The organism is Microbulbifer guangxiensis, from assembly GCF_021729075.1.
In the GTDB taxonomy this organism is placed as follows: domain Bacteria; phylum Pseudomonadota; class Gammaproteobacteria; order Pseudomonadales; family Cellvibrionaceae; genus Microbulbifer; species Microbulbifer guangxiensis.
Genome location: NZ_JAJSAQ010000003.1, coordinates 543,878 through 601,548, shown reverse-complemented (window position 1 = coordinate 601,548; position 57,671 = coordinate 543,878). Strand labels below are relative to the sequence as shown.

Annotated in this window: 47 protein-coding genes and 1 tRNA gene (2 of these 48 running past the window's edge); 12 read left to right on the top strand and 36 right to left on the bottom strand. The window is 60.1% G+C overall.

Annotated elements, in window-relative coordinates:
• The 3 genes from LVD12_RS09570 to LVD12_RS09560 all read right to left on the bottom strand — a co-directional run.
• Positions 1-661 carry the 5' portion of a dienelactone hydrolase family protein gene (locus LVD12_RS09570; RefSeq protein WP_237067472.1) on the bottom strand. Its footprint begins 227 nt before the window's first position, so the window shows 661 of its 888 coding nt (coding positions 1-661); its start codon is at positions 659-661; its stop codon lies off the left edge, out of view.
• A 2-nt stretch (positions 662-663) separates the two neighbouring features.
• Positions 664-2,229, bottom strand: coding sequence for a BCCT family transporter (locus LVD12_RS09565; protein ID WP_237067471.1), 1,566 nt, complete (start codon positions 2,227-2,229; stop codon positions 664-666).
• 69 nt (positions 2,230-2,298) lie between these two features.
• Positions 2,299-4,407: a TonB-dependent receptor gene (locus LVD12_RS09560; RefSeq protein ID WP_237067470.1), complete on the bottom strand. Its 2,109-nt coding sequence runs from the start codon at positions 4,405-4,407 to the stop codon at positions 2,299-2,301.
• Positions 4,408-4,635: 228 nt separating this feature from the next.
• Here LVD12_RS09560 and LVD12_RS09555 point away from each other — a divergent pair, with 228 nt between their 5' ends.
• The 3 genes from LVD12_RS09555 (at position 4,636) to LVD12_RS09545 (ending at position 7,646) form a co-directional block, all read left to right on the top strand.
• Entirely contained in the window at positions 4,636-5,652 is a 1,017-nt protein-coding gene (locus LVD12_RS09555; protein ID WP_237067469.1) for a GlxA family transcriptional regulator, read from the top strand.
• Positions 5,653-5,768: 116 nt separating this feature from the next.
• Positions 5,769-6,659, top strand: coding sequence for a beta-keto acid cleavage family enzyme (locus tag LVD12_RS09550; protein WP_237067468.1), 891 nt, complete (start codon positions 5,769-5,771; stop codon positions 6,657-6,659).
• A 9-nt stretch (positions 6,660-6,668) separates the two neighbouring features.
• Complete coding sequence (locus tag LVD12_RS09545; RefSeq protein WP_237067467.1) at positions 6,669-7,646, top strand: L-carnitine dehydrogenase; 978 nt, start codon at positions 6,669-6,671, stop codon at positions 7,644-7,646.
• A 110-nt stretch (positions 7,647-7,756) separates the two neighbouring features.
• On the opposite strand, the gene LVD12_RS09540 is transcribed toward LVD12_RS09545, so the two are convergent.
• The 4 genes from LVD12_RS09540 to LVD12_RS09525 form a co-directional block, all read right to left on the bottom strand.
• On the bottom strand, positions 7,757-9,427 hold the full coding sequence (locus LVD12_RS09540; protein ID WP_237067466.1) for a protein kinase domain-containing protein: 1,671 nt from the start codon (positions 9,425-9,427) through the stop codon (positions 7,757-7,759).
• A gap of 510 nt (positions 9,428-9,937) precedes the next feature.
• Complete coding sequence (gene groL / locus LVD12_RS09535) at positions 9,938-11,578, bottom strand: chaperonin GroEL (protein ID WP_237067465.1); 1,641 nt, start codon at positions 11,576-11,578, stop codon at positions 9,938-9,940.
• A gap of 47 nt (positions 11,579-11,625) precedes the next feature.
• Positions 11,626-11,919 carry a co-chaperone GroES gene (locus tag LVD12_RS09530; RefSeq protein ID WP_069948806.1) on the bottom strand — a complete coding sequence of 98 codons (294 nt, stop codon included), beginning with the start codon at positions 11,917-11,919 and terminating at the stop codon, positions 11,626-11,628.
• 239 nt (positions 11,920-12,158) lie between these two features.
• On the bottom strand, positions 12,159-12,665 hold the full coding sequence (locus LVD12_RS09525; protein ID WP_237067464.1) for an FxsA family protein: 507 nt from the start codon (positions 12,663-12,665) through the stop codon (positions 12,159-12,161).
• A gap of 139 nt (positions 12,666-12,804) precedes the next feature.
• Between LVD12_RS09525 and cfa the strand changes: the two genes are divergently transcribed.
• Positions 12,805-13,953 (top strand): cyclopropane fatty acyl phospholipid synthase, encoded by a 1,149-nt coding sequence (gene cfa, locus LVD12_RS09520; RefSeq protein WP_237067463.1) that lies wholly within the window; start codon positions 12,805-12,807, stop codon positions 13,951-13,953.
• A gap of 743 nt (positions 13,954-14,696) precedes the next feature.
• On the opposite strand, the gene LVD12_RS09515 is transcribed toward cfa, so the two are convergent.
• Positions 14,697-15,458 carry an SDR family oxidoreductase gene (locus LVD12_RS09515; RefSeq protein ID WP_237067462.1) on the bottom strand — a complete coding sequence of 254 codons (762 nt, stop codon included), beginning with the start codon at positions 15,456-15,458 and terminating at the stop codon, positions 14,697-14,699.
• Between the two features lie 26 nt (positions 15,459-15,484).
• Complete coding sequence (locus LVD12_RS09510) at positions 15,485-16,492, bottom strand: DUF481 domain-containing protein (RefSeq protein ID WP_237067461.1); 1,008 nt, start codon at positions 16,490-16,492, stop codon at positions 15,485-15,487.
• 198 nt (positions 16,493-16,690) lie between these two features.
• Here LVD12_RS09510 and LVD12_RS09505 point away from each other — a divergent pair, with 198 nt between their 5' ends.
• On the top strand, positions 16,691-17,020 hold the full coding sequence (locus LVD12_RS09505) for an MGMT family protein (protein ID WP_237067460.1): 330 nt from the start codon (positions 16,691-16,693) through the stop codon (positions 17,018-17,020).
• A 13-nt stretch (positions 17,021-17,033) separates the two neighbouring features.
• Here LVD12_RS09505 and LVD12_RS09500 read toward each other — a convergent pair whose 3' ends face one another.
• From LVD12_RS09500 to LVD12_RS09465, 8 genes are all read right to left on the bottom strand, one after another.
• Entirely contained in the window at positions 17,034-18,389 is a 1,356-nt protein-coding gene (locus tag LVD12_RS09500) for an AmpG family muropeptide MFS transporter (protein WP_237067459.1), read from the bottom strand.
• Between the two features lie 54 nt (positions 18,390-18,443).
• Positions 18,444-19,034: a YbhB/YbcL family Raf kinase inhibitor-like protein gene (locus LVD12_RS09495; protein ID WP_237067458.1), complete on the bottom strand. Its 591-nt coding sequence runs from the start codon at positions 19,032-19,034 to the stop codon at positions 18,444-18,446.
• Positions 19,031-20,053 carry a threonine ammonia-lyase gene (locus LVD12_RS09490; protein WP_237067457.1) on the bottom strand — a complete coding sequence of 341 codons (1,023 nt, stop codon included), beginning with the start codon at positions 20,051-20,053 and terminating at the stop codon, positions 19,031-19,033. Before LVD12_RS09490 ends, LVD12_RS09495 begins: the two co-directional genes overlap by 4 nt.
• 45 nt (positions 20,054-20,098) lie before the next feature.
• Positions 20,099-21,502: an aldehyde dehydrogenase family protein gene (locus tag LVD12_RS09485; protein WP_237067456.1), complete on the bottom strand. Its 1,404-nt coding sequence runs from the start codon at positions 21,500-21,502 to the stop codon at positions 20,099-20,101.
• A gap of 218 nt (positions 21,503-21,720) precedes the next feature.
• Positions 21,721-22,593 carry a regulatory signaling modulator protein AmpE gene (gene ampE / locus LVD12_RS09480; protein WP_237067455.1) on the bottom strand — a complete coding sequence of 291 codons (873 nt, stop codon included), beginning with the start codon at positions 22,591-22,593 and terminating at the stop codon, positions 21,721-21,723.
• An 83-nt stretch (positions 22,594-22,676) separates the two neighbouring features.
• Positions 22,677-23,243, bottom strand: a complete 567-nt coding sequence (gene ampD, locus LVD12_RS09475; protein WP_439651341.1) for a 1,6-anhydro-N-acetylmuramyl-L-alanine amidase AmpD — start codon at positions 23,241-23,243, stop codon at positions 22,677-22,679.
• A gap of 118 nt (positions 23,244-23,361) precedes the next feature.
• A complete protein-coding gene (locus LVD12_RS09470) occupies positions 23,362-26,079 on the bottom strand; it encodes a DUF1631 family protein (RefSeq protein ID WP_255771751.1) in 2,718 nt (905 codons plus the stop codon).
• A 401-nt stretch (positions 26,080-26,480) separates the two neighbouring features.
• A complete protein-coding gene (locus LVD12_RS09465) occupies positions 26,481-28,841 on the bottom strand; it encodes a DUF1631 domain-containing protein (RefSeq protein ID WP_237067453.1) in 2,361 nt (786 codons plus the stop codon).
• A 283-nt stretch (positions 28,842-29,124) separates the two neighbouring features.
• Between LVD12_RS09465 and nadC the strand changes: the two genes are divergently transcribed.
• A complete protein-coding gene (nadC, locus tag LVD12_RS09460; RefSeq protein ID WP_237067452.1) occupies positions 29,125-29,979 on the top strand; it encodes a carboxylating nicotinate-nucleotide diphosphorylase in 855 nt (284 codons plus the stop codon).
• A gap of 43 nt (positions 29,980-30,022) precedes the next feature.
• Here nadC and LVD12_RS09455 read toward each other — a convergent pair whose 3' ends face one another.
• From LVD12_RS09455 to LVD12_RS09405, 11 genes are all read right to left on the bottom strand, one after another.
• Positions 30,023-30,319 carry a sll1863 family stress response protein gene (locus tag LVD12_RS09455; protein WP_237067451.1) on the bottom strand — a complete coding sequence of 99 codons (297 nt, stop codon included), beginning with the start codon at positions 30,317-30,319 and terminating at the stop codon, positions 30,023-30,025.
• Positions 30,320-30,406: 87 nt separating this feature from the next.
• Complete coding sequence (locus tag LVD12_RS09450) at positions 30,407-31,150, bottom strand: sulfite exporter TauE/SafE family protein (RefSeq protein ID WP_237067450.1); 744 nt, start codon at positions 31,148-31,150, stop codon at positions 30,407-30,409.
• Positions 31,147-31,404, bottom strand: a complete 258-nt coding sequence (gene ccoS / locus LVD12_RS09445) for a cbb3-type cytochrome oxidase assembly protein CcoS (protein ID WP_237067449.1) — start codon at positions 31,402-31,404, stop codon at positions 31,147-31,149. The genes LVD12_RS09450 and ccoS overlap by 4 nt, the downstream gene beginning before the upstream one ends.
• 3 nt (positions 31,405-31,407) lie before the next feature.
• Entirely contained in the window at positions 31,408-33,867 is a 2,460-nt protein-coding gene (locus tag LVD12_RS09440; protein ID WP_237067448.1) for a heavy metal translocating P-type ATPase, read from the bottom strand.
• Entirely contained in the window at positions 33,864-34,388 is a 525-nt protein-coding gene (locus LVD12_RS09435) for a FixH family protein (protein WP_237067447.1), read from the bottom strand. Before LVD12_RS09435 ends, LVD12_RS09440 begins: the two co-directional genes overlap by 4 nt.
• A 114-nt stretch (positions 34,389-34,502) precedes the next feature.
• Positions 34,503-35,921, bottom strand: coding sequence for a cytochrome c oxidase accessory protein CcoG (gene ccoG / locus LVD12_RS09430; RefSeq protein ID WP_237067446.1), 1,419 nt, complete (start codon positions 35,919-35,921; stop codon positions 34,503-34,505).
• Between the two features lie 148 nt (positions 35,922-36,069).
• Entirely contained in the window at positions 36,070-36,978 is a 909-nt protein-coding gene (ccoP, locus tag LVD12_RS09425) for a cytochrome-c oxidase, cbb3-type subunit III (RefSeq protein WP_237067445.1), read from the bottom strand.
• Positions 36,975-37,241 (bottom strand): cbb3-type cytochrome oxidase subunit 3, encoded by a 267-nt coding sequence (locus LVD12_RS09420; protein ID WP_237067444.1) that lies wholly within the window; start codon positions 37,239-37,241, stop codon positions 36,975-36,977. The genes ccoP and LVD12_RS09420 overlap by 4 nt, the downstream gene beginning before the upstream one ends.
• Before the next feature lie 13 nt (positions 37,242-37,254).
• Entirely contained in the window at positions 37,255-37,872 is a 618-nt protein-coding gene (ccoO, locus tag LVD12_RS09415; RefSeq protein WP_237067443.1) for a cytochrome-c oxidase, cbb3-type subunit II, read from the bottom strand.
• 11 nt (positions 37,873-37,883) lie between these two features.
• A complete protein-coding gene (gene ccoN, locus LVD12_RS09410) occupies positions 37,884-39,338 on the bottom strand; it encodes a cytochrome-c oxidase, cbb3-type subunit I (protein ID WP_237067442.1) in 1,455 nt (484 codons plus the stop codon).
• Between the two features lie 146 nt (positions 39,339-39,484).
• On the bottom strand, positions 39,485-40,705 hold the full coding sequence (locus LVD12_RS09405) for an argininosuccinate synthase (RefSeq protein ID WP_237067441.1): 1,221 nt from the start codon (positions 40,703-40,705) through the stop codon (positions 39,485-39,487).
• 304 nt (positions 40,706-41,009) lie between these two features.
• Here LVD12_RS09405 and pyrC point away from each other — a divergent pair, with 304 nt between their 5' ends.
• The 5 genes from pyrC (at position 41,010) to LVD12_RS09380 (ending at position 45,864) form a co-directional block, all read left to right on the top strand.
• Positions 41,010-42,038 (top strand): dihydroorotase, encoded by a 1,029-nt coding sequence (gene pyrC / locus LVD12_RS09400; protein ID WP_237067440.1) that lies wholly within the window; start codon positions 41,010-41,012, stop codon positions 42,036-42,038.
• A 185-nt stretch (positions 42,039-42,223) separates the two neighbouring features.
• Positions 42,224-42,916, top strand: coding sequence for a ribonuclease T (gene rnt / locus LVD12_RS09395; protein ID WP_237067439.1), 693 nt, complete (start codon positions 42,224-42,226; stop codon positions 42,914-42,916).
• A gap of 176 nt (positions 42,917-43,092) precedes the next feature.
• Entirely contained in the window at positions 43,093-45,051 is a 1,959-nt protein-coding gene (locus LVD12_RS09390) for an extracellular catalytic domain type 1 short-chain-length polyhydroxyalkanoate depolymerase (RefSeq protein WP_237067438.1), read from the top strand.
• Between the two features lie 128 nt (positions 45,052-45,179).
• Complete coding sequence (locus LVD12_RS09385) at positions 45,180-45,377, top strand: hypothetical protein (RefSeq protein WP_237067437.1); 198 nt, start codon at positions 45,180-45,182, stop codon at positions 45,375-45,377.
• Positions 45,378-45,669: 292 nt separating this feature from the next.
• The gene (locus LVD12_RS09380; protein ID WP_237067436.1) at positions 45,670-45,864 is read left to right on the top strand and encodes a PFL_1563 family small protein; all 195 of its coding nucleotides are present in this window, start codon (positions 45,670-45,672) and stop codon (positions 45,862-45,864) included.
• A 69-nt stretch (positions 45,865-45,933) separates the two neighbouring features.
• Here LVD12_RS09380 and secF read toward each other — a convergent pair whose 3' ends face one another.
• From secF to queA, 4 genes are all read right to left on the bottom strand, one after another.
• Positions 45,934-46,935: a protein translocase subunit SecF gene (gene secF / locus LVD12_RS09375; protein WP_439651340.1), complete on the bottom strand. Its 1,002-nt coding sequence runs from the start codon at positions 46,933-46,935 to the stop codon at positions 45,934-45,936.
• A gap of 11 nt (positions 46,936-46,946) precedes the next feature.
• Positions 46,947-48,815 carry a protein translocase subunit SecD gene (secD, locus tag LVD12_RS09370; protein WP_237067435.1) on the bottom strand — a complete coding sequence of 623 codons (1,869 nt, stop codon included), beginning with the start codon at positions 48,813-48,815 and terminating at the stop codon, positions 46,947-46,949.
• Positions 48,816-49,035: 220 nt separating this feature from the next.
• Positions 49,036-50,151: a tRNA guanosine(34) transglycosylase Tgt gene (gene tgt / locus LVD12_RS09365; protein ID WP_305080528.1), complete on the bottom strand. Its 1,116-nt coding sequence runs from the start codon at positions 50,149-50,151 to the stop codon at positions 49,036-49,038.
• Positions 50,152-50,205: 54 nt separating this feature from the next.
• Positions 50,206-51,246: a tRNA preQ1(34) S-adenosylmethionine ribosyltransferase-isomerase QueA gene (gene queA / locus LVD12_RS09360; RefSeq protein WP_237067433.1), complete on the bottom strand. Its 1,041-nt coding sequence runs from the start codon at positions 51,244-51,246 to the stop codon at positions 50,206-50,208.
• A 138-nt stretch (positions 51,247-51,384) separates the two neighbouring features.
• Here queA and LVD12_RS09355 point away from each other — a divergent pair.
• A tRNA-Leu gene (locus LVD12_RS09355) sits at positions 51,385-51,471 on the top strand.
• Between the two features lie 892 nt (positions 51,472-52,363).
• On the opposite strand, the gene LVD12_RS09350 is transcribed toward LVD12_RS09355, so the two are convergent.
• The 4 genes in view from LVD12_RS09350 to LVD12_RS09335 are tightly spaced (each overlapping or abutting the next) and all read right to left on the bottom strand, a layout consistent with a single transcriptional unit that may run on beyond the window.
• Complete coding sequence (locus tag LVD12_RS09350; protein ID WP_237067432.1) at positions 52,364-55,063, bottom strand: bpX6 domain-containing protein; 2,700 nt, start codon at positions 55,061-55,063, stop codon at positions 52,364-52,366.
• Entirely contained in the window at positions 55,063-56,907 is a 1,845-nt protein-coding gene (locus tag LVD12_RS09345; protein WP_237067431.1) for a hypothetical protein, read from the bottom strand. Before LVD12_RS09345 ends, LVD12_RS09350 begins: the two co-directional genes overlap by 1 nt.
• Positions 56,907-57,323, bottom strand: coding sequence for a bpX5 domain-containing protein (locus LVD12_RS09340; RefSeq protein ID WP_237067430.1), 417 nt, complete (start codon positions 57,321-57,323; stop codon positions 56,907-56,909). Before LVD12_RS09340 ends, LVD12_RS09345 begins: the two co-directional genes overlap by 1 nt.
• Positions 57,320-57,671, bottom strand: partial view of an AAA family ATPase gene (locus tag LVD12_RS09335; protein ID WP_237067429.1) — the 3' portion only. 779 nt of this gene lie beyond the right edge of the window; 352 of the gene's 1,131 nt are visible here — the last part of the coding sequence; its start codon lies beyond the right edge, outside the window; its stop codon occupies positions 57,320-57,322. Before LVD12_RS09335 ends, LVD12_RS09340 begins: the two co-directional genes overlap by 4 nt.

The following is a 57,671-nucleotide window of genomic DNA, read 5'->3' as shown; positions in this document are numbered from 1 at the left end:
GAAAAGCCACCGCTTCCACATCCACGGTCCAGGGCTGCATGCAGGTGCCGTAGAACATAAACGCACCCTGTACATGTCGCTCAAAACCGACTTCCGGCCATTCGGCCAGGCCGATGGGGGCAGACTGGCTGGAGGCCTGCGCCAGTGCTGCCCAGATGGTAACGGCACCGTGTGAGAAGCCTGCCAGGTAGAGCTGCTCGGCGTCGACCCGGGGATCAGCCTTGACGTCCTCGATGGTGGCGAGAATATCCGCAGAGCGCTGCCAGGGCGTCATTGCCTGCATATTACAGGCCTGCTGCCAGTCAATTCCGCGGCCTTCATAACTATCCACAGCAATGACACCGATGCCCTCGGCGTTGAAGCGCTTCGCCCAGTCCTGCTCATGGCTGGCGGTGGGGCCGCTGCAACCGTGGAAGAACAGCACGGTGGGCACCGGCTTGTCGGACTCCGGAAAGTACGCCTGATCAAAGGGACGCAGTTGCTGGCTGATGGCTTCCATGGATGTTGGCTTGACCGTGGCCTTGGCATGGGCGATTGCCTTGGCGACAAAGCTCTCTAGGGAACCCTCTTCAACCACATCCTCCAGCTCTTCACGGCTTTTGTCGCTGGCAAATGCCTGGGAGCCGAGCAGCATACTCAGGAGCAAAAAGACTCTAATCATTTTCAAGATTCCTCATTGGTAGCCTGTAACACCAGTGAACTCTTCCGCACCTGGTGTCCGAAATCGTTAGTGAGTATCCGCAGCAATGCGCGGAATAGCAGGAACAGGACGATCGTCAGTGGCAGCGCCAGAATGATGGTCAGGGACTTGACCGTATCGAGGCCGTTGGCAAACAACAGGCCGATTGCAATTGCCGCCAGCGCAAAGGCCCAGGCCAGGCGATTGGCCTTGGCCGGCTCATCGTCACCGGACAGGTTGCGCGTACTGATACTCGCCAGCACGTACGCGGATGAATCCAGTGTGGTGGCCAGGAACACAAAACTGAGCAGGGTGAAGGCCGCCAGTAACAGCTGGCTGAACGGCAATGTCTCGATGATGGCCACCACTGTTGCCGGTATGCCCTTCTCTCCGAGCAGGCGTGAGACCTCCAGTACACCGGAGATTTCCAGCTCCAGTGCGTAGGCCCCACAGATGCTCAGGAAAGAAATACAGCCCAGGCTGCCCCAGAGCAGAATACCCAACACCATCTGACGGATGGTGCGACCGCGGGAGATACGGCCAAAGAACAGCCCCATCAACGGCGCGTAGGCGATCCACCAGGCCCAGTAGAACAGTGTCCAGGCGTCGGGGAACCCGCCCTGCCGCACTGGATCCAGCCAGAAGCTGATACGGGTAAAGTTATCCAGCATCAAGCCGAGACTATTGGCGGACAGGGTCAGGATGAACACCGTGGGGCCCGCCAGCAAGACTACCAGCACTATCAGCACGGCCAGGTAAATATTGATATCGCTGAGGATACGGATACCTGCCTTGAGGCCCTTGTAAGCGCTGGCACCGAAAATGAGCGTCCACAGCCCGATCACCCCCAGCTGGGTCATCAGGGACTCCTCGATGCCCAACAGTGAGGTGGTCAGCGCGGAGACCAGCGGCACCCCGAGCCCCAGTGAGGTACCCGCACCACCGATCAGGCCGAGGATGATCAGGGTATCGATGAGCTTACCCGCCCAACCTTCGGCGTGGCGACCGATCAACGGCCTGCAGACTTCAGAGATACGCAGGAAAGGGCGACGCCTCACATAGAGCATGTACGCAACCGCCACCGAGGGCACCGCGTAGAGCGCCCAGGGCACAAAACTCCAGTGGAACAGCGAATACATATGCCCCCACTCTGCGGCGCGGGCCGAATGAGGCTCGATGTGCAGCGGCGGTGTGGACAGGTAGTAGATGGGCTCGACAAAGGACCAGCTCACCAGGCCGATGCCGATGCCGGCGGAAAACATCATCGCCGCCCAGCTCAGCTCCGAGTACTCCGGTGGCTCGTCCGTGCGGGAGAGTTTGACCTGCCCGAAGCGGCCAAACGCCAACCACAGGGCAAACACGAAAGTACCGAAGCCGAAAATGACGAACAGCCAACCGAACTGGCTGGTGACGAACGACATCATCTGGCTCGCCCAGAGTTCCGCCTGTTGTGGCAGCAGCACCAGGATGCTGGCAACCAGAATCGCAATACCGAACGCCGGCAGAAACACCGGCAGGTCAAGCCGCGGCCCCGACTGTGATGGATTCATTTGCATGCTCTCACAGGAAGTAAAAGCCGGCACTCACCAGGCGGTGAGCGCCGGCAGGAAGGCCGGGGATCAGAAGAATTCCCGTGTGACGCTAACGCCCCAGGTCAGGGGTTCACCCGGGATGTAGAAGGCCATGCCGGACTGCTCGAAGGAGTGCGCACGGTACTCTTCGTCGGTCAGGTTCTTGCCCCACAGGGAGACTTCCAGACCGTCGTAGTTGTCCCAGGTGGCATTGACGTTGACCAGGGTGCGGGCATCGTCACCGGCCGCCGCAGTGTTCTCTACGCTGTAGAACACCTCATCCTGGTACATGGCGTTGGCATTGAAAATGATTGCGGATCCACTATCCAGCAGCCACTCGTAGTTGATGTTGCCGGATACGGTCTGCTCCGGTGTACGCGCGAGGCTGTTGCCGACAATTTCCGGGCGGGCATCGAAGCGGACGTACTCGGAGTCCGTGTAGCCATAATTCAGGCCGACACGCAGGCCTTCGGTCAGGTAGGCGGTCGCTTCCAGTTCCATGCCCTTGATTTCGGCATCGCCGGTAGTGGTTTTCACCTGGCCGGTTTCCAGGTCGACGGTAAAGCTCTGCAGGTCGGTGTAATCGAGGTAGAACACGGCACCGTTCAGGCGCACGCGCTGATCCAGCAGGCTGGATTTGAAACCGAACTCGTAGTTGGTGGCGTTTTCCGGGTTGAACGCCACGGTGGCGCCCTGCTCGGTTGCCGCGATGCCGTTGAAGCCGCCAGCCTTGTAACCCTCGGAGACGGTTACGTAAACGATATCGGCATTCTCGGTGGTGTAGGTCACCGTGGCCTTGGGCGTAAATTTGCTCCAGCTCTTGTCCGCTGTCACCGCGTAGTCCTCTGCCAGGAAACCGAACAGGTCCGGCGCGCCTGTGGCGGTGCTGGCAAAGTCTTTCTTGTCATACGTGTAACGGCCACCCAGGGTCGCGCTCCACGCCGGGGTGAAGAGGTAAGTCGCTTCACCGAAAGCGGCGTAACTGGTGGTTTCGTTGCTGGCATCCCACACCGGGCGGGAAGCCAGACCCAGGTCACCGAGGCCGAGGGTTTCATACACGAGGGTGGAATCGAAACTCTCGACACGGTCCACCTCTTCCTGGAAGAAGTAGACACCGGCAGTCCAGTCCAGCTTGTCCGTAGAGGACTGCAGGCGCAATTCCTGCGTGAACTGGCTGGATTCCTCCATAGCGTCGTTGGTCAGTGCCGCATTGGCCGGGGCGAGGTAGCGGCCCAGCAGGTCATCGGCAAAAGCGTATTCCTGTGCGCGGTAGGCAGTGATGGAAACCAGGTCCATCTCACCGATCGCGTGGGTCAGCTTGGCGGAAACACCGTGCATATCGCGATCAGCGTAACCATCCAGGAACAGGTCCACCTGGTCGGCATCGCTCTCGGTCGGGTGCGCCGTTCCGAAGATCTCCTGGTAGCCATCGATGGCGCGGGCACCGGAACCGATCAGCTCGTCCTGCGCATAGTCAGCGCTCAGCAGCAGGTCGGTGTTGTCACCGAGGGTGATATCCAGCTTGCCGCGCGCAGAGAGGTTGTCCTGGTTGGCCAGCTCGTTGCCGGTGGCCACGTTCTCGATCCAGCCGTCGCGCTGGCGGTGGGAAACGGCGATCCGGCCATTGACGTTGTCGGCCAGCGGCCCGCTGACCATGCCGCGCAACTCTGCCAGGTTGTAGTTGCCGTAGGTCAGTTTTGTTTTGGCCTCAAAAGAATCCGTCGGACTGTTGGTGATGACGTTGATGGCACCACCGGCGACGTTGCGGCCGTACAGGGAGCCCTGCGGGCCACGCAGTACCTCGACCCGCTGCACATCGAACATGTCGGCTCGGTAACCGCCGGCGCGACCGGCATAAACCTCATCGATGAACACGCCGACGGAGGCGTCGTCACCCACGGAGCTGGAATTGGTGCCCACGCCGCGAATATAGGGCTGCGGTGTCACCGGATTGTAGGAGGAGAGGGAGAAGCCCGGTGTCATCGCCGAGACGTCTTCCACATTCAGCATGTTGCCGCGCTCCATCGCCTCGCCACTGAAGGCGGAGACGGCGATCGGCACGCTCTGCAGGTTCTGCGACTTGCGCTGGGCAGTCACAGTGACCTCTTCCAGCGCCAGATTAGTAGCACCTTGTTCTGTTTTGGCATCTTGGGCCATTACACTGTGGCTCAGCACAATGGCCAAAGAGGTCGAAATTGCTTTAGCGAGGGGCTTTGCTTCACTGAGGGGGTTGGCGGGCTTACTTGCTGTTTGCATCGAACTTCCAGTACTTCTTTTGGTTAAAAATGACTCCGAAAAACCTTAGAGGTCTAAAGAGGTGCGTATGCTACTGGCTGCTCCGACATATACTTTATGAAATACGACGCATAGTTTAACCAGCCCGACATGACCAATAATTCACCAGCAGGGAGCACGCCAGACACCCCCCAGCCACCCCGATTCGGGCAGAGCGAAGTGGTCCATATCGGGTTTCTTCTGGTCCCGCAGTTTTCATTCTTCGCCCTCGCCTGCTGCTCCGAGCCGCTGCGGGTCGCCAACCGGGCGGCAGACAAGCAGCTTTTCGAGTTCATTTTTCTCTCCGAAGATGGGTCGCCGGTGCGGGCCTCCAACGACATCCCCTTTACGGTTTCGCACAGCCTGGCGGAGTGCCCCAGTGAGTACCAGACCATCATCGTGGTGTCCGGCTTTGATCCGCTGGAAAACTGCGGGGACAGCCTGTTCCATGAACTGCGGCGACTGTCGGCCACCGGTATCAACCTGGGCTGCGTGGATACCGGGGCCCACATCCTCGCCAAGGCCGGGTTGCTGCACGGGCAGAAAGCCATCGTGCACTGGGAGTCCAGCAGCGGGTTTCAGGAAAGCTTCCCCACCATCCAGGTAGTACCCGAGCGATTCATGATCGAGGAAGGGCATATCGCTGCGGCAGGGGGGCTCAGCAGCCTCGACATGATGATCAACATCATCCGGGCCAGCCACGGACATCAACTCGCCAACGCGGTGGCCGAGCAGTTCACCTACAACTTTGTACAGAGCGCAGACGATGCGCAGCGGATGAGCCTGCGCGGCCGCCTGATGACCACCAACAAACGGTTGATCAAGGCTGCCGAGATCATGGAAAAGCATCTGGCGAGCCCGCTCACCATTCAGCAGATCGCCGAAAAGATAAAAACCTCCACGCGGGAGCTGGAGCGCCTGTTCAAGCGGGAAGTTGGCACGCCGCCCAAACGCTATTACCGCCGTCTGCGCCTGGAGCGCGCCCGCCAACTGCTGCGCCAGACCGATATGACGGTGCTAGACATCGCTATTTCCTGTGGTTTTCAGTCCGCTGCGTATTTCAGTTCGGCCTACCGGGAAGACTTTGGTATCAGCCCCAGCCGGGATCGCGGCCGGCAACCTTCCTGACCACTCCCACGCCACTCCTGTCGGATAAGCGAAAGTTCCCTGCGGCTTTGCGGGAGCCATTTTGTCAGTGATCGCTAGCATTGGCGCCAGCTGAACAGAACCTGGAGCTGATACCAATGAACCAGAACGTCATTATTACCTGCGCCCTGACCGGCGCCGGTGCCACCACCGAAAAAAGCCCGCACGTACCGGTAACCCCGAAGCAGATCGCGGAAGATGCCATTGCCGCAGCCAAGGCCGGAGCAGCCATTGCTCACATTCACGTGCGCGACCCGGAGACGGGTGCGCCCAGCCGCGACACCGAGCTGTACCGCGAAGTGGTAGAGCGTATTCGCGAGTCCGATACGGATGTCGTCATCAACCTGACCGCCGGTATGGGCGGCGATCTGCTGCTGGGCCCGGATGAGAACCCGATGGACTTTGCCAAAGGCACCGACGTGGTCGGCGGCCTGGAGCGGCTCAAGCATATCGAAGCGCTGCGCCCGGAGATCTGCACCCTGGACTGCGGTTCCCTCAACTTCGGCAACGACAACCTGGTCTACATCTCCTCCCCGGAAATGCTGCGTATCGGTGCCAAGCGCGTGCAGGAGCTGGGCGTGAAACCCGAGCTGGAGATCTTCGACACCGGCAACCTGTGGTTCGCCAACCAGATGCTGGCGGAAGGCCTGCTGGACGAGCCGCCCCTGTTCCAGCTCTGCATGGGCATCCCCTGGGGTGCGCCGCCCGAGCTCGGCACCCTGAAGGCGATGGTGGACAACCTGCCGGCCGGTGCCCAGTGGGCGGGCTTCGGCATCGGTCGCCACCAGTTCCCCATGGCCACCCAGGTCATGCTGATGGGCGGCAACATGCGCGTCGGCCTGGAAGACAATCTCTACCTGAAGAAGGGTCAGCTGGCCACCAATGCACAGCTGGTAGAGAAAGCCGCGAGCATTGTGGAAATGCTGGGCGGTTCCGTTGCCTCACCGGCAGAAGCCCGCGAACGTCTGAAACTGAAAAAACAGGGTTAAGGGGGAGATATGTCTCACGCAGCCGTTATCGGCACCGGCGTCATCGGTGCGGGATGGGTGGCTAGGTTGCTGGCCAACGGACACGAAGTTAGCGCCTGGGATCCGGGCGCGGACGCCGAGCGCAAGTTGCGCGAAAGCGTCGATATCGCCTGGCCGTCACTGGAAAAAGTCGGGCTGGCCCAGGGTGCTTCCAGGGAAAAGCTGCGTTTTGCCAGCTCCCTGGCCGAGGCCTGTGAAGGGGCGTATTTCATTCAGGAGAACGCCCCGGAGCGGGAAGCCATGAAAGTGGAGCTGCTGGCAGAGATCAGCCGCGCCGCACCGGTAGATGCGCTGATCGGCTCTTCCACCTCCGGCTTCAAGCCCTCGGTACTGCAGCAGAAGATGGTCGCCCCGGAGCGCTTTGTGGTCAGCCATCCGTTCAACCCGGTGTACCTGTTGCCGCTGGTGGAAGTAGTCGGCGGCGAGCAGACGTCTACTGAAACCGTCGAGCGGGCCATGGCCTTCTTCAAGGACATCGGTATGCACCCGCTGCACGTGCGCAATGAAATCGACGGCCACCTGTCCGATCGCCTGCTGGAAGCGGTGTGGCGGGAAATCCTGCACCTGGTGAACGATGGTGTTGCCACCACCGGTGAACTGGATCAGGCCATTACCTACGGCCCCGGCCTGCGCTGGGCGTTTATGGGCACCAACCTGACTTACCACCTGGCCGGGGGTGAGACCGGTATGCGCCATATGCTGGAACAATTCGGTCCGGCACTGAAACTGCCGTGGACCAAACTGGAAGCACCGGAGCTGAACGATCAGTTGATCGACCGGATGGTCGAAGGCACTCAGGAACAAGCTGGCGACCAGTCCATCCGCGAGCTGGAAACCCTGCGGGATAACTGCCTGGTACGCATCATGGAAGCGCTGAGCGAGTTTGAAGTTGGCGCCGGCAAGGTGCTGGCTGAGCACCGCGCCCGGCATCAGCTGTCATCCAGCTGATCGTCATTCCTTCGATGGACACGGTACCCCGGCCACTGACGTGACCGGGGTACCGTCAGTCCCATCCTGGATCCCCTTCCCGCCTGCGGCTTGCCCTTTTTCCTCTCCCTTCAATCCCCGTCAATCTTGTCACGCAGCTTGTCCAGCGCACTGCGGATATAGGTCCTGACCGTCGGTGGTTTTTCTCTTACCCGGGTTACCCGGCGTGGCGGTGGCTGCCGCTGCTGGGCCAGGAGTTGCTCTCGTCTCTTGTTGATTTCGTCCCTGAGTGAAAGCAGCAGGGCGTTGTTCGGGGCGATACTCAACCCACCGTCAACATAATCGGTAGCCTGGCTGTAGTTGCTCTCGCTCATCTCGTCACGTGCCAGGCGGATGTATTCCTGGATCACTTGCCGGATGCCGGTGCGGGCGCGACTGTTCTCTGGGTGGATGGCCAGTGCCTGGCGATAATAGTGAAGTGCATTGCTTCCCTCCGGGCGCTGCAGGCGACGCTGCTCGAGGGCCTGGTCGGCCTGTGCAAGGTAGGCTTCCACCTGCTTCTGTTCCGCCGTTTTCACTCCCCAGATGGCTTTCAGGTTGGTGTGATCCAGCTGTAACACCTGGCCATAGAGATCGTGGGCATTGTCATTTTCTGGTGCCATAAAGCGGCCGGCGTGCATGCTCTGCTCCGCTCTCTGTAGCAGGCGCTCTATTTCGCGTTCGGTTTCACTCGGAGAGAAAGTTGCAAAATAGATGATGGCCATCATCACGGTACAGGCGATGGCAGCGAGGCTTTGCCTTCCCCTGCGTGGAATGGGGGGCACTCCGCGCAAGGACCGGCCTACCCGCTCCCTGAACCGCAGCAGGCCAGCCCTGGTTGGTAACAGCGCCGGTAGGCGCGCAGCCAAGCGGGCGGGGAGCGCAAAAGCGGGCCAGCGCAATTGGCCAAAGAATCTCGCAACAGGCTGAAGGGCAGAACCTGGCGCTGCCGTAGCATCGGCCATCGTCAGGGCCCGGTCGATCTCTATGATCAGGTCGCCGATAGATTGATAGCGCTCCCCGGGATCTTTGGCCAGCATTTTCTCCAGCAGAGGCGAAAGATGTCTGATTTTCGACGGTAGCTCCGGCAGCGGCAGCTGAATATGGTTGAGGGCCGTGTTGGTGTGACTGTCCCCTTTGAATGGGTTGTAACCGAGCAGGAGCTCCAGCAGTACCACACCCAGACTGTATATGTCGGTCGTCAGGTCGATGGGGAAGCACTGCGCCTGTTCCGGGCTGCTGTATGAAGGGCTGCCAAGGCTGAACCCGGCCAGAGTCAGGTCGGACGGGTTTTCTATTTCCTTGGCAATGCCGAAATCGGTCAGCACCGCCGTGCCGTCCCTGCGGAACAGGATATTGGTCGGCTTCACATCCCGGTGAATGATGCCGCTGTCGTGTACTACCTGCAGGGCCAGCGCCACCTGCCGGATCACTTGCAGAGCGCTATGGACCGAACTGAGCCTTGCCGCGTTCTCTGCCAGGTCGCCTCCAGCGACAAACTCCATTGCGATATAACTGTCCCCACCCTCCAGCGCCGCAATGTCGTAAATGGTAATGATGTGGGGGCTGTTGAGGCTGGCGATATAACGCGCCTCGTTAATGAAGCGCTCACCAATGCCCGGTTCGTTGCCATGTCGCAAGACCTTGATGGCTACTTTGCGATTGAGGGATTCCTGTGTGGCAAGGTACACCGATGCCATACCGCCATGGCCGATGGCAGTGTGAATGCGGTATCCGGGTATCTGAATGTCGGGAGAATCCATGTACGCCTGACTTGCCCGCTGACGGTATCAGGTGCAGAGGCAAAAACCCCTGGGCGCCCGATCTGTGCCAGCAGAGCGTTTGCATCAATACGCCGGGAATTATTGTCGCTGGCCCGGCAATGAAAATCATGGCAATTACTGCATCGGCCGGGAATCCGGTTGCAAGGTGCTCGAGACTCCCTCGCAAAACCCAATCCGACCCAGTTACTGTAGATAGACGAACGGGCACTACTTTACAAACGCTGTTGTTCGAATTGAGACCAAGGGCGCGCCGATCAGTCCATGACCATGGCCCAGGGGCATCTGCGCCATTTTTCCTGAAGCCAATATGGCGCATTCGACGAAGTTCAGCGCTTGCCTGACCGGGACGGCCAATGCCGGCTCGAGCACAGAGTCGTTCAACCCGGGGAAACTGCTGCGGGAGGATGGGGATGGGGGATGGGGGGATCGAGAGCAAAACAAAAAAAGCCCCGCGAGTGCGGGGCTTTCGGAGTAGGCAGGAAGGCCGGCTTACATCATGCCGCCCATGCCGCCCATGCCACCCATGCCGCCCATGTCCGGAGCAGCCGGCTTGTCTTCCGGCAGCTCGGCAACCATGGCTTCGGTGGTGATCATCAGACCGGCGATGGAGGCAGCCGCCTGCAGGGCAGAGCGGGTGACCTTGGCCGGGTCGAGGATACCCATTTCCAGCATGTCGCCGTACTCACCGGTCGCAGCGTTGTAGCCGTAGTTACCGGAACCCTGCTTGACCTTGTCCACTACCACAGAGGATTCGTCACCCGCGTTGGCAACGATCTGGCGCAGCGGCATTTCCATGGCGCGCATTGCAGCAGCGATACCGTGGTTCTGGTCTTCGTTGTCACCGGTCACGGTGATGGCCTGAACGGCGCGAACCAGAGCGGTACCACCACCCGGTACCACGCCCTCTTCCACTGCAGCGCGGGTCGCGTGCAGGGCGTCTTCAACGCGGGCCTTCTTCTCTTTCATTTCGACTTCGGTGGCAGCGCCAACCTTGATCACGGCAACACCGCCAGCCAGCTTGGCTACGCGCTCCTGCAGCTTCTCTTTGTCGTAGTCAGAGGAAGACTCTTCGATCTGGGCGCGGATCTGCTTCACGCGGGCTTCGATGTCTTTCACATCGCCAGCGCCGTCCACGATCACGGTGTTTTCCTTGGACAGGGTCACGCGCTTGGCAGTACCCAGGTGCTCCAGGGTAGTGCTTTCCAGCTCCATGCCCACTTCTTCGGAGATCACAGTACCACCGGTCAGGATGGCGATATCCTGCAGCATGGCCTTGCGACGGTCGCCGAAGCCCGGTGCCTTGACGGCAGCAACCTTGACGATACCGCGCATGCTGTTCACAACCAGGGTGGCCAGCGCTTCGCCTTCAACATCTTCAGCGATGATCAGCAGCGGCTTGGAAGCCTTGGCTACCTGCTCCAGCAGCGGCAGCAGGTCTCGGATGTTGGAGATCTTCTTGTCGACCAGCAGGATGAACGGGTTGTCCAGCTCAGCGGTCATGTTCTCCTGGTTGGTCACGAAGTACGGGGACAGGTAGCCGCGGTCGAACTGCATACCTTCTACCACGTCCAGCTCGTTCTGCAGGGACTGACCTTCCTCGACGGTGATCACGCCTTCCTTGCCAACTTTCTCCATCGCCTCGGCGATGATGGTGCCGACGCTCTCGTCGCTGTTGGCAGAGATGGTGCCTACCTGGGCGATGGACTTGCTGTCTTCGCACGGAGTCGCCAGGGTGGCGATGTGATCAACAGCTGCCGCTACGGCCTTGTCGATGCCGCGCTTCAGGTCCATCGGGTTGAAGCCAGCCGCTACGGACTTCAGGCCTTCAGTGACGATGGCCTGGGCCAGTACGGTCGCGGTGGTGGTGCCGTCACCAGCGGTGTCGGAGGCCTTGGAAGCCACTTCCTTCACCATCTGTGCACCCATGTTCTCGAACTTGTCTTTCAGTTCGATTTCCTTGGCTACGGAAACACCGTCTTTGGTCACGGTCGGGGCGCCGAAGGACTTGTCCAGAACCACGTTGCGGCCTTTCGGGCCCAGGGTGGTCTTAACGGCGTCAGCCAGGATGTTTACACCGGCCAGCATCTTCTGGCGGGCGTCGTCACCGAATTTAACGTCTTTTGCTGCCATGGTTTCTTTTCCTCAATTCTGTGTGTGCGTTTGGGTGAGCGCCGGGCTTAGCCTTCCAGCACGCCGTAGATGTCGCTCTCGCTCATGATGATCAGCTCTTCGCCGTCCACCTTCAGGGTGTTGCTGTCGGCATAGCGGCCGAACACCACGGTGTCGCCTACTTTCACGGCCAGTGCGCGCACGTCGCCGTTGTCCAGCAGCTTGCCTTCGCCCACGGCGACCACTTCACCCTGGTTGGGCTTTTCTTTGGCAGCGCCCGGCAGCACGATGCCGCCAGCGGTCTTCTCTTCTTCTTCCTTACGGCGTACTACGACGCGGTCGTGTAAAGGACGAATTTTCATGGATAGGCTCTCCATTGAGTCGTTTCTTAAGGTTTTCCAGATGGAGGACCCTTGGCCCGGAGGCCGCCGGTCTCATCGCCCTGCCCTGCTGCCAGGGCCGGGGCAAAATTCTGCGTGCACCCTATCTATGGGCGGGGGAAGGGATTTCAACAGCAAAAAGTAAAAAAACTGCGCAGGGGGTGGGGATTTAGGGCCGCCGGGGGTTGGCGGCCCGAAAAGCGTTTGTTTTTTAGCCAGAATCAGTGGTCGTCAGGCCGGTCACGATCCCGTGAGTCGCGCACCCGGTTCCGGTCCTCATGGGAATACTCCCCCTCGATAATGTCGCTATCGCTTTCGCGACCCGGACCCCGGCGCGGACCGTACTGGCCGCCGGGAGGATAGCCGGGCCCACGCACGACGACCACATGGCGCAGCAGGCGGCCCAGTACCAGCTGGCGCAGCCCGGGGATCAGGCAGGCGAAGCCCAGTGCATCAGTGAAGAACCCCGGGGTCAACAGCAGCGCGCCGCCCACGGCCAGGAAGATGCCCTCTGCCATTTCCCGGGCGGGCAGTTCGCCCACCTGCATCTTCTGCTGGGCCCGCAGAATGGTCGACAGCCCCTGCCGCCGCAGTAGTGCCAGCCCCACCACAGCAGTCAGCAACACCAGGCCGATAGTCGGCAGGGCGCCGATCTCGCGGCCCACAGTGATCAGCAGCCACATCTCCAGAATGGGCACGACAATGAACAGCAACAGCAGTGTGGGCATGAAGGGGGTCCCAGTTGTTGGTTTTGGTGAAAGTCGGTATTTTGGGCAATGCTGTACTAAATGAAGTGACCTGGCAAACGGACTTCGGCCGGTGGCAGGCCTCCAGGGCCCACTCACCGAGTGCTCAAGGGAGGCTTCCATGGGAAGTGAGCAGCAGCAATCAATGGCAGCACCAACCACGCCCCGGGGCCAGCACCTGCTGGATGAGCTCCTTGCGGAAGCGGATATCCGTATCAACGGCGACCGTCCCTGGGACATGCGCCTGCACCGGCGCGGCGCGCTGGATGAGATCGTCGCCCGGCAGAGCCTGGGGCTCGGCGAAACCTATACGCGCGGCGACTGGGATGTGCCGGCGCTGGACCAGTTCTTCCACCGGCTCCTGCGCACCGATCTCACCTCCCATATCCGCTCCTGGCGCAACGGCCTGCGTATCCTGCGCAGCTACCTGGTCAACCGGCAGAGCCGCGGTCGCGCTTTCGAGGTCGGTGAACGCCACTACGACCTCGGCAACGATTTCTACAAGGCCATGCTGGACAGCCGCCTCACCTACAGCTGTGGTTACTGGAAAGACGCCGGCAACCTGGAAGACGCGCAGGCAGCGAAGCTGGACCTGATCTGTCGCAAACTGGGCCTGCAGCCTGGCATGCGCCTGCTGGATATCGGCTGTGGCTGGGGCAGCCTGGTGAGCTTTGCCGCGGAGCACTACGGAGTGGAATGCGTGGGTGTGACCGTCTCCAAAGAGCAATCCGCCTACATCGAGGCCAACTTTGGCCACCTGCCCATCACTGTATACCTGCAGGACTACCGCAACCTGGATCAGCGTTTCGACCGCATCGCCAGCGTGGGCATGTTCGAACATGTCGGGCACAGGAACCACCGCACGTTCATGCAGGTGGCCAAACGCTGCCTCAGACCGGATGGCCTGTTGCTGCTGCATACCATTGGCAAGAACCAGCGGCACTCAGCCACCGATCCTTGGATCGAAAAGTACATTTTCCCCAACGGCGAACTGCCTTCGGCGGGACAGATCGGCGACGCGGCTGACAGCCTGCTGGTGTGCGAAGACCTGCACAATTTCGGCAGCGACTATGACAAGACCCTGATGGCCTGGCACCACAATTTCGAAAAACACTGGGAAAGGTTTGCCGGGCAGTACGGCCAGCGTTTTTACCGCATGTGGCGCTATTACCTGCTCTCCTGCGCCGGTGCCTTCCGCGCACGGCACATCCAGCTCTGGCAATGGCTGTTGTCGGACCGGCGGCCCGGCGGCGTGGTGCGGGTATCCTGAGGCACGGGCAAAACTGGATGCCGGCCTGCGCCGGCATGACGGGGGTCGGGTATCCTGAGGCACAGGGCAAGACCGGATGCCGGCCTGCGCCGGCATGACGAGGTGCGGGTATCCTGAGGCACGGGGCAAGACTGGATGCCGGCCTGCGCCGGCATGACGAGGGTCGGGTATCCTGAGGCGCGGACAAAACTGGATGCCGGCCTGCGCCGGCATGACGAGGGTCGGGTATCGTGAGGCGCGGACAAAACTGGATGCCGGCCTGCGCCGGCATGACGGGGGTCGGGTATCCTGAGGCGCGGACAAAACTGGATGCCGGCCTGCGCCGGCATGACGGGGGTCGGGCTCTCTAGCTGGTGGATTGGATTCAATGCCCGGCGGGTAACTCTGGCCGCCCCGGCAATCGACGTTCATCACCTCAACGGACAACTGGCGTCACCCAATTGAGAGCCGTCAGCCAACTGAGAGCCGTTAACCAACTGCGCGCTCTCGGCCAACTGAGAACCGTTAACCTACTGACAGCCGTCAGCCAACTGAGTACCGTCAACCAACCGAGGCCGTCAGCCAACTGAGAGCCATCAGCCAACTAAGAGTCATCAACCAACTGAGCGCCGTCACCCGGAACCCCACGATCGTCACCCCGGCGAAGGCCGGGGTCCAGTGTTTCGGCGCTGGAGCTGGGATGGCCTGCAGCAACCAGACCGGGTAGTCAGTAGTGGCAACCAGCCACCACTGCAGCGGAGAAGTTAAATCCTTGCGCCGCCGTCAATTTCCAGTACGCGACCGGTGAGGTAATCATTCTCAACAATGAAGGCCACGGTGGAGGCGATCTCCTCCTGCTCGCCGAGGCGACGCAGTGGTACCTGCTTGAGCAGACCCTCGAGAATTTCCGGGCGCATCTGTGCCACCATGTCGGTACCGATAAAGCCCGGCGCGATAGCGGCCACACGGATACCGTAGCGGGCCAGTTCGCGGGCCCAGGTCACGGTCATGGTGGCGACACCGGCCTTGCTGGCGGAATAGTTGGTCTGGCCCATGTTGCCAGCGCGGGACACACTGGAGATGTTCACCATCACACCGCCCTCGCCGCTCTCCGCCATGATCGCAGCCGCTGCACGGCCACACAGGAAGACGCCGGTCAGGTTGACGTCGATCACCGACTGCCACTGTGCCAGCGACATCCGCTCGGTGACCTTGCCCTCTTTTACTTTCAGCAGCATGCCATCGCGCATGATGCCAGCGTTGTTGACCAGTACATGCAGGCCGCCAAAGTCTTCGGCAACCCTGGCGAACACGGTGTCCACCTCGTCCTCGCTGGCCACGTTCACCTTGTAGCTGCGAGCTTCAGCACCTTTAGCCTCACACTGGGCAATGGATTCCTGCAGCCCCTCTTCGTTGACGTCCAGCAGAGCCAGGCGCGCACCGCGCTCTGCCAGATAGGTGGCCATGGCCCGGCCCAGACCCTGCCCGGCACCGGTGATGGCAACTACTTTTCCTGCAATATTCATCTTCTGTCTCTCTTATTGTTCTCAGATCACCACTGGTAGCCGACACCGACGGTCAGCTTAGTATCTTCCTTCTCGCTCTCCAGGGAGGGCGTATTGTCGTACAGCCAGTGATAGGCGATCTCCATGAGAATGCCTTTTACCAGCGGGGTGCGGACGCCCAGCCTGGCATTGGTCTGGTAGTCCTCACCGTTGTTCACGGACTGCAGTAATTCGTGGTCGAAGTAGATCTCCGGCCCCAGATCGAATTTGTAGCGGTAGTTCAGAGCGGTACGGGCGGCCGCATAGCGCTCATCCTGACCCTCGCTCAGGGCGTCGTCGATGAACTGCTCCTGCAGGCTGTTCACACCGCCCTGCAGGGAGAGGGTGGCCTTATCGGTATCGAAGAACAGGTAACCGAGACCGAGACCGTAGGTGGTACCGAGGTCCAGGTTCCGGGCCTCTTCCCTCTCGACGGCGGTGTTGCCGGCGGCGAACCATTTCTCGGAGAAGATCCAGCGCAGGTTGTAGGCGAGCTGGTATTTCTCCAGTGAGTCCACCTCGGGCCCGCTGTCGTTCTGGTACAGGGCCTTGATCAGGTGGTGAAAATCGCCGCTGCGCACATCCAGGTTGACGTTGACATCGAGGTCCTCCCGCTCGCGGTTACCGGTTTCGAATACACCGCCGGCGTTGACATTGCCGTGGAACACCACCGGGTTACCGACGAAATTCACATAGGGCTCGGCGCGGTCGATGGCGGGGAAATCCATCACCCAGCCCTCACCCTCTTCACAGTAGAGCTCCCACTGCTCGCGACGGTGGCCCGCCAGTGCACAGGGGCCATCGCGTCCGGCGATCTTGAGATCGACATCCGTATCCAGGGAGAGCACCTTGGACTTTTCCACCCGGATCTCGCCAAAATTTTCCGACTTCCATACCACGTGGTCCCTCTCGACCACGACCAGGTTGCCGTAGACACGGTCACCGTTGTTCAGCGTCAGCACACCGGCATAAGCTGGTAGCGCGGTGAGCAGCAGACCTGAGAGAGCGAGGGACAAGAATGGGCGTACAACTGAAAGCACAGGAAAACCTTGGTTTGTAGGGAGTTATGTACCGCGGTAGGTCCAGGCCAGGATGACCCGGGACAACAGGAATGCAATGATGCCACACTCGCACCCGCTCTTGCAGGGCCGGGCAAGCGTGAACAAGCTCCAACGGAGCCGGAAAGAGTCGATTTGAGTGTGACCAGAAAGCCAGTGCCAGACAAAAAGGGACAAACTGCGCCGAACAGCCCCATGCAGGCGGCTATCTACCTGGTATTGGCAAAGATACCCGCCGGGCGCGTGATCACCTATGGCGACCTGGCCGAGATGGCCGGCTATCCACGGGCAGCGCGCCGCGCCGGTCAGGCGTTGCGCCAGCTGCCGGCTGACACCACCCTGCCCTGGCACCGCGTCATCAACGCCAGCGGTCGTATCTCATTGCCGGAGCCTGCCGCCCAGAGACAGCGGGAGAGGCTGGCACAGGAGGGGGTGATCGCCATCGGCGGACGCGTCGATTTAGCGCGATTCCGCTGGCGACCCTGAATCGCGGCCGCTATTAACCTGGGGCCGGCTCGGCCTCGGCAGCCTTGCGACGGTCGCGCCACCAGACATAAATCGCCAGCAGGATCGCCGGAATTCCGAGAATGGCGGCGTAGATGAAGAACATGGAGTACCCCTGGGTATCCACCACGATTCCCGAGAATGCGCTGATGAACTTGCCGGGGAGGGTCATTAGCGAGCTGAACAACGCATACTGCGTGGCCGTGTACTCCTGATTGACCAAACTCGACAGGTAGGCGATGAACACGGTATTGGAGATCCCGGCGCTGATGTTGTCGGCGCTGATCAGGATCGCCAGCCAGCTTTTCTCGGGCCCTATCTGGGCCATGTGCGCGAAAAGAAGGTTGGTGGCCGCGACCATCACCGCACCGAGAATCAGCGGACGCAAGATCCCGTAGTGGACCACGAGTAGTCCACCGAGATAGGCCCCGAGAATAGAAAAGAAAAAACCGAACACTTTCACAATCTGGAAGATGTCCGTTTTTGTAAAGCCGAGGTCCAGGTAAAAGGGATTGGCCATGACTCCCATGGCCAGATCACTGATGCGATAGATACCGATCAGCAACAGCAGGATCAGTGCAAAGCGGCCATTGCGCTGGAAAAAATCAATGAACGGGCAGGCCACAGCCTTCACAAACCACTCTTTCAGGCCGCCGTGTTGACCCGGCCCGAGAATACGCTCAATCCAGGTGCGCTCAAAAGGCTTCGCAGACTCTGATGCCTTGTTGTGATCGGGTTCGGCAATCAGCAGCGTGGTGATGATGCCCACCCCCATCAACATCGCCATGCTCAGGTATGAGGTGGACCAGTCAGTGATGTCGGCAATGTACAGCGCCCCGCCACCGGCCACCAGCAACGCCACCCGGTAGCCAAAGACATAATTGGCTGCCATCGCTCCCTGAAACTCTTTATCGACTGCCTCAATGCGAAAGGCGTCGACAACAACGTCCTGGGAAGCCGCGCAAAATGCGATCACCACACACACGATTGCAATTTTGGTCAACGCGAGCTGGGGGTTGATATTGGCCAGAAAAAGCAGGCCGAGGGCAATCCCCGACTGTGAAACGAGCATCCAGCTACGCCGTTTCCCCAGCCAGCGGGTGAACAATGGAATACGCAGGTGGTCGATGACCGGCGCCCAGGCAAACTTGATCGAATAGGTGAGCCCCACCAGGGCGAAGAAGCCGATCGTGGTGCGGCTGACGCCGTAATCCGTGAGCCAAGCGGCGAGGGTCGAGAACACCAGCAGGAAGGGCAACCCGGCGGAAAAGCCGAGGAAAAACATCGCAATGACGCGAGGCTTCAGGTAGACCTTGGCCGCCTCTGCCCAGGAGAGTCTCTGTTCCTGCATGCCGCTTTACTGTCCTTTTATAGATTTAGTTGGCAGTGCAATGGCCGGTGGCGATCAATGCCCCCAGAGCACTTCCAGCTGGGCTTCGGCCAGCTTATTGGCATTCACGTTGAAACCCACCTGTGCAGGCGTGGCATTTTCATCGAGGGGAAGCTCTTCCACACCCAGAGCAACCAGGCGGAACTGGTAGCGGTGGTCGCCGTGCCCCTTCGGTGGGCAGGCACCGCCATAACCCGGGCTGCCGTAATCATTGCGCACCTGGGTCGCTTCCGGAATCAGGCCATTTTTCGGCTCACCGGCGCCGGCGGGCAGGCTGTCCCGGTCAGCGGGGATATTGAACAGCACCCAGTGCCACCAGCCGCTGCCGGTTGGCGCATCGGGGTCATAGACCATCAGGGCAAAGCTCTTTGTGCCTTCCGGTGCGCCGCTCCAGCTCAGGGCGGGTGAGACATTTTCACCGCCGCAGCCACTGTAGACGTGCTCCATGGGCATCCGTTCGCCGGCCTTGAGGGTGTCAGAAGTGAGCGTGAATTCCTGGGCGGAGGACATGGAGGCAAATACCGTCAGTATTATGGTTGCCACCAGTTTAGCAGCCCAGCGGGTGGCCAGAGCCGGTCCGGTGTGGGCGGGTAGAAACGGGTTCATGCGGTCTTCTCCCTGCTGCTGAACAGGTTGCAGGCCCTGTCCAGATCCATGTTGCCGCCGGTAAGCACAACGGCGACCTGCTTGTTGCGGAAGCGCGCACCGTGCTCGAGCACTGCCGCCAGCCCCACTGCAGCCGAGGGCTCCACCAGCTGCTTGGTGCGGGTCCACAGCAACTCCATTGCTTCGACGATGCCAGCCTCAGAGACCGTAACGATATCGCGAACCGTCTCGCGGATCACGTCGAAGTTGCGCTGCCCGAGAGTAGTGCGCAGCCCATCGGCAATGGTTTCCGGTTGCTGGCTGGTCACCAGCTGGCCGCTGCGCAGCGAACGCTGGGCGTCGTCCGCACCCGCGGGCTCGGCCCCGAGAACCACCGTCCCCGGCGCCAGGGCCGCCATGGCCAGGCCAATCCCGGCCAGCAGTCCGCCTCCGCCCACCGGAGCGATGATGATATCGGGTGTGAAGCCCGCGTCGCGGGACTGCTGCATGATTTCGAGCGCCACGGTTCCCTGTCCGGCAATGATGCGCCGGTCATCAAATGGGGGCACGACATGCGCACCGGTCTCCGCCACCAGTCTGGCCAGGGTGTTTTCGCGATCCGCCAGGGTCGGCCCGCACAAAATGATTTCCGCACCATAGCTGGCGACAGCGACCCGCTTGGCCAGGGGCGCAGTCTCCGGCATCACCACCCGGCACTGGAGGCCCGCCTGCCCCGCCGCCCAGGCCAGTGCAGCACCGTGATTGCCGGAGGAGTGTGTGGCAACAAGGTGAGTGCCCGCAGGCAGCTGTGCCAGGGCATTGCAGGCACCGCGGGCCTTGAACGCCCCGACTTTCTGCAGGTGTTCACACTTGAAATGCAGGCTGGCGCCAGTCAGCGTATTCAGCTGGTGACTGCTGATCAGCGGCGTGGTATGCACCTGTCCGGCGATGGTCTGCGCGGCGGTAAACACCTCGGCGCTTGTGGGGAGATCGGGCGTTTCATTGAGCATGGGGGCGAAGCAAACCTTGTAGGGGGACACCGTGAGCCCGACCTCCCGGCCGGGCCCCGAAGCCGTGTGTGCCGCTCAGCGCAGCCAGCGCAGCAACTTGAACTTCAGTTTATTGAAAGGCGCGTAACGTACATTCAGGTCGAGCATGTACTTGCGCTCCATGACCGCCCTGTAGTGACTGAACGTCTTGAAGCCATGCTCGCCGTGATAGGCACCCATGCCGCTGGGACCGACCCCGCCAAAGGGCAGATCGTGCGCGGCCATGAACATCATGCAGTCATTGACGCAGGCATTACCGGAGCTGCAGCGGCGCAGGATCCGGTCCGCAGTGGCCTGGTCGCGGGTGAATATGTACAGTGCCAGCGGCTTGTCCCGCTCGTTGATGAATTCCTCTACACGGCCGAAATCGTCCAGCTCCACCACTGGCAGGATGGGGCCGAAGATCTCCTCCTGCATTACCGGCGCCTCCGGGCCGGGATTGCGCACCAGTGTCGGGGCCACGTAGCGGTTTTCCGGATCCGCTTCACCGCCCCAAAGCACTTCACCTTCTCCCAGGTATCCGGCAAGGCGACGGGCGTGCCGCTCGTTGACGATGCGACCGTAGTCGGCGGACTCGCGCGGATTCTCGCCAAACATCTCACGTACCGACTTCTCGATCGCCGGCAGCAGCCGTTCCGCGGTAGCGCGGGTACAGAGCAGATAATCCGGCGCGATGCAGGTCTGGCCGGCATTGGTGAACTTGCCCCAGGCAATGCGTCTGGCGGTGACCTCGATATCGGCATCGTCGGCGACGACACAGGGGCTCTTGCCGCCCAGCTCCAGAGTCACCGGTGTCAGGTGTTTTGCGGCGGCAGACATGACGATGCGGCCCACATGACCACCCCCGGTGTAGAGAATATGGTCCCAGCGCTGTTCCAGCAGCGCGGTGGTTTCCTCGACGGCACCTTCGACACAGGCGAAAGCGTCACTGTCGAGATAGCGAGGCATCAGCTCCGCAATCAAGGCCGAAGTGGCGGGCGACAGCTCCGATGGCTTGACGACCGCGCAGTTACCGGCGGCAATCGCCGGCACCAGTGGAGCGAGGCTCAACTGCAGCGGGTAATTCCAGGCGCCGATAATCAGGACAACGCCCAGCGGCTCCGGCAGGATATAGCTTTTGCCCGGCTGGGCAACCACCGGGGTGGAGACACGGCGGGGCCGCACCCAACGCTTCAGGTGTTTGAGCGCATGGTCGATATCCCCGACAACCGCCGAGATCTCGGTCATGAACCCTTCCTGCGGCGCCTTGTTGAGATCACTCTTCAGGGCGTCGATAAAGCGCTGCTCATTCTCCATCACCATCTTGCGCAACTGCGACAGCTGATGGCGGCGCCAGCCCAGTTCTCCCGTCGTGCCACTGCGAAAATAAGTGCGCAGGCCGGCCACCAGGGCAGGTGCGTTGAGAGCGCTGGCAGGGCTGGAATCTTGATCAGTCGCCATCTTGGGCTCCAGTGTCGGTGCATCCATGAATCTGTCCCGTGTTTCTGCTTCTTATTAGCAATTCTCGGCAGCGGCTGATGGCGGGCAGGCCGAAACCCTCGTCTGCCAGCTGCCCGCTGCCACTTCCTGCCGGCTTTGCGGCAAGTCCATCGGTCAATTGGAACAATTTTCCCAAGTAGGCGCCAGCTAAATCAAGAAAAGTCGCGGCCGCAGCCAGTTCAGTAGCCGAAAAGCACCACCAGCGCCATCACGGTTATCCACAACAACAGCGACCGTGACAGCAATGCCTGCAACCCTTCCAGCTGTGCACCGCAAGCGCGTTGGGCCTCGGCCACCTCGGCCCCGGCGCTGCACTCACTGGCATCGATGCCGCCGAGGGCGCCCTCGAGATAGGCCTCGAGTACCTCATCGGTTGCCCGCTCCCGGCAGGTCAGGCACTGGCGCCAGGCCCGGTAGGCACCGGCGAAGTTACCGACGATGGCAAAGCTGAATCCCATGATCCGCACCGGCAGCCATTCCAGCAGCCACAGCCAGCGGGCAGCCATGCTGTTGTCGGTGCCCTCTTCTTCTGCGTAGAGCGCGCTCAGGCGGAACAGGAGAGCGCCGGGAATGCCCAGCAGAATGAACCAGAACAGCACCGCAAACAGGCGCTCGAATGCGCAGTAGGCAGCACCGCGGAATACCTGTTCGTGTAATTGTTGGGGCGAGGTGCCCTCCTCCTCATGCGGCGGCAACAGGGGCGCAGCCGCAGTGCGGGCCGCAGCCAGGTCGCCCTGATACCAGTAACGCAGGTAATTGGAGACCATCTCGTTGAAATTGCCCCGACCGAGGCAATAGAGCAGCAAGGGCACACCAGCAAACAGGATACCGAGCCAGCCCAGCAAAGCTTCAGCCATGACCATGATGAGGGCGCCGAGCAGTGCTGGCGGCAGCACCGCCGCCAGCAGCATCAGACCGGGGTTCTGCTGCAGGGCCGGGAAGCGCGCCAGACGGCTCCGCCACCATCGAAACCAGCCATCGCGATGCACCGGTGCACCAGAGCCCCAGAGCTGCACAAGCGCCAGGGCAATCAACACAATGAGCAGAGCCATAGTTATTCTCGATCGGGAAAAGACGAGTGACAGAATACCGCTACCGGGCCGGCGGAAAAACCCTCACGGTGCACACGTGAGAATCAGGCCTGGCGCTCCTGCTCAATCCTGCGATGGTAATGCTGCCAATCGAAACCGGGGCCCGGATCCAGCTTGCGGCCGGGCGCGATATCGGAATGTCCGGTAATGGTTTCGGTGCCAATACCCGGGTAGGCATCCATGAGCGCCGCGGTGACCGCAGCCAGGGCACGATACTGTGCCTCGGTGTAGGTGTCGGTATCGATTCCCTCCAGCTCGATACCGATGGAGAAATCATTGCAGTTGCAGCGGCCGCAGAATTCAGACTGCCCGGCATGCCAGGCGCGGCGATCGAACGGCACATACTGGGTCACGCCGCCCTCGCGGTCGATCAACAGGTGGGCCGAGACCTGCAGGCCGCCGATCTCCTCAAAGTAGGGATGATCGCTGGTATCGAGATGGCCCTGGAAGAAGTCATCGATATAGGGCCCGCCATACTGCCCGGGCGGCAGACTGATACTGTGAATCACCAGCAGATCGATCTCCGCATCCTGCGGGCGCTCGTTGCAGTGCGGACTGGGGACACGCCGCGCCCCCTCCAGCCAGCCGTTTTCCACTCGGTATTTCATCATTTGCAGGCACAGTAACCGTTTATTGGGCGCCCCACAGGGGCGCCGACAAAAAGCCATTGTATGGAGAGATGGGAGGGGTCGCCAACTGCCTGGCGGCCATCTGTCAGGGAGGAGGTGATCAGCCCTCTTCGGGCACCGGCGCTTCTGCCGCAACCTGATCCGCTTCCGCCTCTTCAGAGACGGTCACAGGAATCTTGCTCTCGCCGATATTGCCCACCACGTGCTGCAGGGCGCGCTCAAACAGCGGCCCCTGCTCCAACGGAGTCATGACCTTCTCCCGCAGCGCGTGGGCAAGCTGCAGGCGACTGTATACCGCCACCCGGGCACCGGAACGGTTCACGAACATGAACTGATCCAGATCACGGATGATGGCTGCGAGCCGGCAGCGCACCGGCGCCTTATCGGCCTCGGAAAGCATGAACCAGCTGTCTTTCAGGTGATACGTCTGGCGCCAGTGCTGATCGGAATCTTCGAGGGGCTTGAGATTGGCCTCCCGACGCTGCGGCGCCTCCTGCACTACCTGCTCCAGCTTCTCCATCCGCGGCAAGTCCGCGTCGCCGTCGAGCAGTTCGTGGACTTCGGCCTCTGAAGCGATGGGCTTTTCCGCTGCAACTTCCGCTTCCGTCGGCTTTTCCTCCGCTGGCACCAGGGCCTCAAGCGGAGCTGCGGTAGCGCCGACCGGCTCCTGGGGAGCCACATCCGGGATACGCAGAATGCTGTCAGCCTCCCGGCGCAGTTCCTGCACCAGGCGCTCGCGAGTGCGACGCTCGCGCTCGGATTCCACACGGTCCGCCAGGGCCTGGCGCTCGCGGTACAGCTGGTCCAGCGCCTCCATCAGGCGCTGGCGGTCTGCCGGATTCAGGGACAGGGACTGCGCCCCCTCATCCAGGCGCTTGCGCAATCCCGGCAGCAACTGCTGCATCTTGAAACTGCTTTCCGGCATCGGCGCCACGACACTCCACACCAGGTCGCGGGCGGTGAGCACGTTGCGACGCCACTGATCGCTGTCGGTCCCCTCTTTCAGACAGGTGCGGAACAGGACGCTGTTCCAGACCCGGTTCAGCCACACATGCACCACTTTGGGCAGCCGGCGTTCAGCGGTCAGGGCATCAAAAACTGCGGCGACGCGCGCCTTGGAGGCCTCGACCCGGGCACTGCCCTGGGCCTCTTCGACCGAGCGGCGCTCCATGACCCGCGCACGGCGACGCTCGCGCTCAACGTATGCCTCGAATTCGTCCAGCAGGCGGACAAAAATGTCCTCGTCCTGATCAAACTTCTCCAGCACTTCCTCGACGATTGAGGAAATCTCTTTGTAGAAAGGTTCCTCGCGGAAATTTTCCCCGGGCTGCCAGCCAATGGCAGCATCCGCCAGCGCATTGAACAGCTTCCGCGCCGGGTGACCGCCCTTACTGAAGAAGGCCTTGTCCGATACCGCCAGCTTCAGTAACGGCAGCTGCAGGCGGATCAACTGGACCTTGATCGGCTCGGCCAGGTTGCGGTCCTCCAGCATGAAGGAGAACAGCATATCCACCATGCGGATGACTTCGCTGTCGAGTTCCTCCAGCGAAGCTTTCTGCTTGGCTTCAACCAGACGCTCCTGCAGCAGGCCGCTGACGTCCAGTAGCTGGCCGGTGGGGCCTGCCTGCAGCGGCACGGTGGTCTGCAGCGCACCCAGGTGTTGCAGCAGGTCCGTGGTAGGCATCGCAGCGACACCGGCAGAGGCCGGCATCAGACCGTATCCACCAGCGGCTCCACCCGACTGGCCGGCACTGCCACCAGCAGGGGCAGCGCCCGCCGCCGGAGAGCCGCCAAAGCCAGCACCGGTATAACCTCCCGGGGCAAAACCGGCTCCGGCGTCATGCATACCCGGGCCCGCACCGGCAGGCATCCCTGCACCCGTGGGCACTCCTGCACCCGTCGGCATTCCTGCACCGGAGAAGCTTCCCGCACCGGCAGGCGCCCCGGGCACCTGGGGCATACCGGTACCAGCTGCACCACCGAGCGGCAGACCTCCCGGCCAGGCATCCCCTCCGGGCTGCTCACCGGGACCTTGCTGGGCTGTGGGCATACCGGACTGCGGGGCTGTGGGCGAGGCGCCACCCGCCGGCTTGGCGCGGCGATGCAACAGGGGATCTTTCAGGCCGGGCAGGACGCCCTTCTCGATCAGGAGGTCATTGCAATTCTTATAGAGGGTGCCGAGTTTGAGGCCGAGCAGCTGCTCGAACTTCTTCAGCATCGTCAGCCGCGCACGCAGGTGAATATCCAGCGGGCTGAGCGCCTGAACGAAGGCGTCACAGATGACGCCCGGGGCCAGCGGCATATTCTCGTCATAAACCTTGGAGGGCAGCAGGGTATCGAGGCGCAGGGTCAATTCGGCAATGGGGCTGGCGTGATCACGCTTGACCGCAGCGATGATCGTCTTCACCGCCACCTGCTGTTCGAGGTCATCATTCTGCACCAGCGAGAGGCTGCTGTCGGAGTCCCGGTCCTGGGTGGCCGGCTTGCTGCGGGATCTCTGCGGATCGTTGAGGTCGTCAAAGGCCTGCGATACGCCGCTGACAAAACGGTCAGTGACCCGATTGCGCTCGAGACGCAACACACGCAGGGCCTGGAATAGTCCGTCCTGCTCTTCCTGTGTGTGAACTTTTTCCGCAGTCGCGAACAGGGTGTCGTCCACCGCAGTGAAGATTTCCTTCACGCGAGCAAACAACCAGCTGCTCGCAACATCGCGGACGCTCGCTACCTTACTCGGGAGAGAGGAAGTGCGAGATCTTCCTGAATCATTGACATTTTTTCCTGAGAACGCGACCACGCGCGGGAAGTCATTGGTGTCCATGATTGCCTCTGATCGCCACCCTGGCGTTGAGAAATGGGATTTCTCCGACGGTCTACCCTGACCTTGACGGATGCATCGAATAACCGGCCAGAAAACAACCAGCCTGCCGGCTGCCAACCTCGTCCACACTGGGGCGAAAACTTGAAAGTGCCGGGACTCACTACGAGAACCGGTTCACAAACAGGAGGTTAACAAGTGCAGAGGAGAATATCCGGGAATTGCCGCCATCAAGCAAGGGGTTGGCGGGTACTTACACCGCCATTTATTCGAAATTTTTCCACATTTTGATGGGAAGTCACGAATGGCAGGCGAAAATGTTGAAATTGTCACTCGTGGACAAGTCGATTGGGCATTAATGACAACCTGTCTTTCGGTGACATCAATACCCGATGATCCGCTGGCTACGGCAGCTTCTCGCGGCTTTTCCGTGCGTTACCAATGACTGACTGCAGGGCGCGCTCAAATAACATGCCGTCGTCGAGCGGCATCAGCCTTACCTCTCGCAGGGCATGAGCCAGTTCGAGGCGGGAGAACTCGGCCACCTTCGCACCATTGCGGTTAACGAAAATAAACTGGTCGATATCTCTGATCACTGCAGCCAGGCGGCAGCGGAACTGCTCGTCCTCAGAGCGCTTGAATTCAAACCAGCTGCCCTGAGCAAGGCGAAAAGTCATTTGCCAGTGCGCGTCACTCTCGTCGATTGACTGTGGCTCAACTTCGGCCGCGCCGGAAGCCGCAACCTCAGCATCCGCGGCGACCTGCTCCAGCTCGTCCAGCTGCGGCACTGCATTTTCCTTGACCACCTGCGCTTCTGGTTTCCCGGCCGCTGCAGCCTCTGCTGGCTCCTCCACCGCAGGCTCACCCTGGTTGGCCCCGGCCGCCTGATCCTGTTGAGCAGTTCTCTCTGCCAGCAACCGCTGGGCCAGCGCGAACCGCTCCCGGTAGACCTCCTTCAGGTCGGCAAACAAACGGCGGGCCTCAAAGGGATTCAGGGAGACGGATTGCACCCCCACCCTCAGGCGATCCTGCAGAGCCGGCAATAGTGCAAGCAACTGCTGCCGGCTGTCCGGCATTGGAGCCTGGACACTCCACACCAGATCCCGAGCAGTGCGCACATCCTGGCTCCAGGCCTCGGACTCCGTGCCCTCCTTCAAAGAGGTCACGAGAAGCACATTACTCCAGACTTGCATCAACCAGTCGTGCACTACCTGGGGCACATCGCGCTCGGCCACCAGCGCATCGATGACTGCCGCTACCCGGGCCCTGGCAGCCTGGGTTCTCGCCCGGCCGTCCGCCTCGTCCACCACGCGCTTCTCGAGCATCTCTGCACGCTTGCGTTCGCGGGCAATAAACGCTTCGAATGACTCGAGCAGCTCGGCGAACAGGCCGACATCCCGATCAAATTCGTTTGCAATCCGGTCGACGATGCGACAGGTCTCACGGTAGAGCGGCTCGCGCTCATGGTTTTCCCCCGCCTGCCAACCGGTCGCGGCATCAGCAAGGGCATTGAGTAACTTGCGTGCAGGGTGGCCCCCTTTGGAGAACAGCGACTTGTCCGCGATCCCCACCTTGAGCAGAGGCAACTGCAGCCGCCCGAGCTGGGACTTGATCGGCTCGGCGAGGTTGCGGTCTTCGAGGATGAACGAAAACAACATCTCCACCAGCTTGATGATGTCACTGTCCACCTTGGCGAGGGATGCAGACTGGTTTGCCTCTATCAGGCGCTGCTGGAGCAGCTGACTGACATCCAGCAATTGCGCACCGGCGCCCTGGCCCGCAGGCACGGAAGCCTGCAATGCACCCAGGTGCCCGAGAAGATCAGAGGCGGGCATGGGGGCCAGGCCGGCAGTTGGCGGCAGCAGGCCGGGGACAAACTGTCCCACGGGCTGGCCCTGGAAACCCGTGTTGTGGCCGTGCGGGGCCTGACCACCCTGCACCGGCGGTACAGACTCTTCGACCGGCACTCCCTGGCCCTTACCAGGCTCGCCCCTGGCGTCTTCCTGGCGGGCTCGCGCCTGGTCCCGCCGCGCAGTGCTTCGCCGATGGCTCAGGTCTGGCAGGATGCCCTGCTCCACCAGTGTCTGGTTACATCCGTCATAGAGTTCACCCAGATGCAGCATCACTTCCTGCTCAAATTTCTTGAGCACCGTGAGCCGGGCACGGATATGGATCTCCAAAGGGCGCAGCGCCTCCACAAAAGCATCACAGAGAGCTTCCGGGCGGAGGGGATTATTCTTCTCGAAAACCTTGACCGGGTAGAGGGAATCCAGCCGCAGTGTCAGCTCGTTGAGGGCGTCGGCAAAGTCTCTTCTGGCATTGGCCACCATGGTGTCAACGGCAACCAACTGTTCCAGGTCATCGTTGTGCACCAGGGAGAGGTTCTCTGACAGCAGCGGCTCTTCTGCCTCGCCTTGCGCTTCCGAGACGAAGAACCCCTCTTCAAGGCTGGCGCCGAAACGGGAAGAGATACGGCGTCGTTCGACCCTGAGCAGCCTGAGCGCCTGAAAGAGGCCATCCTGCTCTTCCTGGCCGTGCGCGCGCTCCGCCATGGAAAAGAGGGAGTCATCCACTTTGCCAAACAGCTGCTTGAGCCTCTCGAGCAGCAGGTCCCTGGCTTTGTCTTTGAGAATACCAACCGTGGCGGGAAGCACCTGCGGACTGCTCGCAGTTCCGCTCACACCGTTGCCGCCCCTCCTGGAGAGGGAGACTACATTCGTCGATTCCTTGATCTCCACCTCGTCCCCCGAATGCCCTGCCGGCACCCTGCACTCTTGGTCGTGTTAACCGCGTGATCGTGTTCACCGTGAAAGTCGGGAAAAGCCACAATCCGCGCTTTTGGCTGCCTCTTTTCCGTTTGCGGGCAACTCCAATATCGTCAGCATTCTAACGCCATTATGCCTTTGCTCGACACTGGTCAGAGGCGGGATTTGAGACCCAGCGCACAGCTCCGGGAAAGCTCGGACGCAGCCGCTTTACGGGCACCGCCATGACCTCCGTCGAGGGGAATTCTGCTACTATGCCGCTCTTGCCAATGGAGGCCGATCGATGCACCCGCAAGAGACTGATATCCCCAATCTGCTGGAAGACCTGGAGCGAGCCGTTCGCCATGCACTGGCCGAAGATATCGGCGGCGGAGACATCACCGCGCAGCTGATTCCAGCCGATCGCGAGGCCCGCGCCAGGGTGATTACCCGTGAGGACTGCACCGTCTGTGGACGCGCATGGGTTGAGGAAGTCTTCCGCCAACTGGATGCGCGGTTGAAACTCCACTGGCATTGCGAAGACGGTGATGCAGTGGCGGCTGGCACAGTGCTGTTCGAACTGGAGGGCAATGCCCGTGCCATCCTGACCGGTGAACGCACAGCGCTCAACTTTCTCCAGACCCTGTCCGGTACCGCCACCTCTGCAGCGCAGTATGCCGCACTCGCCGCCGGCACCGGGGTAAAAATCCTCGACACGCGCAAGACGATTCCCGGATTGCGGACTGCGCAGAAGTACGCGGTCCTCTGCGGGGGCTGCTTCAACCACCGCATCGGTCTCTACGATGCGTTCCTGATCAAGGAAAACCATATCGCCGCTGCCGGAGGCATATCTGCCGCCATACAGCAGGCGCGCGGTATCGCGCCCGAAGCGCTGGTGGAAGTGGAGGTCGAGAATTTGGAAGAACTGCGCCAGGCCCTGGCAGCGGGCGCCGACGTGATCATGCTGGATGAGTTCAGCGATGCCGACACCCGTGAGGCACTGGCGCTGGCAAAAGGCAGGGCCAAGATAGAGATTTCAGGCAGTGTCGATGCCGACAGGTTACAGCAGCTGGCAGCACTGGATGCGGATTACATCTCTTCAGGCAGCCTCACCAAGCACCTGCGCGCCATCGACCTCTCGCTGCGCATCGATCTCTGAACCCGCCACGGGGCTGGTGCATGCCCGAGGCGGGGCGCAGATCTCAGCTCAGCCGGTCCCGGGCCCGTTCGATAGAGCGCTTCATATCGCTCCAGGCATCCTCGAGACCATCCTTGAGCTCATCCCAGGCATCACCGCTCTTGCCGTGCAACTGCTCTAGCTTCTTGTTCATCGAGTCACGCTTGCTTTGCAGCTTGTCGATCTCATCCCGGTACTTGATACGCATATCAGCACCGGCCTGCTCCGCCTTGGCGGACAGCTTGTCAATTTCCGCGTTCCACTCTTTCAGCTTGGCGCGCGCTTTTTGCTCATAGGCTGAACGGTCGGATTCACTGCTCATGACGGCCCCCTGTTTGCCTGGTTTACCCAACCAGTCTAGAGCCAGTCACACTACCTCGCGCAAGATCCGGGGCGCCGGAGTCAGCAATTACTTGTGGTGATGCTGGTGATGATGGTGGCCGCTCTCGGCGGGTGACTCGGCCGCGGGAGACGCATGGCCGGCATGACCGGAATGGTCGCCGTGGCCCATGGCGCCCCACAGGGTCCAGAGCCCGAACAGCAGGATCAGCAGGGCCATCAGCAGTCGCACCCGCGGGCGCTGGACCAGGTCCCGCACCCTTGCCCCGGCGGCACCGGTGGCAAACATCGCCGGAACCGTGCCCAGGCCAAAAGCAAACATGGCCAGGGCCGCTTGCCCGCTGCCGCCCTGCGCCAGGGCATAAGTCAGTGCGCTGTATACCAGGCCGCACGGCAACCAGCCCCAGATGGATCCCAGTGCCAGCGCCCGCGGGGCGGAGTGCACCGGCAGCAACCGTCGGCTGAGCGGCTGCAGATACCGCCACAGGTGAGCACCGCCGCGCTCCAGCCAGACCAGCCCCCGCCACCAGCCGGCGATGTAGAGCGCCATGGCCACCAGCATCAGGCCGGCGATGATCCGCAGCGGCGTCAGCGTCGGCAGGGCCGCGGCCCCCACGGCACCGGCGATCGCGCCCATCAGGGCATAGCTGCCGAGACGCCCGGCGGAATAGGACACCAGTTGCCCCCAGGCCGGCTTCTGCCCCGGCACCGCCATTCCCAGCGCGGATGAAATGCCGCCACACATGCCCACGCAGTGGCTACTGCCAAAAAAGCCGATGGCCAGCGCGGCAGCGACAAACCCCCAATCCGTCATTGCCGCTCTCCCCCCCGCCCAGCGCTGTCTTCCCGGGCCTGCGGCTTCGGGTACCCGGTCCCTGCAGCATCGCCCACTGGAGACGGGCGATCAGAGCCAGCCTGCTGTCGCGGCTCGTCGTCATCGAACAGGATCCGGCGACCCTCGGTATCCAGATCGTCATACTGGCCGTTGTTCACCGCCCAGAAGAAAACCTTGACGGCGATGGTCACAAAGATAATGGCGATGGGAATCAGGAAATACAGGCTGTCCACGGGTTACCTCGCTGTTTGTGCCGCCAACGGGGTTGTTCCCACGAAGGATGGGCGCTGGGATGCCCAGCGCGACAACCGCAGGGCATTGAGCACCACGATCAGGGAGCTGGCGGACATACCCAGCGCCGCCACCCAGGGCGGTACCAGTCCGCATACTGCCAGCGGCAGCGCCAGCGCATTGTATCCCAATGCCCAGGCCAGGTTCTGACGGATGATGCGTCGGGACTTGCGCGCCAGCTCCAGCGCGTCCGGCAGCACTTCCAAGTCTCCGTTCAGCAGGATGGCATCAGCCCGCGACTGCGCCAGGTCGGCGGCGGAGAGCATGGCCACGGAAGCATCCGCGCCGGAGAGCACCGGCACATCGTTGAGGCCATCCCCCACCATCAGCACCCGCTCACCGCGGGCCTGTAGCGCCTGCAGGCGCTCGAGCTTCTCTTCCGGAGAGACCCCTGCCCGATACTCATCCACCCCGGCCAACTGCGCCAGGCGCGCCACTTCTGCCGACTGGTCACCACTCAGCATTTCCAGCGCCAGCCCGGACTCCCGCAGCCGGGCCACCGCGTCCGCGGCAGAGGCACGCAGCTGGTCGCCGAGGCCGATCCAGGCCACCGCACCACAAACATCCGCCAGCAACAGCCACTGCCCCTCGCCCAACGGCTGCGCGGGTGGCGTGGCGACAGCGAAATCCGGCCGGCCGAGACGGTAACCGACACCGCCTACCTGCCCTTCAATCCCGCGCCCGGTGTGGATCACCAGCTGTCGTGCCTGGCAGTTGTTGAACCAGGGCCGGAAGGCGCGGGCCAGCGGGTGATTACTGCGGGATTCGAGCGCCGCGGCCACATCCCGCACCGCCTGCTCATGCCAGTCCTCGCGGAGTACCTCGATCCTCAGGATCCGCGGCTCCCCGCGAGTCAGGGTGCCGGTCTTGTCGAATACCACCCGCGTCAGGCGCGGCAGGGTCTCGAGCAGATGGCCGCCGGCCACCAGCAGCCCCAGCTGTTGCAGCCGCAGAGTTGCCGCAGCCAGCGCGGCGGGGGTGGCCAGGGAGAGCGCACAGGGGCAGGTCACAACCAGCACGGAAAGCGCGATCCAGAAGGCCCGTTCCGGCGCAACCTGCCACCAGAACGCGAAAGCTGCGCCGGCGAAGAGCAGCACCACCGCCACGAACCAGCCGGCGATCCGGTCGGCGAGGGCCACCTGCTGGGGCTTTTCCAGCTGAGCTCGCTCCACCAGCCGCTCGATCGCTGACAGGCGGGTCGCCTGGCCGGCAGCGGTCACCCGCACCTCCAGGGTCGAGTCGCCATTGACGCTGCCCGCATAGACCCGGCTGCCGATGGTTTTCTGTTGCAGGGCGGACTCACCACTGAGCAGTGATTCATCAACGCCACTGGAGCCCTCGACCACCTCACCATCGGCGGGCACCGTGTCCCCCGGGCGCAACAGGATGCGATCGCCCGTGGACAGCGCCGCCACCGGCACCGGTCGGACTTCGCTCCCCTCCAGCCGGGTGGCGGTCAGGGGCAGCAGTTGCGCCAGCCCGCCACTGGCGAGGCCGGCGCGGTGCCGGGCCCGCATCTCCACCGTGCGCCCGAGCAGCAGGAAAAAGGTGAACATGGAGATGGACTCGAAGTACACCTCTCCGGTTTCAAAGACCGTGGCGTAAAAGCTGGAGACGTAGGCGAGCCCAATCGCCAGGGAGACGGGCACATCCATACTCAGGTGCCGGCCGCGAATGCTGCGCCAGGCGGCCGTGAAGAAGGGACGCGCGGCAAACAGCACCACGGGTGTCGCCACCAGCAGCGAGACCCAGCGGAAATAGCGCTCCAGTTCGGCGTCGATGCCGGTGGCCTCTCCGAAGTAGAGGGCGATGGCAAACATCATCACCTGCATGGTGCCGAGCCCGGCAACCCCCAGCCGGCGCAGGGCGGCGCGACGCTCCCGCTGGATAAGCTCCTCGCTGTTGGCCGCCGTGGCGGCTGCCGGTCGATAGCCGACCCGGGCCAACTCCGCAAATAGCTGACTGGGCCTGACGGATTCCGGATCGAATACGATCTGGGCCCGCTGGGTACTGGCATTGACCGAGACGCGCTCGACCCCCTCAAGGGCGCCCAGGTGTTTCTCGATCAGCCACACACAGGCGGCACAGGTGATCCCGCCCACAAGCAGGCTCGCCATCCTGAGCTGGCTGCCTCCGTTGCCATCCCAGTCCCGCACAAACTGATGCTGCAGCTCTGGCAGGTCGAAAGCCTCCCAGCGCTGGTCACGGGAATCGTCCCCTTCCGGGCGCTGGTTGGGCGTATCGCGAAAACGGTAAAAGTTGTCGAGACCGCCAGCCACGATGGCACCCGCCACTGCCTCGCAGCCCGGGCAGCACATGGGTCGCTCGGTGCCGTCGATGCGGACCGAGTGCCGGCTGCCGGAGGGCACCGGCAGGCCGCAGTGGAAACAGCTGGTCTCGCTCATTGCACAGCGGGGCTCAGCGGTGCCGCCTGTCCGAGTTCAAAATTGATTTCACCCTTGAGGCGCCATTCCGCCTCCAGATGCTGCTCTGGGTCGAGCTGCGGCATCAGGCGCAGGTACCAGCGGTGGTGCAGCTCGCCCTCGAACGTGCCCTGGTAACGCCCTGAAGAAACCTGGGTCAGGCGAATATGGTGGTCCAGATCCTCTTCGACCGGGTGGCTGAGGGACAGCAGCAGCGCCGGCGGGTACTCGACAGCACCGGTCAGGTCCAGGCTGATGGCATGTTCAGCGGGATCGAACTGCAGGATAGCGGCAAGCCCCAGCTCCCGCGCGCGCTCGTCCTGGCCGGCGGTGTAGTGGTACATGCGGCTGTCTTTGTAGTAGGTGTCACTGACCGTATCGTCGGCGTGACGAAAGGCGATGGACACCATGGTCAGGGAGACCAGCACCACCAGGATCAGCGGCGCAAGCACCAGCCACAGCCAGGTTTCCCGGTACCAGGGTTTGGGGGTTTGTTCGTTCACGAGCTCACTCACAGTGAAGTGGCGGGCGGGCGGCTGGCTGCCCTGCGCCCCACACCCGCTCTCTGGAATCCAGCGCCGGCAACTGCACTGCTGTGCCCTTGTGCCGGCGTGTTATTACTTTTTGGGGCCGATGAATACCGTCTGATGCCTGTCAGTCAGCTCCGGCTTGTCCACCGCCTCGACGATGATATCAATATCGTGCTTGGTGTCCTGCAGCTGTTCCCTGGGAACGCTGACCCGGATCGGCACTGCGTAGATCTCCCCGGCCTCGAGATAGATCTGGCGGGGCATTCTAAGGGAATATTCCAGCCCTGGCTTGCCCTCCACCCGGATTTTGAACTCGTGTGCAGCCTGATCCATGTTGTTGATCTTCACCGTGTACACGTTCTGGATATCGCCGCGATACTCCCGGTACAGGCGCGCACCGCGATCCCGCAGGACCTCTGCCTCGATCGGGCTGCGGGTGAGCACCTGGTGGGTGAACAGCCCCACCATCGCGGCCAGCACGAACGCATAGCCGAACAGGCGTGGCCTCAGGTAATTGGTCTTGCCGGTCTCCAGCTCGTCCTCGGAGGTAAAGCGGATCAGGCCCCGCGGGTACTCCATCTTGTCCATGACGCTGTTACAGGCATCCACGCACAGGCCACAGTTGATGCACTCGTACTGCATGCCGTCGCGGATATCGATGTCCACCGGACAGACCTGCACACACCAGTAGCAGTCAATACAGTCGCCAAGCCCCTCCGCCTTGTAATCGATGCCCTTCTTCCGTGGGCCGCGGGTCTCGCCGCGGCGGGCATCGTAGTAAACCGCCAGGGTATCGCGGTCGTACATCACCGACTGGAAGCGGGCATAGGGGCACATGTACTTGCACACCTGCTCGCGCATGAAGCCGGCGTTGAAGAAGGTGGCGAGGGTGAAGAAGGCAACCCAGAAAACGCCCTGGGGATGCGCATTGAAGGTGGCCAGGTCGACCACCAGCTCGCGGATACCGTAGAAATAGCCAACGAAAGCCAGCGCAGTGGCAAGGGCAATGAGAATCCAGATGGCGTAGGTTGCGGACTTGCGCAGGGCCTTTTCGGCGCTCATGGGCGCCGCATCAAGCTTCATGCGCTTCGCCCTGTCACCCTGGCAGACGCGCTCCGCCCACATGTACATCATGGTCCAGACGGTCTGAGGGCAGGTAAACCCGCACCAGACACGCCCGAGCCAGGTGGTCACGGCAAACAGGGCGAAAGCTGCCATGATCAGGATCCAGGCCAGCAGAAAACCGTCCTGAGGCCCGAAGGTGGCCCAGAAAATATGGAACTTGCGCTCCGGCAGGTCGAAGTGCACGGCCTGGCGGCCGTCGATATTGATCCAGGGAATGAAGAGGAAAGCGGCCAGCAGCGGCAGCCCGGTGTATTTGCGGATGCGGGTGTAGACGCCCCGTATGTGGCGGGTGTAGATCTTGTCTTCGGACTCGTAGAGCATGCGATAGCGGACTTCGCCATCGCCTTCCTGCTCTTCGCGGGTGGGAATCAGATCACTCACGACAAACCTCACTTATGCTCCGGGCCCCGGCAACAGGGGAGCACTCTTCGTCTGGCAAACAATGAGGCCTTTGTTTTTCGTCCCTGCGTGCCCGCTTCCTTGTCAGGCCCCGCCTGGGCGGGGCCGCTTCACATGGCTCAGTGAGGTATCACTGCTCCACTTCTTCCTGGCGTGACAGGCTGTACACGTAGGCAGCCACCAGGCGGATCTTGTCATCGCGCAGCTTGTCGTCCTGGGCCGGCATCTGGTTGCTGCGACCACCGCGGATAGTGTGCTGGATCTGCTCGCGGCTGCTGCCATAGAGCCAGATATTGTCGGTGAGGTTCGGCGCACCCAGGGCCTGGTTACCCTTGGCGTCCATACCGTGACAGGCCATACACACCTGGCCGAAAACCTTCTTGCCCTCGGCAGCCATTTCCGCATTGTGCTCGAGGCCATTCAGGGACAGGACGTACTCCGCAGTGGTGCGCACGCCTTCCTCACCGATGATCGGCCCCTGCGGCGGCATCAGGCCCTGGCGGCCCTTGTACAGGGTTTCCAGAATCTGCTCCGGCGAGCCGCCGTAGAGCCAGTCGTTGTCGGTCAGGTTCGGGAAACCATAGTTGCCGCCACCGTCAGCGCCATGGCAGACCGCACAGTTGTTGGCAAAGATTCGGGCACCCATTTTCAACGCGTCGCGGCTCTGGGCGATTTCCTCGACGGGCATCTCGACATACTTGCCAAACGTTTCATCGAACTTCTCCATCGCCTTCTGCTGGTCACTCTTCAGTTCGCCGACCGAAGTCCAACCACTGACGCCCTTGAAGTTACCCATGCCCGGATAGATCACCAGGTAGATGGCACTGAATACCAGGGAGCCGACAAACATCAGGAACCACCAGCGCGGCAGCGGGTTGTCATACTCCTCGATGCCGTCGTAGACGTGGCCGGTGGTCTGGTTACCCGGCTCTTGCTGGTCGTCGACCGCCACCTTGCGGTTGGCGAACAGAACCCAGCACACCAGCGCCAGGTTGGCGAGCGTGAGCACGATTACCCACAGACTCCAGAAAGTAGTCATTTTTCGTCCTGCCCCTTCTTGTGCTCCGCGGAAGTTTCTCCAGCGCGATCACCGCGCACGCTTCCTGCCGCCGAGTCTTCATCAGTTTTGTTCTTGTCGGCATCGTATGCCGAGCGAATCGATTGCTCTTCGTCCGCGAATGGCAACTTGGCATCCTCCTCGAAACGCTTCTTGCGCTTCGGGGAGAAGGCCCACCAGCAGACCGCAAGGAATGCGATCGAGCCAAGGACCACCGCAATCTGACGCAATATGTCGATATCCAAGAGCGATAACCCCTTAGCGCTTCTGCTGAACCAGCACGCCCAGCTGCTGCAGGTAGGCCACCAGCGCATCGATTTCTTTCACATTGCCACCGACGAACGGCTCGCCGGCCTTGGCGATGTCCTCATCAGTGTAGGGAACACCTGCCAGGCGCAGTGCGCGCATTTTATCGGCGGTATGCTCTCCGGTGACGACATTGTCAAAGAGCCACGGGAACGACGGCATGTTGGACTCCGGCACCACGTTGCGCGGGTTGTAGAGGTGCGCGCGGTGCCACTCGTCGGAGTAGCGGCCGCCGACACGGGCCAGGTCCGGACCGGTGCGCTTGGAGCCCCACAGGAACGGGTGCTCGTACACGTGCTCCTGGGACATGGAGTAATGGCCGTAACGTTCCACCTCGGCACGCAGCGGGCGCACCATCTGGGTATGGCACACGTGGCAGCCCTCACGGATGTAGATATCGCGGCCTTCCAGTACCACCGCCGGCCAGGGCTTGAGGCCCTCGATCGGCTCTTTGTTGGCCTTGATGAAGAACTGCGGAACGATCTCTACCAGCGCGCCGAAACTGATGGCGACGCAGATCAGCACGATCATCAGACCGATGTTTTTTTCTACGATGTCATGATTCTTCACGATCTGTACTCCTATGCCGTCTGCGCCAGCGGAACAGTGTTGTCCTGCTGCTCGGCGTTTTCCTTGTCGGTGATGGTGCGGAAGACGTTGTACGCCATCAGCAACATACCCAGCACGAAGAGCGCGCCGCCGATAAAGCGCACGTAGTAGCCCGGATAGCTGGCCACGACGCTCTCAACGAAGCTGTAGGTCAGGGTGCCGTCGGCGTTGAACGCGCGCCACATCAGGCCCTGGGTGATGCCGTTCACCCACATGGCGGCGATGTACAGCACGGTACCGACAGTCGCCAGCCAGAAGTGCGCGTTGATCAGCTTGACACTGTACATTTCCTTGCGGTGCCACAGGATCGGCACCAGGTGATACAGCGCGCCGATGGAGATCATGGCCACCCAGCCCAGCGCGCCGGAATGCACGTGGCCGACAGTCCAGTCAGTGTTGTGGGACAGCGCGTTAACGGTCTTGATGGACATCATCGGGCCTTCGAAGGTGGACATACCGTAGAAGGACAAGGACACCACCAGGAAACGCAGGGTCGGGTCGGTGCGCAGTTTGTGCCAGGCGCCGGACAGGGTCATGATGCCGTTGATCATGCCGCCCCAGGATGGCGCCAGCAGGATCACGGACATGATCATTGCCAGGCTCTGGGTCCAGTCGGGCAGCGCGGAGTAATGCAGGTGGTGGCCACCGGCCCAGACGTAGATGGAGATTAGCGCCCAGAAGTGCACGATGGACAGCTGGTAGGAGTATACCGGGCGCCCAGCCTGCTTGGGCACGAAGTAGTACATGATGCCGAGGAAGGCGGCAGTCAGGAAGAAGCCCACCGCGTTGTGGCCATACCACCACTGGATCATCGCATCCGCGGTGCCCGCGAAGTAGGAATAAGACTTCCAGGCAGCCGCCGGTACCGCCAGGTTATTGACGATGTGCAGACAGGCGATGGTGATGATGTAGGCGCCGAAGAACCAGTTGGCCACGTAGATGTGGGAAGTGCGGCGCTTGGCGATGGTGCCGAAGAATACCATGGCATAGGCCACCCAGATCAGCGCGATCAGGATATCGATCGGCCATTCCAGCTCGGCGTATTCCTTGGCGGAAGTCAGCCCCATCGGCAGGGTGATGGCAGCGAGAACGATGACCAGCTGCCAGCCCCAGAAGGTGAACGGTACCAGCCAGCCACCCCAGAGGCGGGTCTGGCAGGTGCGCTGCACTACATAGTAGGAAGTGGCAAACAGCACACTACCACCGAACGCGAAGATCACCGCGTTGGTATGCAGCGGGCGCAGGCGACCGAAATGGCTGAACGGCTGGAAGAAGTCGTTCAGCTGCGGCCATGCCAGCTGGGCAGCGATCAATACCCCCATTGCCATACCGAAAACACCCCAGACCACCGACATGACGGTGAACTGGCGCACGATGTTGTAGTCATAGTCCGGCGCGGGGCCGGTCTTTGCCACGGTTGTCGTCATTGTGTTACTTCCGTTGCTTTTTTGAGATTCGTTTCCAGCAAACGAGCGGAGGCCCGCCATCCTGTTTCCGGCTATATCCCTTCAAAGTAGACGCAGCCGAAGGGCAGGCGATGATTTAAACGCATCAATCGCCCGCCAAAACTGATCTAGGTCAATTCGCGGCCCTTGCCCGCCGCAATCCGCAGGCGCAGCGCGTTCAGCTTGATGAAGCCTTCGGCATCTTTCTGGTCATAGGCGCCAGCATCATCTTCAAAGGTGGCGATTCGCTCATCGAACAGGCTGTCGGCCGAACGGCGGCCCACTGCAGTCACGCTGCCCTTGTACAGTTTCAGGCGCACCTCTCCGTTGACCACCTGTTGCGAGTCGTCGATGGCGGCCTGCAGCATGCGGCGCTCGGGCGACCACCAGTAGCCGTTGTAGATCAGCTGCGCATAGCGTGGCATCAGCTCGTCTTTCAGGTGCGCCACCTCTCGATCGAGGGTGATGGATTCGATGGCGCGGTGGGCTTTCAGCAGGATGGTGCCACCGGGCGTCTCGTAGCAGCCGCGGGACTTCATCCCCACATAGCGGTTCTCGACGATATCCAGGCGACCGATGCCGTTGGCGCCACCCAGCTTGTTGAGTTTCTCGAGCAGGGCTGCCGGTGACAGGCGCTCACCGTCGATTGCTACCGGGTCGCCCTTTTCGAACTGCAGGGTGATGTAGGTGGGAGTATCCGGCGCGGACTCCGGACTGACGCTCCAGCGCCACATATCCTCTTCGGCTTCCGCCCAGGGCTCTTCCAGGATGCCGCCCTCGTAGGAGATATGCAGCAGGTTGGCGTCCATGGAATACGGGGATTTCTTCTTGCCCGAGGAGAAGTCCACGGGAATCTTGTGCTCCTCGCAGTACTTCATCAGTTTTTCGCGGGAATTCAGGTCCCACTCGCGCCAGGGCGCGATCACCTTGATCCCCGGCTTCAGCGCATAGGCACCGAGCTCAAACCGCACCTGATCATTGCCCTTACCGGTGGCACCGTGGGAGATGGCGTCAGCGCCGGTTTCGGTGGCGATTTCAATCAGGCGTTTGGCGATGAGGGGGCGGGCGATGGAGGTACCCAGCAGATACTCGCCTTCATAAATGGTATTGGCACGGAACATGGGAAAGACGAACTCCCGCACGAATTCCTCACGCAGGTCGTCGATGTAGATCTCCTTGACCCCCAGAGCCTCGGCCTTGGCGCGGGCTGGCTCGACCTCCTCCCCCTGGCCGATGTCCGCAGTAAAGGTCACCACTTCACAGCCGTAAGTGTCCTGAAGCCAACGCACGATTACGGAGGTATCAAGCCCCCCGGAATACGCCAGTACCACCTTCTTGATATCGCTCATTGTTATCCTCTGCCGGGATTTAACGCCACTGCAAAGCCCCGGCGGGAACCACCGGAAACCGTGAAAGGAGTGTTGTGCTGGGGAAGTTATTGTTGGAGATGTGCCCAGTTCTGGCAGTTGCGCTGCCTTTTTCGGGGCGCGATTGTAGCGCTTCAGATGGCGAACGACTAGCGCCTATTGGTCCAGCGACACAGATGACTATTTTTTATACGGGTATCCGATCGCAATTTAGCCGGCCATCGGTTAGCATCTGCGCCCCAATCACCCGGCCCACTGGCCATTAGCTGTTTTCGCGGAATTGACCATGGATCAAATCACCCTTCGCGCACCCGACGACTGGCACATCCACCTGCGCGACGGCGCCGCCCTCGAGCGCACCGTAGGCGACGCGGCCCGGCAGTTCCGCCGCGCCATCGTGATGCCCAATCTGGTGCCGCCGGTGGTGGATGCCGAAGATGCCCTCTTCTACCAGTTGCGTATCCGCGAGCAGATTCCCGAGGGCAACCCGTTCGAGCCGCTGATGGTGATCTACCTGACCGACCGCACCGATGCAGAAACGGTCCGCCTGGCCCACGAGGCCGGTATCGTCGCCGCCAAGCTGTACCCGGCGGGTGCGACCACCAACTCCGACTCCGGCGTCACCGATATCGCCAACATCTACCCGGCCCTGGAGGCCATGCAGGAGTGCGGCATGAAGCTGCTGCTGCACGGAGAGGTCACCACCGCGGATATCGACATCTTTGACCGCGAGCAGGTGTTCATCGAAAAGATCCTGTCACGGGTCGTAGACGACTTCCCGACCCTGAAGATCGTGCTCGAGCACATCACTACCGCCCATGCGGCGGAATTCGTACAGAATGCCCGCGAAGGCGTCGGCGCCACCATTACCGCACACCACCTGCTGTACAACCGCAACCACATGCTGGTGGGCGGTATCCGCCCGCACTATTACTGCCTGCCGATCCTGAAGCGCGGCTACCACCAGTCGGCACTGATTGAAGCGGCCACCAGTGGCAACCCGAAGTTCTTCCTCGGCACCGACTCAGCCCCCCACGCGCAGAACAAGAAAGAGAATGCCTGCGGCTGCGCCGGCTGTTACACCGCCTACAGCGCCATTGAGCTCTATGCCGAAGTATTCGACCAGGCGGGCAAGCTGGACAAGCTGGAAGCCTTCGCCAGCGAATTCGGCCCCGACTTCTACGGCCTGCCGCGCAACGAGGGCACCATCACCCTGGTACGCGACCCCTGGCGCCTGCCGGAGAGCCTCACCATGGGCGAGGAGCGTTTGATCCCGCTGGCCGCGGGTGAAACCCTGAACTGGCGACTGGTATGATCAGGTTGTCATCGGCCTGATGCGCAGGCCCTGGAGCCGTGTACTCCCGGGCGGACCGTCGGAGGCAGGGATGCCGACGCCGAGCGTACAGGGATGTATCCACAGCGTGTCCGCGCGGGAGTACACGGATTCAGGGACGCCACACCAACCCCGATTAATACACAATTACCGACATAGGATCCCAAGTGACCCCCGCTGAAGAACCCACCGGACCGAAAAGCCTCCTGGCCCAGCGATTTCGCGGCTTCCTGCCCGTGGTGGTGGATCTCGAGAGCGGCGGCTTCAATGCGCGTACGGATGCCCTGCTGGAAATCTCTGCGGTGATCCTCGATATGGACGAAGACGGGGTGATCTTCCCCGCCGAGACCCACAGCTTCCACATCGAGCCGTTCGAGGGCGCCAACGTCGAGCAATCCGCGCTGGACTTTATCGGCATCGACCTGGAATCCCCGGATCGTGAAGCCTGGCCTGAGGAAATCGCCCTGCCGGAACTGTTCCGCAAGATCCGCACCGCAGTGAAAAAACACAGCTGCACCCGGGCGGTGCTTGTGGCCCATAACGCCCACTTTGACCTGGGCTTCGTCAATGCCGCAGTCGAGCGCTGCGGTGTCAAACGCAACCCGTTCCACCCCTTCTCCTGCTTCGACACCGCCACTCTTGCCGGACTCGCCTATGGCCAGACCGTGCTGGCCAAAGCCTGCCAGGTCGCGGGCATCGAGTTCGACAACAACAGCGCTCATGCGGCGGAATACGACGCGGAAAAAACCGCTGAACTCTTCTGCCTGATCGTGAACCGCTGGCAAGCGCTTGGCGGCTGGCCACTGCCAAACCAGGCCCACCCGGCAACCGCTGAAAGCGGCACTGAAGCCGACGACTGATACCCGGCGCGCAAAGCCTGCGTGACGAATTTCGCAGTCTGGCGCAGGTTCCTCCGACTTTACCCCCTGAATACAACCAAGGTCGCATTCCCGCCCACTCAGGGCACTCCTACGCTGATCATGTAGTCATTCGGCGACAGACCGATAACACTCCGATAACAATAACGGTGAATGCGATGATGATCCCAAGACCCCGCCGCGGCCTGCTCCGCGGTGTTGCCACTGCCGTGGCACTCAGTTGTGCTGCCGGCGTCCAGGCCGGCAGCTGGCAGCAGAATGTCGCCGTCGGCGGCTTCAATAACGTCAATATCTACACACCCGATTCCCGCTCCGAGATTGGTAATGGCAAGGCCCTGCTGATCGTCCTGCACGGCTGCTCGCAGCCGATCAACAACTACCTGACCGCCAACCTGGAAGTGGCCGCCGAGGAATTCGGCATGGTGGTGGCGGTACCAGACGCCATGAACAAGGCCGGTTTCAGCTGCTGGTCCTACTGGGAGGGCATCCGCTCCCGCAGCGCCGGCGACTACAGCAACCTGATCAACCTGGCCAACACCCTCTCCGGGGATAGCGGCCGGGATATCGACCCAGACCAGGTCTACATCGCCGGACTTTCTTCCGGTGCTGCCTTTGCCAACACCACTGCCTGCCTGGCACCGGACGTCTTTGCCGGTATGGGCATCAGTGCCGGCCCCAGCATCGGCACCAGCTCCAATGGCGCACTGGGCCCGTGCGAGCAGGCGGATGTGACCAGCCGCTGCAATACCTACGCCGGCAGCTACAGGAGCGAATTCGAAACCCAGATCGCCTCGATCGCGCACGGCTATGACGATACGACGGTGAACCTCTGCTACAACGAGCAGAACGCCAACGGTATGGCCGGCGTCTATGGCGTCAACCAGCTGCCCGGCACCAACACCGTCAGCGAGGGCAGCCGCACCGCCGATGAGACACTCTGGGAAGACGGCCGCGTCTCCATGCTGTGGTTCAACAATGTCGACCACGCTTGGTCTGGCGGCGAAGGCGCCAGCGGCGGCTACATCAATGGCAACGGCATCAACTACGCGCGCTATCTCGGCCGCTTCTTCCGCGACAATAACCAACGGGTCGACCGCAACCAGCCGCCGGTGGTCAGCGATGTGCAGATCAGTGCGAGTGGCGGTCGGATCATCGTCAGCGGCAACGCCGTGGATACCGAAGGCAGCGTCTCCTCCGTGGAAGCCACCTTCACCGGCGATTCCGGCACAACGTCTGTCTCCGGAGGTGTGGATTCCAGCGGCTTTTTTAACCTGACCAGCCCGGCTCTGGCAGATGACCTGTACGAGGTCAGCGTCACCGCAACCGATATTCAGGGTGCGGTAAGCGAGCCATTTTCCAGCACTGCCCGTGTCGGCCCGGAACCGCCGGAGACCGCGCCAGTGCTGACCGAGGTCAGTGCGGCAACCAGCGGCCAGTGCGTGACCGTCAGCGGTACTGTGGTGGATGAAAACCAGAACCTGGATACAGTGACGGTGGCATTCAGCAACGGCACCATCCCCGCTGCAGTCATGGGTACGGCGTTCGAAGCCGAGCAGTGCAACCTGCCGGGCGGACCCGGCTCCGCGACGGTCACCGCCAGCGACCTCGCGGGTCTCAGTAGCACTGCCACGGCCAGCTTCACCATCGATGTGGGCGTAACGGCGGACCTGGACACCCATATCGCCGCCGGCCGCCTGGACTATGCCGTGGGCTACTCCAACTGCTACCTGGAATATGGCACAGAGGCTTTCCGCCTGGATGAGGTGACGGCGACTAACGGCCAGTGCCGCTGGGAAGACGACGACGGCAGCTGTTACGGACCCGACCAAGCCTGCTCGGGCAGCGGCGGTGATGGCGGAACCGGTGGCGGAACCGGTGGCGGTACTGATGGGGGAACTGGTGGTGGCGGTGACGGCGGTCAGCCGGGCGAGTGTGAGGAGCAGAGCACCTACAACTACTATCACAAGACCGCCGGCCGCGCGTACAGCACCGGCAACTACTTCTCGCCGGACTACTTCGCCAATGGCAGCGACGATGCCATGCCCGGCTCCACCTGGGGTTACAACACCCTCCACAGCACGGATGGTATCACCTGGCAACTGGGCGCCTGCCCCTGATCCTGTCCCTTGCGGTCCCGCCCCGGCGGCGGGGCCGCGCAACCTCGTTGCCAGGGAGTGCGTAACCGCTCTCCCGTCACACTAAAATTCCCGGCGATCGGAAATTCTGTCTGTGACAGGAGGCAACCATGAACACCCCCCGCGGTGGACTGAGACTCTCCAGTATTCTGTTCGGGCTCATGGCCCTCGGCCAGTTATGGCGACTGGTCGCCCAGCCGGAAGTGCTGGTCTCCGGGGTGGTTGCACCGGTCTGGCCCAGCGCCCTGGCCTTCATTCTGTTGCTGGTGCTGTCGATCTGGCTGTGGCGCCTGTCAAACCGAGCCTGAGCGAGGGGCAACCTCAGGGGCGGGAGCCGAGAGGCAAAAGACTTTCCGGATTATGCCCGCCATGACGCTCCCGATTCCGCGCTGCAGGGAATCCCGGCTCTGGAACTTAGGGCCTGCGGCCACCGGTGCGGGACGAATGCTATCGAGGCGCAGGGTAAAGACGAAACCCCGGGCGAATTGCTGAAAAATGGAGGGAATTGAGGAGTCGCTGCGCAGCCAATACGCAAGCGGGTGATTTTTTACCCAACATCCTGTAGAATGTCCGGTTCACGCAGAAAACCGGATAATTATTGTGGCCAGAAAAGCTTCCAGCGCATCCAAACGCAAGCAACCCACCGCCCTTGAAACCCGCGAGAGCATCGAAGAACAGGTGCAGGCTTTCCTCGCCTCTGGCGGTGAAATCGAGCAGGTCCCGAAAGGCGTCAGCGGCCAGACCAACACTTCCGGGCCCAAGCACATCACCCTGGGCAAAAAGCCCCGCGGCTGATCCGGCTCGCTTTCGCGGACCGGATTCAGAAGTTCCGGCCCGCGCAGTATCCCTCCCGCAGAAGATGCCTTACGGCATCTCCTCCAGTTCAGATCCCTCTTTCACCGGCGGCATCAGGTCTTCCTTGGTGATGTGCATGGCCATCAGTACGTTCGCGGCCACATAGACCGACGAGTAGGTACCCACCACGACACCGACGATCAGCGCCAGCGAGAAGTTGTGGATCAGCTCACCACCGAAGAACTGCAGAGCCCACAGCACCAGCAGGGTGGTGAATGAGGTCATGAAGGTACGGCCAAGGGTCTGACTGATGGAGATATTGATGATCTCTTCCGGTTCTGCCTTGCGCACCTTGCGGAAGTTCTCGCGGATGCGGTCCGCCACCACGATAGTGTCGTTCAGGGAGTAACCGATCACCGCCAGCACCGCCGCCAGTACGGTCAGGTCGAAATCCAGTTTCAGCAGGGCGAAGAAGCCCAGCACGATGATCACGTCGTGGGCGAGGGCCGCCACGGCACCGATCGAGAACTTGTACTGGAAGCGCAGGGCCACGTAGGCCATGACCACCACCAGCGCGAACAGCATGCCCAGGCCGCCATCATCGCGGAGCTCTTCACCGATCTGCGGACCGACCATTTCTACCCGGCGCAGTGTCACATCGCCCGCGGAGGCCTGATCCAGCACCGCCACGACCTTGTCGCCGATGGACTGGGTGGCCTGCTCATCCCGCGCACTGATCTGCGTCTGCGCCTCAGCCACCGACGGTGGCAGCTTGATCAGGATCTCGGTGTCGGAACCGAAACGCACCACCGAGGCGCCCTCGTAACCGGCGCCCGCCAGTTGCTGGCGTACATCCTCGATCCGCGGAGCCTGCTCGTAACCCACTTCGATCTGGGTACCGCCGGTGAAATCGAGGCCAAACTTCAGGCCATTCATCGCCAGCGCCGCGATAGAGGCGAGCAGCAGGATAATGGAGATCGCCGCCGCCGGTTTGCGCCAGCGCATGAAGTCGAACACACGCTTGCCCATGTATTCGGTGATCTTGCCGTTTTCTACTTTGGTCTCACTCATTGCCAACGCCCTTAAATCCAGAGTTTTTGCACACGGCGACCGCCGTAGAACAGGTTAATCAGTGCCCGGGTACCCATGATCGCGCTGAACATGGAGGTCAGGATACCGATGGACAGGGTTACCGCGAATCCCTGTACCGGGCCAGAACCGATGGCATAGAGGATCACCGCCACGATCAGTGTGGTGATGTTGGCATCCACGATGGTGCTGAAGGCGTTGTCGAAACCGGCACTGATCGCCGACTGGGGTGGCATGCCGTTTCGTAGCTCCTCCCGTATTCGCGAGAAGATCAGCACGTTGGCATCTACCGCCATACCCACGGTCAGTACAATACCGGCGATACCCGGCAGGGTCAGGGTGGCACCGAGGATCGACATCACCGCTACCAGCAGGATCAGGTTTACCGCCAGGGCAATGTTCGCCGCCAGGCCGAAGACGCGGTAGAACAACAGCATACAGACCAGCACCGCCAGCAGGCCGATCTGCACGGAAGTCACACCCACCTTGATGTTGTCCGCACCGAGGGACGGGCCGATCACCCGCTCTTCCACGAAGTACATGGGGGCGGCCAGGGCACCGGCACGCAGCAGCAGCGCCAGTTCCTGCGCCTCGGCGGGGCTGTCCAGGCCGGTGATACGGAACTGGCGGCCCAGGGCGCTCTGCACGGTGGCCAGGCTGATGATCTTCTTGTCATCCGTGCGGCGCTGCACCACCACCTCATTGCCCTCGGCATCGGTGGTGGTTTCCGGTACAAAGCGGCTCTCGATGAACAGGGTGCCCATGCTGCGACCGACATTCTTCCAGGTGGCGCGATGCATCAGTTCGCCACCGCGGGAGTCGAGGGTGATATTCACCTGCGGGAAACCGCTCTCGTCGTAGCCGACGCGGGCATCGGTCACCCGGTCACCCTTGATGATGACCTTGCGCTCGAGCCAGGCGCCGCCACGAAGCTGCCGCTGTTGCTCGTTGCGGTACTCGAAGTACTCCTTGTTGGTCACCAGCGCATCGGGCCGGGCCTCCATCCGATATTCCAGGTTGGCGGTCTTGCCGATGATGCGCTTCGCCTCGGCGGTGTCCTGCACGCCGGGCAGCTCCACCACGATCCGGTTAGCGCCCTGGCGCTGGACGATGGGCTCAGCAACACCCAGCTCGTTGACCCGGTTGCGCAGGGTGGTTAGGTTCTGGGTGACCGCGTAATCCTCGAGCTGCTTGATTTCCTGCTCGGCCAGGGAGGCGCGGATCTCGAGATTGCTGCCGCTGCCGGCTTCCACCAGCTGCAGCTGCGGGAATTCCTTGCGCATGGTGGACATCCCCAGGTCGCGCAGCTCCTCGTCGCGGAAGCGTGCCACGATCTCGCGGTCATCCACCAGGTCGACGCTGCGGTAGCGTGCCTTGGCGGCACGCAGCTTGGCCTTCACGTCCTGCAGGTACCCGTCCATATTGGTGCGCACGATGGTGTTGGTATCAACTTCCATCAGGAAGTGCACACCACCGGCCAGGTCCAGGCCCAGCTTCATCGGGCTGGCGCCCAGGTTACTCAGCCACTCCGGCGTGGTGGAGGCCAGGTTCAGGGCTACCACATAGTCGCTGTGACCCAGGGCCTGCTGAATGGCGCGCTTGGCCGGCAATTGCTCTTCGATGGACTTGAGGCGCAGCAGGATGGCCTTGTCGCCCACTTCACCGCCGAAATACTCGATGCCCGCCTCGTCCAGGGCCTTGCGGGCCTTGTCGAGGACATTCTCGCCCACCACCATGGCGCTGGACTGGCCGGAGATCTGTACGGCCGGGTCGGGTTTATAGAGGTTGGGGGCGGCGTAGAGGAAGCCCAGGCCCACCACCGCGAGAATCAGGAGATATTTCCAGAGGGGGTAGCGATTCATGCTGCTCTCATTGTTGTAATGCGGCCCTGTGAGCCGGTAAATCTTGGCAATGTCGGAGGATATGCGGGCGCCTCAGGCGGAATGCAAGGCGCGGCCGTCCCCAAGTGGGGGCCGATTATACGGGGATCGCCTGAGGGTACAAATGGACGGCCCCGGACCGCGGGCACCCGGGCGGGCCGCAAGGAATCGGTCCGGTCGCCAAATGCCAACCACGACCCGATCAGTCCAGCGGCGGCACCTCGCGGCCCAGCCCCTGGTAGAAGGCAGCCACATAGCTTTCGAGCTCACCATTGGCAATGGCATCCCGCAGATTCTGCATCAGGCGCTGGTAGTGGCGCAGGTTGTGGATGGTATTGAGCTGGGAGCCCAGGATCTCGCCACAGCGGTCCAGGTGGTGCAGGTAGCTGCGGGAGAAATGCTGGCAGGTATAGCAGTCGCAGTCCTCCTCCAGCGGGCGCGTATCGTGGCGGTGCTTGGCGTTGCGGATTTTCACCACCCCCTCGAAGGTAAACAGGTGGCCGTTGCGCGCGTTGCGGGTCGGCATCACGCAATCGAACATATCCACTCCACGGCGCACTGCCTCGACGATATCCTCCGGCTTGCCCACGCCCATCAGGTAACGCGGCTTGTCCGCCGGCATCTTGTGGGCCAGGTGATCCAGCACCTTGATCATCTCTTCCTTGGGCTCGCCCACCGACAGGCCACCGATGGCATAGCCGTCAAAACCGATCCCGGTCAGGCCGCGCAGGGAGACATCACGCAGCTCCGGGTACATGCCCCCCTGCACGATACCGAACAGCGCCGACGGACTGTCGCCGTGGGCCTTTTTCGACCGTTCGGCCCAGCGCAGGGACAACTCCATGGACTTGCGCGCCTCATCCACGGTGGCCGGATAGGGGGTGCACTCGTCGAAGATCATCACGATATCGGACCCCAGCGAGCGCTGGACACGCATCGACTCTTCCGGATCCATAAATACCGGACTGCCGTCCACCGGCGATTTGAAGGAGACGCCCTCCTCGGTGATCTTGCGCATCTTGCCCAGGCTGAAAACCTGGAAGCCACCGGAATCCGTCAGGATCGGGCCCTGCCACTGCATGAAGTCGTGCAGGTCGCCGTGCTCCTCGATCACCTCGGTGCCAGGGCGCAGCATCAGGTGAAAAGTATTGCCAAGGATGATGTGGGCGCCAATGGCTTCCACATCCCGCGGCAGCATGCCCTTGACCGTGCCGTAGGTGCCCACCGGCATGAAAGCCGGTGTTTCCACCACCCCACGGGGAAACCGCAGCCGCCCGCGGCGGGCCTTGCCGTCGCTGGTGTCCAGTTCAAACTGCATGAAACATTCGCGGCTCAAGGGATTCTCCTCGGTCTGTTACAGTCCAGCCCCCGGTTACCAGGGGCTGACATCGGGGTTGCGGCTGATCAGCATGGCGTCGCCATAACTGAAGAAACGGTAGCGCTCGCGCACCGCCTCCCGGTAGGCATTCATGGTCTGCTCGTAGCCGGCAAAGGCGCTCACCAGCATCATCAGGGTGGATTCCGGCAGGTGGAAGTTGGTGATCAGGCGGTCCACCACCCGGAACTGGTAGCCCGGATAGATGAAGATATCGGTTTCCCCCACCGTCGGCTTCAGTTCACCACTGGCGGCGGCACTCTCCAGGGCCCGCACACTGGTGGTGCCCACGGCAATCACCTTGCCGCCGCGAGCGCAGCAGTCCGCCACTGCCTTACAGACGGATTCGGGCACATTCAGCACTTCGCTGTGCATCTGGTGCTCGTGGATATCATCCACCCGTACCGGCTGGAAGGTGCCGGCCCCCACATGCAAGGTCACGAACGCGGTTTCCACGCCCATGTCGCGCAGGGTATCCAGCATCGCCTCATCGAAATGCAGCCCCGCGGTAGGGGCAGCCACCGCGCCCGCCTCCCGGCTGTAGACGGTCTGATAGCGCTCCCGATCCGCCTCGTCATCCGGGCGGTCGATATAGGGTGGCAGCGGCATATGGCCCAGGCGCTCCAGCACCGGCAGGACCCCCTCCGATGGGAAAGCCAGCTCGAACAGCGCATCGTGGCGGGCCACCATCTCCAGCGCACTGTCATCCTCCAGCAGGATACGGCTACCCGGCTTTGGCGACTTGCTCGATCGGATATGGGCCAGCACCCGGCCCTCGTCCAGCACCCGCTCCACCAGGATCTCCAGCTTGCCACCGCTCTCCTTGCGGCCAAACAGCCGCGCCGGGATCACCCGGGTATCATTGAACACCAGCAGGTCGCCGGACTGTACCAGCTGCGGCAGCTCCGCGAACTTGCGGTGGTCAATGGCGCCACTGGGGCCGTCCAGGCACAACAGGCGGCTACCGCGGCGCTCCTCGGCGGGCGCGCGGGCAATAAGCTCATCGGGCAGATCGAAATGAAAATCCTGGCGACGCATGGCTTCAGTTTAGGCAGTTGGGAAGGCCGCGAAGATTAACGGAATCCCCGCCCCCCGCCAAATCCGGTTGACCGTCCCCGGCCCATCGCTATAATCACCCCCCTATCCGAGGCACCCAAAACCACGCCTCGAGCCGCTGCCAGAGTGGTGAAATTGGTAGACACAGGGGATTCAAAATCCCCCGGGGTAAAACCCGTGCCGGTTCGAGTCCGGCCTCTGGTACCAAATTAAAAAAGCCCGCCATGCGCGGGCTTTTTTAATTTTGGGCCGGAGTGTCGGCGAGAACCGGCACCCCAGGTTCGACCGATTGTGCCACCGGCACAATCAACAACGAGCAACCGCAGGTTGCGAAGCCCGCAGGGCCAAAAAAGCCAAAGCTTTTTTGGTTAGTCCGGCCGGTAGAAGAACTCGGGGGCATCAGCTCACTGCTCAGAGCCTTCTTTCAGTTGTGAGTATCGGCAAGATCGGCACCCCCGGTTCGACCGATTGTGCCACCGGCACAATCAACAACGAGCAACCACAGGTTGCGAAGCCCGCAGAGCCAAAAAAGTCAAAGCTTTTTTGGTTAGTCCGGCCGGCAGAAGAACTCAGGGGTATCACCTTAGTGTTCAGAGCCTTCTTTGAGTTGTGAGTATCGGCAAGATCGGCACCCCGGTTCGACCGATTGCGACTCTTCTCATGAAGAGGCGCAATCAACAACAAGCAACGGCCGCTTACGCAGCAAACAGTGCCCCAAGGCCGTCGCCTTTCCTGGCGCGCCCAGCTTGCAAAAACATTTATAACCTATCGATTTCGCTGAAGACAAAAGCATTCCCTGAACAATTAGAAAACAACACCCTTCCAGGTCACTGAAATGATAATGCAGCCAGACAAATGACAACCGAGGAGCAATTTATACTGGGTTAAAGAATTTACCCTCTCGCGATGGGAGGCAAGCCCGATACGCCGTTTCCACAAGACAGTTAGCTAGTAATTGAATTAGGGAGAACGGGGTCAAACGAAGTTAGATGACTGGATGCCAAAGGCAGCGAAGAAAGATTTAAGACAAGCAAATAATTCTTGCTCTAGCAGATTGAAGATAAGATCAATAATCTATCCGATCGCTGTGCGATGCTCACTATATGATGAAATCAGATTCAACTGCGCCAGTCTCCAAGCCCAGTACGACGACCCTACCATCGCCATGATAAACCACTACTTTTTCTCTATGGATACGCATCTTGATATCGGTAGAGCCGAAAAATTTGAGGCTTCTCACGGGCCTGTTTAGCTTACCCCCAATAACCGGGTATATATGCACGAAAACACTATCTCCCGACTCTGCCACCACAAGTAACCATTGTTCATCCAGACGAAGATTCACAATTTCGCCATCAAATCCCAGAGTCGCCCAGCTACCAGAAGGCTTTCCCTGGTAAAGATAGAATTGGTCAGGGGATTCCGGGTTAAAACCAGCCAGGACTCCACTCGCACTGTAAGTTACCGGCTTTATTGCACCCAGAGACTCCCTTTTATACGGAGAGCGCTCTTTCAAATAGAGATTAGGAAGTTTATAGCTCCATATCTCAAAATGCTCCTCAGACCCAATACAGAAAGCAAAATAGCTCGGCGTCCGTTCTAAACCAGACAAAGAACCGCCTAGATCATTGACAACCCAGCGAGCAGTCTTCTCATCTGAATTTGTATCAATCATCATAACGGTATCGTCATATCCCACTAACCAGCCAGTCCCATCGTAACTACTGGCCCAACAGCTCAGGCGCAATTCTAACCAATACGTTACCATACAGTTTTTCAATGAAAACTTTGAAATGACCTGATACCCACTCCTCCTGGCTATCAGTAGCGCCCTAGTTCCAGTATCGTTTATCACAATGCTATGACAAGGCACTGCAAAGCTTTTAACCTTGCGACCTTTAGAGCTCCACAGCTCCACTCCGGACTCTCCAAAGGCAATCAACATTTCCCCGCTTTGCAAAACTGCACAATCCTGCGCCCTGCGACCATATGCCCTATCAAACACTGACTCTATTACTGCCGACTGATCCTTCAAACAAATTTTATTTAATCTACCATCGAAATTCAGGCTTCGGGCATCGGCTCTCAATGTGAGGTCACCAGCGATCTTACACAACTTATCCCAAATTTTTGGTTCATGAGAAATTTTCTGACCCGCCACATCCCGCAAATAAGCACGTAACACCAGAGTCGCAATCTGTGTATTTTTAAAGTCAGCACTTAATTTAACGACCTCTTTATAGACAGCAAGTGAAGCAGAGGGCGTTGCATCACTCAGCGCTTGATGAATTTCTGAAAGATAATCTGCATGGTTATTGGCATCGTGAGCAGCTAACCTAACAAGGTGTTTAGCGCCAATATCTCCCCCCAACTGATAACTTTCTTTGAGCCAGCAGATAATCTCCTCGCGCCTAGCCTCAAGAGGCCAAGCAATATCAATTGCAGCCTGTAAATTTCCAGCCTTGTAGTGAAGGTTCGCAATATTCCATCGTAAAATATTCGCTTCTTTTGGGTGGCTGTGCCCAAGCGCTGTAATTGCCTCCTCATAACATCCAGAAAGAATCGCAATATGCATGGCACGCTCAACATCCTTTGCAAGTATCCACTGCCGTATAACCCTTGCCGGCTGAAGTTGCTGCCCTTCCGCTAGTTCTGCCGCTAACTTATATTGACCATGCTTTTCTAAATACATTACCGCTCTATCAATATCTCTCAGTAATTCAGCGAGAATGAAGGCGGCTTTTTTATAGTCACCAGCTTTGTCAAGCTTCTCAAAGGCAGCTTCATACAGAGCACGCAACCGGCCCAAGAGCGTATCTGCAACCGAAATTGATTGCGACGAAGCTCGCGCATGGGTATTAATCTGCAAGGAATTTCTTGGTTTAGGCGAACCCATCTTTGGCCCCTGCGACCTTAAGGCATCCTGCAAATTACTAAGGGGAATAGCATTACGGAGGGCCTCGTCCAAATTCCCGCTCCCCAACTGCCCCATTAATTTTTCTATGTATCTCGCCTGAGCCCTCCCAATGGCTTTACCAATTTTCGAAGCAAATATCAATTGCGATAAAGCAATACGGACTCTTTTAAAAAAACCGACTATATCGCTATCATTTTGACCAACGGATTTACTCGACTTGGATGTACCGCTTCCTCTAAAGGCCGATGCTACAGCTCCAAACAGTTTCTTGGGGACTCCTACAACCTCCTTGGCAATTGCCAAAAACCTAAAACCCGAGCGGCTACTCTTCTTATGGTTAACGCTGCCACTCTCTTTTATTTCATCCAGGGCCTTTAGCACCGACTTCAACCTCGGGCTCACCTCCAACCCCTGGTCTTTCATGAGATCTCTCACAGAGACACCAGCTTCCGATTTCACTACTTTCGGTTGGATTAGCTCTCCCAAAGCCTTTAGTTTGACACAACGGTATGTGTCAACATCCAGCCAGATTGCGGGATCGAAACGCATATTGGGCTCTAGGGCCTCTATTGTGATTTCACCGCGATGAAGCAGCCAGAGGGAATTCTCATCTAATATTTCCGAGGAATGCTCCAGCCCACACCATAACACATTGCTTATCACACGATTCTGCTCGATTAATGGCGCATATGCTAGAGAATCGACAAAGCAGGGCATTTCTTCGACCAGCAAAATAACGATACCACGCTTAACTCGATAGAGTTTGCATTCGCAGGACCAAAGACCAAAAACCAACTCTTTAAAGGGCTCCAAAGGCTGATCATAGCTATAGAAAAACCCTTTCGCTTGCACCCGCCCTTTCGGGTACCAATAGCTACGCATCAGATTACCCAAGGTCCCGGCAACCTAAGCAATTCAATACCTTTGAAAACATCCACAATGACCATCTCTTTATCCTGATTGATATAGTGTAAGAACGGATGCCTGGGGTTTAGCTCACCCACAACAAAATCCGAACTCAATCTGCAAAGAAATAACTCATCATCATAAACAGCACACAATGTCATCCGATCTGACTTAAGCACTATTAAAATTCCACCACCTTTAGAAGTACAAGCAAGGACATCACCTTCATTTTCGGAACCGTATTCCCCTGCCCACGCGCCAATGACGACGTCATCTTCCTGTACAATTATTTCTTTTTTTTCATTATTGGTGATGAGGGTCCATGTATTTTCATCCACCTCAAATGCAATACATCCTATCGATCCTTTACGCCAGTCACCGCTACCAGATATATGGAATCGCGGGATTTTATACCTCCCCTCTAAAAAGAAAGAGCGGGAAGACATCTTGCGCGAGGATAAATACCAGCAAAGTGTCAACTTAGATCTTTCACGGTCAAACTCGACGTAATAGTCACAATTAACAATGGCACCCAATGCGACAACATCCTGACTTGTTGTTTTAAATAATGTTTCACCTGAGGAAATATCTAGCGCGCGCAAGTGCCCTTTACAGTCCAACACATAGAGAGTTTCAGACTCAGCGTCCCCTCTCGAAATTATCATGCTCAGTAGACGACCAGCACCGTCCGGGAGTTGAATCGACTGCCGCTTAACGATTTTTTTCACCTTTCCCGGCACAGGGTAATTATAAATATAAAAATAGTTATAATCGGCACATAAAAAAGCAGCTCGTCTCTTCGTGATATGCATACTCAAACATGACTGTCCCTCTGGCAAACTGAATGTATAACAGGGCTCTTTTTGTTGTTGATCATTTATATCTATATTATTCACATGAATTTCATGATTACTTATGTATCCGAATAAGCGACCATTTGGACTAACAACCCAAACTCCGTCAGACACCTTCTCATAGGAAATCACAGCCTTCTTAACCACGGCAAACGGATTCCGAATAATTTTTACATTTACGTCTTCTTGGGGAAGATTTAATGATATTTTACGAGATGAATTACTGGACTTAACCTCAACTGTAATTTTATTTCGCTCTGATTTCGACTCCTCAATAAATACTTTACGCGCATTATCTGTAGGAATTTTGAAATCCGACTGACTGACAAGCCAAAAATCTTTTAGTCTCCCATGTCTATCATCATTCACCCCGGCGGAAGGGGAAATCAACTCTCCGCCCTGCTTTAAAAAGATGTCAAACCAACCGGCTATAGATGAATGACAGGGGAAATCTATAGATCGCTGGCCAAGCCAATACAGGATCCCTTCGCGCGTCACCCCCTCAAAGAGTTTTCGCTTATCATCCTGTAACACCCCCCAGAAAAAGTGAGCATTGTTTTTTTCTGCACGACGCGCCAACAGTATAATAATTGCAAGCTGCACTAACCTTGGCTTACCTAACTGGTCTGGACCACAATCAAATAATGCATAGCAGTGTCGATTCTCTTTATTTTCATGCCTCTTCAATTCATTAAATAAATGCTCAGCAGAAACAGCACGACGAATAAACTCCTCAGGAATCTCCTCTTGCAGCACCCATTCGCTTAGAATCAACCGTTCATATTGTACAAGTCTTCCCACCCCATCTAGACCATCAGGCTCAATAATTCCTTCAGCCTCATCAACCGGCACGCTGTTGACCAAATGCGATAGGCGATCAACAAGGGAAATGATTAGCCCGGACACATCTTCAGGGAAGCATGAAATTATTTCTACCCAAGAGGAGATTGGTTTTGGTAGCTGCATTACAAAATCTGCTCAAGACTGGCCCTGGACAGGGTGATCACATTTGACAGATCATAAAGCTGCTGTGTCCATGGCTGAATGACAAACTGGCCGTTTCCAAACTTATTAGTGATTGCACGACCCAATAGATCTACTGGTACATCAGGAGCTAGAAACGTAGGCATAAAAAGATGAGTGGCGGGCATCTCTTTCCCCAAATATATTCCCCCGGGAATCCAAGGGAGGTCCCGCTCTTCCCCTAAAACAACCAATACCGACTCACAGTACCCCCCCCTTAAATGTCGCAGAAGCTTGTCATCCAGCGCCAATAGCCTCATCATTGCGCTAGCACGCTGATCTGATTCAATCAGAATACCTGAAGGTGGTAGCGGACAGGGGCGCTCCTGCCAAGTAAACTCTTTCATCGGCTGGCTCACTCAGCGGTTTCCAATTCCTTTATTAGCTCTTCCCTGGCAAGCTTAAGTTTTTCAGGAATGCTCGTTGCACTAAAGCAGGTGTCAATTTCCCGCCCCAGCGCTTCCATGGCTAGACGATTCTGCTCTTCACGTGGCAACGCCAGATGCATCTCGGCCTTCTCCAACAGGCGTTGTGCCCGAGCAAGCTTCCCCATAGAGGCGTTTTCTGCAGCATCCAGGAGTGTCGAACTGTGACTTTCCGCTAGTTTATCTTTTAATATATCTCGGGCAGCAGCCTGATCTTCCTTTCGAGGAATAACATGTAAAATCGGCCAGATATCAGATTCTTCAGGCTTGGTTCTGCCATCG

Coding starts and splice junctions, on each gene's coding strand:
- LVD12_RS09565 (WP_237067471.1), bottom strand. CDS start 2,229: ATGAATCCATCACAGTCGGGGCCGCGGCTTGACCTGCCGGTGTTTCTG.
- LVD12_RS09560 (WP_237067470.1), bottom strand. CDS start 4,407: ATGGCCCAAGATGCCAAAACAGAACAAGGTGCTACTAATCTGGCGCTG.
- LVD12_RS09555 (WP_237067469.1), top strand. CDS start 4,636: ATGACCAATAATTCACCAGCAGGGAGCACGCCAGACACCCCCCAGCCA.
- LVD12_RS09550 (WP_237067468.1), top strand. CDS start 5,769: ATGAACCAGAACGTCATTATTACCTGCGCCCTGACCGGCGCCGGTGCC.
- LVD12_RS09545 (WP_237067467.1), top strand. CDS start 6,669: ATGTCTCACGCAGCCGTTATCGGCACCGGCGTCATCGGTGCGGGATGG.
- LVD12_RS09540 (WP_237067466.1), bottom strand. CDS start 9,427: ATGGATTCTCCCGACATTCAGATACCCGGATACCGCATTCACACTGCC.
- groL (WP_237067465.1), bottom strand. CDS start 11,578: ATGGCAGCAAAAGACGTTAAATTCGGTGACGACGCCCGCCAGAAGATG.
- LVD12_RS09530 (WP_069948806.1), bottom strand. CDS start 11,919: ATGAAAATTCGTCCTTTACACGACCGCGTCGTAGTACGCCGTAAGGAA.
- LVD12_RS09525 (WP_237067464.1), bottom strand. CDS start 12,665: ATGCCCACACTGCTGTTGCTGTTCATTGTCGTGCCCATTCTGGAGATG.
- cfa (WP_237067463.1), top strand. CDS start 12,805: ATGGGAAGTGAGCAGCAGCAATCAATGGCAGCACCAACCACGCCCCGG.
- LVD12_RS09515 (WP_237067462.1), bottom strand. CDS start 15,458: ATGAATATTGCAGGAAAAGTAGTTGCCATCACCGGTGCCGGGCAGGGT.
- LVD12_RS09500 (WP_237067459.1), bottom strand. CDS start 18,389: ATGCAGGAACAGAGACTCTCCTGGGCAGAGGCGGCCAAGGTCTACCTG.
- LVD12_RS09495 (WP_237067458.1), bottom strand. CDS start 19,034: ATGAACCCGTTTCTACCCGCCCACACCGGACCGGCTCTGGCCACCCGC.
- LVD12_RS09485 (WP_237067456.1), bottom strand. CDS start 21,502: ATGGCGACTGATCAAGATTCCAGCCCTGCCAGCGCTCTCAACGCACCT.
- ampE (WP_237067455.1), bottom strand. CDS start 22,593: ATGGCTCTGCTCATTGTGTTGATTGCCCTGGCGCTTGTGCAGCTCTGG.
- ampD (WP_439651341.1), bottom strand. CDS start 23,243: ATGATGAAATACCGAGTGGAAAACGGCTGGCTGGAGGGGGCGCGGCGT.
- LVD12_RS09470 (WP_255771751.1), bottom strand. CDS start 26,079: ATGGACACCAATGACTTCCCGCGCGTGGTCGCGTTCTCAGGAAAAAAT.
- nadC (WP_237067452.1), top strand. CDS start 29,125: ATGCACCCGCAAGAGACTGATATCCCCAATCTGCTGGAAGACCTGGAG.
- LVD12_RS09455 (WP_237067451.1), bottom strand. CDS start 30,319: ATGAGCAGTGAATCCGACCGTTCAGCCTATGAGCAAAAAGCGCGCGCC.
- LVD12_RS09450 (WP_237067450.1), bottom strand. CDS start 31,150: ATGACGGATTGGGGGTTTGTCGCTGCCGCGCTGGCCATCGGCTTTTTT.
- LVD12_RS09440 (WP_237067448.1), bottom strand. CDS start 33,867: ATGAGCGAGACCAGCTGTTTCCACTGCGGCCTGCCGGTGCCCTCCGGC.
- ccoP (WP_237067445.1), bottom strand. CDS start 36,978: ATGACTACTTTCTGGAGTCTGTGGGTAATCGTGCTCACGCTCGCCAAC.
- ccoN (WP_237067442.1), bottom strand. CDS start 39,338: ATGACGACAACCGTGGCAAAGACCGGCCCCGCGCCGGACTATGACTAC.
- LVD12_RS09405 (WP_237067441.1), bottom strand. CDS start 40,705: ATGAGCGATATCAAGAAGGTGGTACTGGCGTATTCCGGGGGGCTTGAT.
- pyrC (WP_237067440.1), top strand. CDS start 41,010: ATGGATCAAATCACCCTTCGCGCACCCGACGACTGGCACATCCACCTG.
- LVD12_RS09390 (WP_237067438.1), top strand. CDS start 43,093: ATGATGATCCCAAGACCCCGCCGCGGCCTGCTCCGCGGTGTTGCCACT.
- LVD12_RS09385 (WP_237067437.1), top strand. CDS start 45,180: ATGAACACCCCCCGCGGTGGACTGAGACTCTCCAGTATTCTGTTCGGG.
- secF (WP_439651340.1), bottom strand. CDS start 46,935: ATGAGTGAGACCAAAGTAGAAAACGGCAAGATCACCGAATACATGGGC.
- secD (WP_237067435.1), bottom strand. CDS start 48,815: ATGAATCGCTACCCCCTCTGGAAATATCTCCTGATTCTCGCGGTGGTG.
- tgt (WP_305080528.1), bottom strand. CDS start 50,151: ATGCAGTTTGAACTGGACACCAGCGACGGCAAGGCCCGCCGCGGGCGG.
- queA (WP_237067433.1), bottom strand. CDS start 51,246: ATGCGTCGCCAGGATTTTCATTTCGATCTGCCCGATGAGCTTATTGCC.
- LVD12_RS09350 (WP_237067432.1), bottom strand. CDS start 55,063: ATGCGTAGCTATTGGTACCCGAAAGGGCGGGTGCAAGCGAAAGGGTTT.
- LVD12_RS09345 (WP_237067431.1), bottom strand. CDS start 56,907: ATGCAGCTACCAAAACCAATCTCCTCTTGGGTAGAAATAATTTCATGC.